The organism is Pseudomonas sp. A-RE-19 (assembly GCF_019956555.1).
GTDB lineage: Bacteria > Pseudomonadota > Gammaproteobacteria > Pseudomonadales > Pseudomonadaceae > Aquipseudomonas.
In genome coordinates this window covers 1-54,935 of sequence record NZ_JAHBDQ010000010.1, presented here as the reverse complement: position 1 = coordinate 54,935, position 54,935 = coordinate 1, and the positions used below count along the sequence as shown (strand labels likewise).

Genomic DNA, 54,935 nt, shown 5'->3' with positions numbered 1-54,935 from the left:
CATCACCGGTTACGCACTGGGGGTGGTGTTCGGTGCGCCGATCCTCGCGGTCGGTACCGCCAACATGCCGCGCAAAGCCACGCTGCTGGGCATGACGCTGATGTTCATTCTCGGCAACATCCTCTGCGCCCTGGCGCCGAATTACGCCACCTTGATGGCCGCACGGGTGATCACCGCGCTGTGCCATGGTGCGTTTTTCGGGATCGGCTCGGTGGTCGCCGCCGGCTTGGTGGCACCGAACAAACGAGCCCAGGCGATTGCCATGATGTTCACTGGTCTGACGTTGGCCAACGTGCTGGGCGTTCCCTTGGGCACCGCGCTCGGGCAATACGCCGGCTGGCGCTCGACATTCTGGGCGGTGTCAGTGATTGGGGTGATTGCGGCTGTCGCACAGTGGGTGTGGCTGCCCAAGGAAATCCCCATGGACAAGGCCAACCTGGCCAGCGAGTTCAAAGTACTGGGCAAGGTAAACGTGCTGCTGGCGCTGGGCATGAGCGTGCTGGCGTCCACCAGCCTGTTCAGCGTGTTCACCTATATCGCGCCGATCCTGCAAGACATCACCGGTGTCAGCCCGCATGGCGTAACCATCATGTTGCTGTTGTTCGGGGTCGGTTTGACCGCGGGCAGCATGCTCGGTGGTCGGTTGGCGGACAGTCGTCTGCTGCCTTCGCTGGTGGGCATGGCATTGGCCGTGGCAATCGTGCTGGCCGCCTTCAGCCAGACCAGTCACTCGGTGATTCCGGCGGCGATTACCCTGGTGTTGTGGGGCATCTTCGCCTTCGCCCTGTGCCCGATCCTGCAATTGCTGATCATCGATCAGGCTCATGAAGCGCCGAACCTCGGATCGACGTTGAATCAAAGCGCATTCAATCTCGGCAACGCCGCCGGCGCGTGGATCGGCGGGCTGGTGGTGGCCAGTGGCGCGGACCTGGCGGACTTGCCGTGGACCGGCGCACTGGTCAGCGGGTTGACGGTACTGACGGCGCTGTTTTTCATCTACCTGCAGCGTCGCAGTGCCGTCACGGTCAATGTGTCCGGCTGACAAGGTCAGTTTTTGCCACTGATCATTTTTTGATCTTCTGCGGTTCGGGTTCCTCGCCCCGCTCCGCGGATGTCTTCGGCGGCCCGCTTTCACTGCGAATCTGCGCATGGCTGATCAGCGCGAAAATAAAACTGCCTCCGATGATGTTCCCCGCCAGCGTGGGACCTGCGAACACCAGCCAGAAATCCTTCCACGGCAACTCGCCGGCAAACACCAGGTACGAGACCTCGACCGAGCCGACCACGATGTGGGTGAAATCTCCCAGGGCCATGAAATAGGTGATGAGGATGATGATCCACATCTTCGCGCTTTCCATGGAAGGGATCATCCAGACCATGGTGGCGATCATCCAGCCGGAAATGATGCCTTTGGCGAACATTTTGCCGGCGTCGTTTTCCATGACCTTGCGCCCGATGTCGAGGAAGGCCAGATCGGTCTTGGTGTCGAAAATCGGCAGGTGCAGCATCACGTACGCCACCAGCAAGGTGCCGCAAAGGTTGCCCACCAGCACCACCGTCCACAGTCGCAACAACCGACCGAAGTTACTCAGCGTAGGCTTGCTCATGATTGGCAGGACGGCCGTCAGGGTGTTCTCGGTAAAGAGTTGCTGACGGGCGAGAATCACCGCGAGAAAACCTGCGCAGTAACCGAAACTGGCGATCACCTTGAAGCCTTCGCCGTCCGGCAGACGCGAGTTGAGCAGCCCCATGCCCATCAGCGACAAGCCCATGGTCAGGCCGGCAGCCAGGGCCGACCACCACAGTGCTGCAATGCTACGCTCGAGTTCCTGATCACCTTGGGTGCGAATGATTTCGTGCAGCACCGCCGCGCGCGGTGGCTGGTTCTTGTCGACCTCGCGCCGTTCTTGCGCCGAGAGGTCCGGGGTCTTGCCGTCTTTGGACGTGTCCATAAAGCTCCTGAACCGGTGGCGTGTCGTTTAATTACGACACGTGGGGTTCAGGTCCGTTCTGTAGGAGCTCGCATTACCCGCCGATGTCATCATCCTTGAACTGATCTTTGACGTACCTGATCTCGGTTCGGCCGTGCGGCGCCGGCAGGCCGTCATCGCCCAGGTTCACGAAGACCATCTTCTCCACCGTCAGGATGCTCTTGCGGGTGATCTTGTTGCGTACTTCGCAGGTCAGCGTGATCGAGGTGCGACCGAACTCGGTGGCAGTAATACCCAGCTCGATGATGTCGCCCTGGCGCGAGGCACTGACGAAGTTGATTTCGGAAATGTACTTGGTGACCACGCGCTGATTACCCAGCTGGACGATGGCGTAGATCGCCGCTTCTTCGTCGATCCAGCGCAACAGGCTGCCGCCGAACAGCGTGCCGTTGGGGTTGAGGTCTTCGGGTTTTACCCATTTGCGGGTGTGGAAATTCATACTCACTCCTGACCGTCTTGCCGATTGATGCCGGCCATCATGGCAGAGCCCGGACTAGAGCTCTATCAAGCATCGACTATGGTCTCGATTACCGTTCGGGCATTGACCTGCAGAAACGCTTTGGAAGTATCGTCTACACGGCTATAATCGCCACCGTTTCAAAACGGTCATCTTCGGTTGCTACCGTTTTCCCGCCACCTGTCCGAGGGGCGCTGCAGCAGGTTCGACCTGTCAGGCTCGGATGGGGCGTTGACTGGCCACGGCCAGACACTAAACGCACAACGGCGCCCATTCGCATACATTACGAATGGAGGCTCATCATGAGCGCTGTTATCACGCCTGTAGATTTTAACGATTACAAAGTCGCCGACATGTCCCTGGCTGCCTGGGGCCGTCGCGAAACCATCATCGCCGAATCCGAAATGCCAGCCCTGATGGGTCTGCGTCGCAAATATTCCGCCGAGCAACCGCTCAAAGGCGCGAAGATTCTCGGCTGCATCCACATGACCATCCAGACTGCCGTGCTGATCGAAACCCTGGTTGCCCTGGGTGCCGAAGTACGCTGGTCGTCCTGCAACATTTTCTCGACTCAAGACCAGGCCGCTGCCGCTATCGCCGCTGCCGGTATCCCGGTTTTCGCCTGGAAAGGCGAGACTGAAGAAGAGTACGAGTGGTGCCTGGAGCAAACCATCCTCAAAGATGGCGCGCCTTGGGATGCCAACATGATCCTCGACGACGGCGGCGACCTGACCGAGCTGCTGCACAAGAAATACCCGGCGATCCTGGACCGTGTCCACGGCGTCACCGAAGAAACCACCACCGGCGTTCACCGCCTGCTGGACATGCTGGCCAAGGGCGAGCTGAAAATCCCGGCCATCAACGTCAACGACTCGGTGACCAAGAGCAAGAACGACAACAAGTACGGCTGCCGTCACAGCCTGAACGACGCGATCAAGCGCGGCACCGACCACCTGTTGTCCGGCAAGCAAGCGCTGGTCATCGGTTACGGTGACGTGGGCAAGGGCTCGGCCCAGTCCCTGCGTCAGGAAGGCATGATCGTTAAAGTGTCCGAAGTCGACCCGATCTGCGCCATGCAAGCCTGCATGGACGGTTTCGAACTGGTTTCGCCGTTCATCGACGGTATCAACAACGGTACCGAAGCGAGCATCGACAAAGCGCTGCTGGGCAAGATCGACCTGATCGTGACCACCACCGGCAACGTCAATGTTTGCGACGCGAACATGCTAAAAGCCCTGAAGAAGCGCGCTGTTGTCTGCAACATCGGTCACTTCGACAACGAAATTGACACTGCTTTCATGCGCAAGAACTGGGCATGGGAAGAAGTGAAGCCACAGGTTCACAAGGTTCACCGTACCGGCCCGGGTGCTTTCGACGCTCAGAACGACGACTACCTGATCCTGCTGGCCGAAGGCCGTCTGGTTAACCTGGGCAACGCCACTGGCCACCCAAGCCGCATCATGGACGGCTCGTTCGCCAACCAGGTTCTGGCGCAGATCTTCCTGTTCGGCCAGAAGTACGCCGACCTGTCGCCAACCCAGAAAGCCGAGCGCCTGACCGTTGAAGTACTGCCGAAGAAACTCGACGAAGAAGTGGCCCTGGAAATGGTCCGCGGTTTCGGTGGCGTGGTCACTCAACTGACCAAGCAACAGGCTGACTACATCGGCGTAACCGTCGAAGGCCCGTTCAAGCCGCACGCTTACCGCTACTGATTGGTCCTGCTGTCCGCTTCCTCAAGGGAGCGGACTCATGCAGGAACCACGCGCTCTCTGTAGGAGCGAAGCTTGCTCGCGAACGCTTCACCACGGTGCTTCTGAAACACCGCGGCGCCTAATTCGCGAGCAAGCTTCGCTCCTACAGAGAACGTAGCGCCCTGCAAGGCTTATACGCTTTCAAGGATATGACCATGTCCCAAGACCGTCGCTACAGCTTCGAGTTCTTCCCCACGAAGACCGATGCTGGACATGAAAAACTGATCGCCACTGCCCGTCAGCTGGCGACTTACAACCCTGACTTCTTCTCCTGCACTTATGGCGCTGGCGGTTCGACCCGTGATCGCACCCTCAACACCGTGTTGCAGCTTGAAAGTGAAGTCAAAGTCCCTGCCGCACCGCATCTGTCTTGTGTGGGCGACAGCAAGGCGGACCTGCGCGGCCTGCTGAGCCAGTACAAGGCAGCCGGCATCAAGCGTATCGTTGCGCTTCGCGGTGACCTGCCCTCGGGCATGGGCATGGCCAGCGGCGAGATGCGTCACGCCAATGATCTGGTTGAATTCATTCGTGAAGAGACCGGCGATCATTTCCACATCGAAGTCGCCGCCTACCCGGAAATGCATCCGCAAGCGCGCAATTTCGAAGATGATCTCAACAACTTCGTGCGCAAGGCCAACGCTGGCGCCGACAGTGCGATCACCCAGTACTTCTTCAACGCCGACAGTTACTTCTACTTTGTCGAGCGTGTACGGGCGAAGGGCGTGAACATCCCGATCGTGCCGGGGATCATGCCGATCACCAACTACAGCAAGCTGGCGCGTTTCTCCGATGCTTGCGGCGCGGAAATCCCGCGCTGGATCCGCAAGCAGCTGGAAGCCTACGGCGACGACACCCAGAGCATTCAAGGCTTTGGTGAGCAAGTCATCACCCAGATGTGCGAACGCCTGTTGCAGGGTGGAGCTCCAGGGCTGCACTTTTACACACTGAACCAGGCTGAGCCGAGTCTGCTGGTGTGGAATAACCTGAAGTTGCCGCGTTAATCGTCGTTAAAGCAAGATCAAAAGATCGCAGCCTTCGGCAGCTCCTACAGGGGTACGTATTCCTCTGCAGGAAATGCCGAAGGCTGTGATTTTTTGCTTTTCGGCGCCTTGTTATTGTGCAGCCGTATCCTGAGATAGAGCTTCTGGATCCGATTTCTGGCTCTTTATGTTTTCTCGTCGTAATCTCAAGCCATGCCCCTGATCGCTCAGTTACTGACCGTGCTTCTATTCACTTGCCTGAGCCTCACCGCCCGGGGCGAGAAGCTGCGCATTGTCACCGAACCCTGGGCGCCTTATGTCTATGAGGAAAACGGCACCTCTCTGGGGCTCGACTACGAAACCACGGCCATCGTCTTCAAACGCCTCGGCATCGACGTGGAATGGCAGTTCCTGCCGTGGAAACGCTGCCTGTCGATGCTTGAACAAGGCCAGGCGGACGGTGTGCTGGATATTTTCCACAGCGATGAACGCGACGCGACCCTGCTCTACCCCAGCGAACCACTCTCACAAGTCGAATTCGTGATGTTCTATGCCAACCAGTGGCCCCATCCCTTTCGTACTCTGGATGATTTGAAAGGCCTGACCATCGGCACCTCGCCGGGCTACCTGTACAGCAAGGACTTCAGCGAATCGACGCTGTTCACCCGAGAGCCAGCCCCTACCCATGAAGCCAACTTCGGCAAGCTGGTGCGCGGCCGCATCGACCTGCTGATCACCGACCGCCGGGTCGGCCAGCACTTGCTCGATCAGTTGAACATCCGCGACAAGATCACTGAGAACCCGACCGTCATCAGCCAGCAGAGTCAGTTTCTGGCGCTACGGCGCAATGCCGGGATGGATTTATTGGTGCAGCGTTTCGGTGCCGAGCTCAAACGCTTCAAGCGCGAGCCGGCCTACGCCGAACTGAGCGCCCGCTATGGCGCCGACCCGGCCACCAAAGTACGGGCCGCCAGTGCCACCACAACCAGCGGAAAAACCGTTGAGCAGCAGGAAAGCGGCGCGCAGTGATTGCTCTGTTATACTCCGGCCTTCCCGCCAGGCTCACGCCCGGACGCTCGGACTTGTTCAAGGCATCTCGATCCCGCTACAGCGCAGCTTTTCAGCCCGCGCGAGCGCTCCAGACGAGCCTTCGAGGCCCAGCAGGACCGGACGGGATTGCGTCCTCTTAAACGCGATTCGCGCCAGGCAAGACTCCCATTGGGCCAAGCCCTAACTAAAACAGGATTACTCATGTCCTTTGCTTCCCTCGGTCTCTCCGAGGCTTTAGTCCGCGCCATCGAGGCAGCGGGCTATACCGAGCCTACTCCGGTGCAACAGCGGGCCATTCCCGCCGTGTTGCAAGGTCGCGACCTGATGGTTGCGGCACAGACAGGTACTGGTAAAACCGGCGGTTTCGCCCTTCCGATTCTGGAGCGGTTGTTTCCCAACGGTCACCCGGACAAATCCCAGCGTCATGGCCCGCGCCAACCACGCGTACTGGTCCTGACCCCTACCCGCGAACTCGCGGCCCAGGTGCACGAGAGCTTCAAGGTCTATGCCCGTGACCTGAAGTTCGTCAGCGCCTGCATCTTCGGCGGTGTCGGCATGAACCCTCAGGTTCAGGCCATGTCCCGAGGTGTCGACGTGTTGGTGGCCTGCCCCGGCCGCCTGCTCGACCTCGCCGGCCAAGGCAGTGTCGACCTGTCCCACGTGGAAATCCTCGTGCTGGACGAAGCCGACCGCATGCTCGACATGGGCTTTGTCCATGACGTGAAAAAGGTCCTCGCCCGTCTGCCGAGCAAACGCCAGAACCTGCTGTTCTCGGCAACGTTCTCCAAAGACATCACCGACCTCGCCGGCAAGCTGCTGCACAACCCGGAACGTATCGAAGTCACGCCACCGAACACCACGGTCGAGCGAATCGAACAGCGCGTATTCCGCCTGGCCGCCAGCCACAAGCGTTCGTTGCTGGCGCACCTGATCACCGCAGGCGCCTGGGAACAGGTGCTGGTGTTCACCCGCACCAAGCACGGCGCCAACCGCCTGGCCGAGTACCTGGACAAACACGGCCTCACCGCCGTCGCCATCCACGGCAACAAGAGCCAGAACGCCCGCACCAAAGCCCTGGCCGATTTCAAGGCCGGTGAAGTGCGCATCCTGGTCGCCACCGACATCGCCGCTCGCGGCCTGGACATCGACCAGTTGCCTCACGTGGTCAACTTCGAACTGCCAAACGTCGACGAAGATTACGTGCACCGTATCGGTCGTACCGGCCGTGCCGGTCGTTCGGGCGAGGCGATCTCGCTGGTGGCTCCGGATGAAGAAAAGCTGCTGAAAAGCATCGAGCGCATGACCAAGCAGAAGATTGCCGACGGCAACCTGATGGGCTTTGACTCCAGCGCTGTGGAAGCCGAGAAACCTGAAGTTCGCGAGCGTCCGGATGTGCGTAACCCGCGCAACCCACGTGGCCCGCGCGGCGACGGTCCGAACGGCAGCGGTGGTGGTGGTGGCGGTCGTAAAGATAAAGGCAAGGACAAGGGCAAGGAAAAACCTGCCGCCACCGGTCGCGGCGATCGCCCGGCCCGTGAACACAAGCCACGCGAAGGCACCCCGGCCCGCGAACAACAGCGTCCGGCCCCTCGCGCCGCTGCTGACCGTGCTCCGGACGAATTCCTGGACGACGATATCGATAACTTCGGTAACCGCGTCGACTACGTGCCTCAGCAGAAACCTGCTCAGGGTCGTGGCCGCCGTCCAGGTGCTCCGGCACAAGGTACCGCAGCCGGCACCGGTGCTCCGCGCAGCGGCAAGCCACAGGGTCGCCAAAGCGGTCCGCGCAGCAGCGATGGCGCCACCACCGGCACTCCGCCGGCCAAGCGCAACGGCCCACGTAACGGCGCTCCACGTGACGGCCAGGCCCGTCGCGAAGAGTCCCGCAACCGCCGCCCGGCCCGTGACGACCAACCTCGTTCGGAACCCGCCGTGCAGAACCCGCGTGGCCCGGCACCGAAGATCATCCACAAGGAGTCGAAAAGCGATCGCTTCCCGACACCTGAACAACTGGATCAACTGCCAGGTCGCCCGCGCGGCGAGAAGCCAGCGTTGCTGACTCGCAATCGCTGAGTTTTTCAAAGCCATAAAAAATGCCCCGGATCGAAAGACCGGGGCATTTTTTTGGGCGCTGCAAACTGCTTTTGTAGGAGCTGGCGAAGCCTGCGATCTTTTGACCTTGCCTTATCAGCAGTGATCCTGAAAAGATCGCAGCCTGCGGCAGCTCCTACGTCTCAGCATTACTTCGCTTTCACACCTTCAAACGTAACGTACAACTCGACCGCATCGGACGCTGGGCCCAGGTCTTTCTGCTTGCCGAAGTCGGAACGCTTGATGCTGGTGGTGCCTTCGAAGCCGGCACGGTAGCCGCCCCATGGATCCTTGCCTTCACCCAGGAAGGTAGCCTTGACTACAACGGGCTTGGTCACGCCGAGGATAGTCAGGTTGCCGGTCACGTCGGCAGTGTCTTTACCAGCGGCGTTTTTACCGGTGGATTTGACGCTGGTGGAGACGAACTTGGCGTCGGCGAATTTGCCCACGTTCAGGAAGTCAGCGCTGGCGATATGCTTGTCACGTTCGGCGTGGTTGGTGAACACGCTGGCGGTGCGTACGTTGAACTCGATTTTGCTGTCTTCAGGCTTGGCAGCGTCGAAGCTGAACTTGCCGTCGATATCTTTAAAGGTACCGGTAATGTAGCTGTAGCCCAAGTGGCTGATCTTGAAGTCAACGAAGGCGTGTTGGCCTTCTTTGTCGACCACGTAGTCAGCCGCCATCACATTAGCGGACAGTAGAGCAGAACCGATTGCCAGAGCAGCGAGCGTCTTTTTCAACATACTTTCTATTCCTTTGGAGTCGAGATTGAATATCAGGCTTTGCGTCCCAGCATTCGCGTCAGGGTCGCATCACGATCGATAAAGTGGTGTTTCAATGCTGCCAACGCATGGAGGCCGGAAAAAATTACCAACACCCAAGCCAGGTACAAATGGATCACACCAGCGGTGTCTGCCTGGTCCGGTAGTCCGGACACCAGCGCAGGTACCTCAAACAGTCCGAACACCGGAATCCCGACACCGTCTGCGGTGGAAATCAGGTAACCGGCAATCATCACAGCGAACAGACCGAGATAGAGGAAGGAATGGCCGAACAGGGCACCAAGGCGCGTCAGGCGGCTATAGCTTTGCAGGGGCGGCGGCGGTGGGCTGATGAAGCGCCACAACATCCGCAGTAACATGACGGCAAATAACACCAGACCAATGCTCTTGTGCAGGTCCGGCGCGTCTTTACGCCAGGTGCTGTAGTAGTCGAGACCGACCATCCACAGCCCCAATGCGAACAGGCCGAAGACGGCGAGCGCCACGCCCCAGTGCATGAAAATGCTGATCCAACCGTAGCGGGAAGAAGAGTTACGTAGCTGCATGCCCAAATCCTGTAAGAACTGCGCCCAAGACTATCGAGTTATCTATCGATTTAAAGCGGAAAATTTCGCTTTGAAATATCGAGAAATACGATCAAGACCTTGGGGCCGAGAGGTTAAGAAAGCGTTAACCGGATGAAAAAATCTTCAGATACCGTCCCTCATTGCCAAATCCAAGTGCCTTTACCACTTGTCTGAACTGTCATATCCGACAGTAGTCAACATTGCAGGTCATTGATGAACTTGAAATCGGACGTTTGTCCGAGCGTCTGAACAGGAGTTCTACCATGAGTCACAATTCGAGTTCGTCCCCCGGGATAACGCACAATCATTCCAATTCGATAGCTGTAGGGGAAGGACCACGGGGAATAGCCATCAGCGATGATGGATCACGGGTTTTTGTTTGCAATTACATTTCGGGCAATGTGTCAGTCATCGACACCTCGAACAAAAAGGTTATCCACACCATCGCCGTCGAGCGTTATCCCCAAAGCATCGTCCTTGCCAATGGGGGGAAACGAGCTTATGTGACCAACTATGGTTCAAGTTCGGTGTCGGTTATTGATACCGACACCTACGAAGTGGGTAATGTCACGGTGGGCAAATACCCTTGGGGAGTCGTTGTGAGCCGGGACGGGAAGCATGTTTACGTCACCGTTCGACAGGATAAGGAATGGTTGGCCATTATTGACGCCCGCACTTATGCAGTGAGCAGAGTCCGAGGATTACCCTCACCGTCCATCAGTGTCGATATCAGCCTGGACGATTCGCGCCTTTACATTTCCAGTACCAACTCCCCTACCGGCCCTTTTCAGGACGCACTAACGGTCCTCAGCAGCAAGACGTTCAAAGTCATCAACATCATCAAAACTGCCCAATATCCGTCAGCGGTGACCGTCAGTCCCGACGGCAGAGAAGTGTATGTCGTGGGTCTGGACGCTCGAAAACTGACGGTGCTGGACACCCGATCATCGGCCACCAGGCATTTCGACTTTGTGACCTGCGAAGGGAAAATAGTGTTCGGTGAAAGATGTGCTTATGCGGTTGATCAAACCAAAAAAGAGGTGGTGGAAGTGAATACCACCACGCATGACATTGTTCGCCGAGTTCCCATACCCGGCGCTTTCGAACCCTATGACATGACGCTTGATCGACACAACCATGCCTACATCAGCGACTATCAAAGCGATGAAGTGCATATTGTCGATCTGCTTCAGTCTGACGGCAAAATCAGCAGCCGGTGACGGGACGTCTGTACAAGACATAAAAAAAGCGCGGCATCACTGCCGCGCTTTTTTTTGATCCCAAGACTTACTGCGTTTTGGGTTCAGTCGCCGCCGGGGTAATCACAGCGGTACTGGCTGCTGGTTTCTTCACCGGCTCAGTCTTTTTCGCCGTGGCCTTGGCTGGAGCCTTTTTGGCCTCGGTTTTTGCCGCAGGCTTTTTCACTGGCGCTTTGGCCGGTGCTTTCTTGGCCGGCTCGGCCTTCACCGGAACCACTGGCTTCGGCGCCTCAACCGGTGCTGGCGCTGGGGCCGGCGCAGCTACCGGGGCGGGTGCCGGAGCAATCGGTGCCACGGGTGCTGGCGCCTTGGCCGGTTCCGGTTTGTCGTCAGAACCACCGAACAGGTTGCTGAAGAAGTTGCCTTTCTTCGCCACTACCGCGCCCGCCGCCGCAGCGGTCGCCGCCGGCACAACCTTCGCCGGTTCAAACGATTTGCCCGCCGCCATGTCCTCTACCTGACTGGCTGCACGCTGACCGGTGCGCAATGCGCCTTCCAGAGTGCCCGGGTACAAGGTATCGGTGTGTTCGCCGGCAAAGGCTATACGTTGCAGCGGACGTTCCCACAGGCGCCAGTACTTGCTCATCTGACCCGGACCGAAGGCCAGGTAAGCGCCACCCATCGACGGGTCAGTGCTGTAACGACGGACTTCATAACCGGTGAACGAACCGCGCGCCTGCGGATAAAACTCGTGCAGACGAATCAGCACCTGATCAGCCATCTGCTTGTCGCCGAAGGCTTGCATCACCCGTGCGTTGTCGCCGGAAATGTTGATGACCACGTTGGCGCCGCCCTTCAGGGCCGGCTCAACCCACAGCATGCCCAGACCGGCGTTGCTGTAGATCTCGCCAGACATGCGCGCCTTGCTTTCCCACACAGGCGTCTTGAACTTCAGCATGATCTGGTCACGCCAGCCGTAGTTGGTGCCCTTGATGGCGCCCAAGTGCTGAGCATCCAGCGCCGGGGTCATCTGAATCTTGTTCAGTGCACGCAACGGCACGGCCAGCACGACGTAGTCCGCCTGATAGCCAACGCTGCCGACCTTGACGGTCACACCGTCCTTGTCCTGGCTAATGGCCGAAACCGGGGAGCTGGTCTTGATGGTTTTCAGTTGTTTGACGAAAGCCTGGGCCAGCACCGGACTGCCGCCGGGCAGCCGCGCGGCACGCAGATCGCGGTCGGCAATGCCACGGTAGACGCGGCTCTGTTGTGCGAAGTACAGCAGTGACAGGCGCGAAGGCTCGTCGTAATGGGTACGAATCTCCTGATTCACCAACTGACGCGCAGTGACGGGTAAGTTCAGGCGATCGAGCCAGTTGGCCACGTTGATCTGGTCCAGGGCGAACAGCGTGCTGTTGGCCGCCGGGTTCTGCGGGTCCTCGATCGAACGCGCCAGATCATCCAGGGTCTTTTCGTAGCGCTTCAGTGCGTCGGCGGTGGCCGGCTGTTTAGCGGCCAGATCAGCGGCAGTGAAATATACGCCGTCGATCAGATAGCCCGGGGTGCGTACGAATTCAGGGGCTGGCGTGGTGCTCAGCTTGAACGTCGAGACGTACTTGTTCAGCACCGGCTGGGTCTTGTCGTTGCCGATCCATTCACTGGTGGCCATGCCGGAACGACCGCCCAGGGTCGGTTTGGCTTCCAGCAGGGTGACTTGCCAGCCCTTGTTCTGCAGCTCGTAAGCCGCAGTGAGGCCCGCAAGCCCGCCGCCGATCACGATCGCCGTTTTATCCTTGGCCAGCGCCGAAACGCTGAACAGCCCCAACATCACCAGCGCACAGGCGCGCAGCCAACCAGCAGACATTCAGCGAACTCCGGAAATACACGAGGGAAATAGCGGTTTTACGAGTCAGACGACTCAAAGAGCCGCGAAGAATACGTCAGCCATCAAAACGCCGCCAGCAACGTCTATCGTCCTATACAAAGTAGCTCAATCGACACAATGGGTTGTCCCGGTGACGCGCATTGCATAGGCTTGCGCGATTGTTTACCCGCCTACGTCACGGGTAGCCTCGAGGAGACAGAAAATGGGCCTGAATAAACAGTGGATGGAACGCGATCTTGCCGTGTTGTGGCATCCCTGCACCCAGATGAAAGACCACGAACAGCTGCCGCTGATCCCGATCAAACGCGGTGAAGGCGTGTGGCTGGAAGACTTCGAAGGCAAACGCTACCTCGACGCCGTCAGCTCCTGGTGGGTCAACGTGTTCGGTCACGCCAACCCGCGGATCAACCAGCGCATCAAGGATCAGGTCGATCAGCTGGAACATGTGATCCTCGCCGGCTTCAGCCATCAGCCGGTGATTGAATTGTCGGAGCGGCTGGTCAAGATGACGCCTGAAGGCCTGACCCGGTGCTTCTACGCCGATAACGGTTCGTCGTGCATCGAAGTTGCGCTGAAAATGAGCTTTCACTACTGGCTCAACCGCGGCCAGCCGAACAAGAAGCGCTTCGTCACCCTCACCAACGGCTACCACGGCGAGACCATGGCAGCGATGGCGGTGGGTGACGTGCCGCTGTTTACCGAAACCTACAAACCCCTGCTGATGGACACCATCAAGGTGCCGAGCCCCGACTGCTACCTGCGCCCCGAGGGCATGAGCTGGGAAGAACACTCGCGCAACATGTTCGTCGCCATGGAGCAGACGCTGGCCGACAACCACGACACCGTGGCCGCCGTGATCCTGGAGCCGTTGATTCAGGGCGCTGGCGGGATGCGCATGTACCACCCGGTGTATCTCAAGCTGCTGCGCGAAGCCTGTGATCGTTATGGCGTGCACCTGATCCACGATGAAATCGCCGTTGGCTTCGGTCGCACCGGAACCATGTTCGCCTGTGAGCAGGCCGGCATCCGCCCGGACTTCCTCTGTCTGTCCAAGGCCCTGACCGGCGGTTACCTGCCGTTGGCGGCCTGCCTGACCACCGATGAGGTCTACAGCGCGTTCTACGACGACTACCCGACCCTGCGCGCCTTCCTGCATTCCCACAGCTACACTGGCAATCCGCTGGCGTGCGCGGCGGCATTGGCGACGCTGGATATCTTCGAAGAAGACAACGTCATCGAGAACAACAAGGTGCTGGCTCAACGCATGGCCTCCTCCACTGCGCACCTGGCCGATCACCCCAACGTTTCCGAAGTGCGCCAGACCGGCATGGTGCTGGCCATCGAAATGGTCAAGGACAAGGCCGGCAAGACCGCTTACCCGTGGCAGGAACGTCGTGGTTTGAAGGTGTTCCAGCATGCGCTGGAGCGGGGTGCTTTACTGCGGCCGTTGGGCAGCGTGGTGTATTTCCTGCCGCCTTACGTGATTACCCCGGAGCAGATCGATTTCCTGGCCGAGGTGGCCAGTGAAGGCATCGACATCGCCACCCGTGACAGCATCAGCGTGGCGGTGCCGAAGGACTTTCATCCGGGTTACCGTGATCCGGGCTGATTGACTTCACCTAAGCTTCAGCGGTGACCGCACCACCGTCATCGCGGGCAAGCCCGCTCCCACAGGTTCGGCGCAAAACCTGTGGGAGCGGCGATGCGGCGACCCGACTTGCCCGCGATGGGGCCGCCAGACTTCCACACTTTTACAGAGACCATTGATGAGACTGTCCCGCTTCTTTATCGACGCCCCGTTGAGCACCGGCGAACACGAGCTTCCCGAGGCCCAGGCCCATTACATCAGCCGTGTGCTGCGCATGGCCGAGGGTGATGCGGTGCAATTGTTCGACGGTTCGGGCCATGAGTTTCGCGGCGTGCTGGCGGAAGTCGGCAAGAAGCGCGTCGTGGTGCAAATCGATGAGCGCTTCGCCGGGCAGGTCGAGTCGTCGCTTGCCGTCCATCTCGGCCAGGGCTTGTCTCGTGGCGAGCGGATGGACTGGGCGATTCAGAAAGCCACCGAACTGGGCGTCAGCGAAATCACCCCGATATTCACCGACCGCTGCGAAGTCCGCCTCAAGGACGAGCGCGCCGACAAACGCCTGATGCACTGGCGTCAGGTGGCGATCAGCGCCTGCGAACAGTGCGGACGTTCACGGGTGCCGGTGATTCATCCGCCGTTGCTGTTGGCCGACTGGCTGAAGCAAACGGAAGCCGAATTGAAACTGGTGCTGCACCCGGTGGCCGAGCCGCTGGTGAGCCATGCGAAACCGGCGACGCTGGCGTTTCTGATCGGCCCGGAAGGCGGGTTGTCCGATGCAGAGGTTGAGCAAGCCAAGGGAGCCGGTTTTCATGCCGCCCGGCTTGGACCGCGTGTGCTGCGCACTGAGACCGCGCCGGTAGTGGCGTTGGCGGTGGCCCAACAACTTTGGGGTGACTTCTAGGGCCCCATCGCGAGCAGGCTCGCTCCCACAAGGACGCCGCTGCACCTGTGGGAGCGAGCCTGCTCGCGATGGCAGCACCTCGGTCTAAAGGACATAAAACAAAATCGCCACAAAGTGCAGCACGCTCCCGGCAATCACGAACAGATGCCAGACCCCATGGGCATGCCGCAGGCGATGGTCGAGGGCAAAAAAGATAATCCCCACGGTGTACAGCACCCCGCCCGACGCCAGCCAGGTAAAGCCGACAAGCCCCAGCGCGGCCAACAGTGGCTTGACCGCCACCAGCACGATCCAGCCCATCACCGCGTAAATCACGATCGACAGAATCCGCGCCTCCGAGCGGGGTTTGATCTCTTGCAGGATACCGATCAGCGCCAGCCCCCAGACAATCCCGAACAGCGTCCAGCCCCACGGCCCGCGCAGGGTCACCAGGCAGAACGGCGTGTAACTGCCGGCAATCAGCAGGTAGATCGAAAAGTGATCGACCTTCTGCATGATCGCTTTCTTGCGCCCGCGCACGCTGTGGTAAACGGTCGAGGCGCTGTAGAGCACCAGCAAGGTGAACGCGTAAATCGCCACGCTGACGATCTTCCACGGACTGCCGTCCATACTGGCGATCACCAGCAGCCACACACCCCCGACAAACGCCGCAACCGCCCCGACCAAATGCGTCCAAGCGTTCAATCTTTCCCCGTGATACATGCGTTGCTCACCTCAAAATTCATTAACACAAAGCCCCTGTAGGACCGGTGTAGGAGCTATGTAGGAGCTGTGTAGGAGCTGTCGAGTGAAACGAGGCTGCGATCTTTTGATCTTGATTCTAGGTGCCCTTGAAGGTGCTGAAGATCAAAAGATCGCAGCCTCGTTTCACTCGACAGCTCCTACAAGAGCCCCCATGTGCACCGGCAACCTGCCCCGCACCGCCGTCGAGTTACAAACCAGTGCAATGTTTCCGTATAGCGCAGCTCCTACAAAAAGCCATCGAGCCAAACGCCAGCCAATTGGGCACAATCGAGTGATTCGAATAAGAGTCACGCCCATGTTGATCGATGAAGAGTTGACCCTGAAAAAACTCGAGGTGTTCCTGGCCTTCATGCGCACCGGCAACCTGGCCCGCGCCGCCGCCGAGTTGCAGACCAGCAACGTCAGCGTGCACCGCGCCATTCACTCTCTGGAAAGCGCCCTGCGTTGCCCTCTATTCAAGCACGAAGGCCGCAACCTGACCCCACTTGAAAGCGCTTATGTGCTGGAAGAACGGGCGCAGAAGCTGATTCAGGACGTGCTCGAAAGTGTGCGCCTGACCCGTGAAGCTGCCGGGTTCTCCGCTGAGCGCTTCAAGCTTGGGTCACTGTATTCGCTGACGGTGAAGACCGTGCCGCAGCTGATCATGGGCCTGAAAATTCGCCGCAGCGAACTCAATATCGACCTGATCCTGGGCTCCAACATCGACCTGTTGTACAAGCTCAAGAACATGGAAGTCGATGCAATCCTGGTGTCGCTGGACGACAGCGTCAACGACCCGGACTGTGAGCAGATTCAGCTGTTTTCCGATGACATCTTCCTCGCCACCCCGGCTGATTCACCCTTTGCCCAGCGGGCCGAAGTCGATCTGGCCGAGGTGCGTGACGAGACGTTCATCACCTTGACCCAAGGCTTCGCCACGCACCAGGACGGTATTCGGGTATTCAAGCAGGCAGGGTTCGAGCCGAAAGTGGCGATGCAGGTCAACGACATCTTCACCCTGCTGAGCATGGTCAGCTCCGGGGTCGGTTATGCGTTGCTGCCGGGACGGATTGCGGCGGTGTATGAAAACCGGGTGAAGCTGATTCCGTTGCAGGAAAAGTATCGATTGCAGCAGCACATCGGCGTGGTGTTTCTGAAGGCCAAGGAGCGTGACCCGAATTTGCTGGCGCTTTTGGCAGAGTGTCGGATGTATGCCAATCGCCAGGCCTGAGACCGCGTCACGGCTATCGCGAGCAGGCTCGCTCCCACAGGGGATTGCATTCCAATGTGGGAGCGAGCCTGCTCGCGATGGCGCCGGAACAGTCAGCGATAATCTACCGGCTTAACCCACAATCCCGCGAACAATGAAGTACAGCAACGAAGGCCCCAGCAAGCACCCAAGCCCGGTATGGAACGTCGCCGTCAACGCGCCATACGGCACCAGCCTGCGATCCGTCGCCGCCAACCCTGCCGTCACCCCACTCACCGTCCCGGCCAACCCACCAAACACCATGGCCGAGCGCGGGTTATCCAGCCCCATCCAGCGCGCCGCCACCGGTGTGCCGACCATCACCAGAATCGCCTTGATCAACCCGGTGGCAATCGACAACGCCATCACATCGGATGAGGCACCAATCGCAGCACCGGTCACCGGCCCGACGATGTACGTCACCGCGCCTGCGCCAATGGTGGTCATGCTGATCGCATCGCGATAACCGAATACCCAGGCAATGCTCGCCCCGACAATGAACGGCAGGATCGTGCCCAGCAGCAGCGCGATAACACCAATCATCCCGGCCTTTTTCGCTTCCGTGGCCTGCACTTCGAACGCGGTGGCGACGATCGCAAAGTCACGCAGCATGGCGCCGCCCATCAACCCAATGCCGGAAAACAGTGACAAATCCGCCAGGCCCTTTTGCCCGCCGGTCAGGGTGCCGCCGACCCAGGCCAGCACCAGGCCGATGACGATGGCTATCGCCGAGCCGTGAATTCGCCCGAAGGTCAGGCGTTTGGACAGAATCACCGACACCCACATGACCACGCCGACAAAGGCGAACGCTGTGACCAGACTGTTATTTACCAGACCTTTCTCAATGAGTTCCCACATATCAGCGACCTCCTACTGGTGTGCCGAGCGGGGTCACTTGCGCCGGCTCATCGGGCAAGGGCTCGCCTTTGTGGGTGCGGCTGATCAGGGCAATGGTGCAACCGCAGATCACCACCGAACCGATTGCCGCCAGCACCGCCACCGGGCCGCCGTGCAGCGCAGTCACGACGTTCTGCTGTGCTGCCATCGCGACGACCACCGGAATGTACATGGCGCCCCAGAAGCCGACGCCCATCTCGCAATCCTTGGTCATGCCGCCGCGTTTTTGCATCCACAACCGCGCGCAAATCAGCAGGATCATCGCGATCCCGACCCCGCCGACGTTGGATTTCACACCCAACAACACGCCGAGCATGTCGCCCATGATCACCCCTGCCAGCGTACAGATCGCCAACAGCGCCACACCGTAAATAATCATTGTTGTAGTCCTCAAAGTGCATCGTCGGAATTGTTGTTTTTGTCGTTCGCAGCCTGAGTCTCTAGGGTTGGCGGCTTCCCTCCTCACGCAACAGCGCCTGCAAGGTATCGAGCCGCGCACCGTCGAAGGCAATCACGGTGCCCTGCTCGAACACCCGGCGCGCCAGCCCGGTCAGCACCGCACCGGGTGGCAGTTCGATCTGTAGACGTACGCCACGCTCGTAAGCGCTTTGCACCGTGCCGCGCCAATCGACGACGCGGCACATGTTGAACGCCAGGTCGTCGCGCAAGGCTTCGGGATTGATCACGGGCCGGGCGCGACTGCCGCTCAGGTAACCCAGGGTCGGCATTTTCAATTGCACCTTGGCGAAGGCTTCGGCCAGGGTTTTTGCCGGTGTTTCCAGCAGCGGGCAATGGGACGGCACGCTGACCGCCAGGCGTTTGGCCAGCCCGGCGCCACAACCTTTCGCCAAGTCGGCAACCGCTTTCATCGCACCATCACTGCCGGCAATCACCACTTGGTTATCGGCGTTGATATTGGCCAGGTAAACCGGCGTGTCGCGGCTATGAACCTGCGCCAGCAAACCTTCCACCGTCGCCAGATCCAGACCGATGATCGCGGTCATGCCATAGCCCTGAGGATAAGCCTGCTGCATCAGTTCGCCGCGCAGGCTGACCAGATGCAGTGCATCGCTGAAGCTCAAGGCGCCGGCGACCACCGCCGCCGGGTAGGCGCCAATGGACAATCCGGCCACGTAATCCGCGCTCAATAACAACTGACGTGAAGCCGCCACGCCAGCAATCAGCAGGCACAGCTGAACCGCCCTCGTCGACTGCAACGCCTCGGCAGAATCGAGCAGCAAGACGTCTTCGCCAAGTGCCTCACTCGCCTCGATCAGCGTTTCCCGAGGCAAGCGATGGAGCATGCCCGGTTGCTGGGCACCCTGGCCGGGGAACACCAGTAAACTGCTCACGCTGCTTGCTCCTGCGGGTTCCAGGGATCGCTGACCAGGCAGGCGACCTGAGCGTTTTTGAGCAGCACCCGTTGCGACGGGCCAGCCCATTCGCGCAGAGCCACGGCGCCATAAGGTGTCTGCAATTGCATGTCGACCAGACATTCAGCGGCACCGAGAAGCGTCACCAACGCTTGCGCTTGAAGTCGGCTCAACGGTTGCGGTGTACGCAGAATCAAATCGAGATCGCTGCGCTCATGGAGCGCCGCAAAACCGCTGGCCAATTCAAACCCGGTGCTGCCGCTGACACCCCACACCCAACCGCAGGCGTCGAGCATCGGCCGCAGTTGTGCCAGTGCTCGCAGGGCCGGCAGGTCGCGGGTCGTCGCGACACGACAAAGCGCTTCCGGCCTGACCCGACGCGAAATCGCCGTGATCGCCATCGACGTTGCATAACGCTGCTCGCGCAAGCGTCCGCGCACCCCGACCGCGATTTGATCCGGCGCAGTCATCGCACGCCGAACCACCACCGGCTGACCCGCGCTGATCGACTCGACCGCCCACGCAGGCGCATCCGCAGGCAACTGCTGCGGGGTCATCCCCCAGAGCAGGTCGTGGGCCAGAAGCGTGTTCACCACTGCTCTCTCAGCAGTTGGCGAACCTTGCTCGACGCGGCGCGGTTAGTCGCACCCAAGCGACTGCTCAAGTCGCGATGACCGGCGTCGACATCTTCAATCGCCTGAGCCAGACACTCATTCACCCGCGCCAGATCCGCCGTCGTCGGCTGTTCGATCTGGTCCACCGACAAGGTTTCCCAGAGCAAACCCAGGCTGGCAAAGCTGTCGATGTCATAGGCCATCGGCGGCACGCTGGCGGCCAAGGCTTCAAGTTCTTCGACGCTGCGCAACGTCACTCGCGCCGCCGACGCCTTGCCCATCGCATGCACCATCACGCCCGGATCGCGCAACGCGATCAGCCGGTTGGCCTGATAGCCATGCGCGAGAAACGCCCCGGACATCGCCTTGCCCACCAGCAAACCGATCACCGAATGCCCGGCCAGTCGGGCGCGGGCATAACTGTCCGCCGCACCGGCCAGGGCCTGATGAATGCCGAGGGCTTCTTCGCGCCGGCCGTAAGCCTGGCTGGGCACATCGACAATGGCGATCAAGGCGCGTTTTTGAGGTTTGTCATTATCCGCAGCAATGACGTCATCCACCGCTTTGGCCAGGCCCCAGCCTTCCAGCAAACCGACCTCGCCATTGCGGGCGCGGACGAAGCGGTTTTCGGGGTCGGCTACCACTGCGATAAAACGCACGGGTTGATTGCCCAATAAACCATCGGCGACTTTCAACGACGCCGGCAAACCCGCGACCGGTTTCGCGTCGGCACTCAAGGCGTTGAACCAGTTCAAGCCTCTCAGGGAATACGAACTCATGAGCGCTCTCCTTGGTACAGATCGCGAACCGTCGCCGGCTCGATTTGTGGTTCGGCGTCCAGACGCGCCAGCCGTTGCAGGAACCATTCGGCCTGGCGGCTACGTTGTTGTGCCGGCAAACCCTGCTTGAGCAATTCGCCGACCTGTTGCTGAATCTGCGCCACGTCGTCAGCGGCATAGCGATCCACCAACCCACTGGCGAACCGTTGCTCGCCGCCGGTCAGGCTCCAGATAAACGGCCGGTCACGGGAGTCGTATTCCTCAAGCCCGGCTTCCTGCTCGATCACTTGGGGGCCGTTGAGGCCAAGGCGCGCTTCCTGAGTCACCAGCAAATAGCTGCACAACCCCGCGGCAATCGACATGCCGCCGAAGCAACCGACGCTGCCGGCGACTACGCCGACTACTGGTTGGTACTGGCGCAAATCGACAATCGCCGCATGAATATCGGCAATCGCCGCCAGCCCGAGATTGGCCTCCTGCAAACGCACTCCACCGGTTTCCAGCAGCAACACGGCGCGTGTGGGAATGCCTTTGCGGTTGTCCTCGGCGGCCAGTTCCAGCGCACCGGCAATCTTCGCCCCGCCGACTTCGCCCAGGCTGCCACCCTGAAACGCGCCTTCGATGGCCGCGATCACCACCGGCAAACCACCGAGGCTGCCCTTGGCGATCACCACGCCGTCATCGGCTTGCGGCACCACGCCCTGGCGTGACAGCCATGGCGACATGACGCGCTGAAACGGGTCGAGCAGTTCACGAAAAGTACCGGCGTCGAGCAAGGCTTTCGCTCGTTGCCGGGCGCCGAGTTCGACGAAGCTGTGCTTGTGGAGAAGCGCTGCACTGTCAGTCATGGCCGATCTCCTCGAAGCCTTGTTCCAGGCGCAAACGCACCACGCCGGGAGTGGCGCCGAAATCGTGGATATCGATCGCCATCGCGGGCGGTGTCTGGCCGTCGAACATTCGCGCGAACAGATGCTGCCAACGTTGCTCACTGCCGTTGACCGAAGTCTGCACGTGGATCGTCAGCTTGCCCGCCAGCCCCGGTTCGATCAGCACTTCCAGATCGCCCGAGCCCACGCAGCCCACCAGTGCCCTGCCCCGTGGCGGCTGCCCGGCGGGGAATTCAAAGGATAAGGTTTCCATCAAAACGCTCCCTGGAAGATGCCATCGCCCGAGTCGATGCGGTCGATAAACAGGCAGGCTGCAAGCAAGTCCGCAGCGCCGCCGGGCGAGGCATTCAACGCGATTAGTTGTTGGTCCAGCTCATGCAAACGGCGGCGACCGGCCAGGCTCGCACTGCCGCCGGCGTCGAGCACGGCTTGAGCACCAAGTTGCATGGTCTGCAGGCCTTGTTCGCCCGAGCGGTAGAGCACGCAGGTGTCGGCCAGCGTCGTCATGATCGCCAGCAAGGCGTCGAGCCGGGCGTTCTGTTCGCCATGGCCGGCGGCGCGGCTGAGTTTGAGTTGCGGCAGTGCACGCTGAATCACCGCCGGAAAGCCCAGCTGCGCCTCTTCACGGGCACCGCGAGCGCCATAACGTTGGGCCACTTGAGCGCCATGACTCAGGGGACGCGGGGCAAAGCGGTCGTCGAGCAAGGCCAGACGTGCAGCGCGCAAGGTCACGGCGCTTGCTTTGGTATTCGTGCACTCCAGCGCTGCCGCAGCGACCAACAGTCCCAACGCCCAGATTGCCCCACGATGAGTATTCACACCATTGGTGGTAGCAAGCATCGTTTGCTCACCGTCACGACCAATCCGCCCAAGGGCTTCGCGCAGGGGTAAACCGACTTCGCCGAATTCGATGGCCGCTTCCGCCATTGCCTTGAACGCCGGCCACAACGACAGCGCCGAGGCGTGCATCAGGCTCAGGTGTAAATCGGTGTGCGCGCCATTGCCGCGACGGTCGACCAGCGCCGGTTTCGGCGACAGATCGGCTTCGTCGATCAGCGCGTCCACGGCCAGGTCCGCCAGCCGCTCAGTCAGGGTTAAAGGTTTCGGTTGCAGGTTGAATGCGCGCATTACCAGCTCCTGAACTTGGCGGGTGGGTTGTAGAGGCCACCGGACCACTCCACCAGATCGGCCACGCTTTTGGCCGCGAGCAACTCGCGGGTGGCGTCGGTGCGGCGGATGCCGAGGTCTTCGGGCAGGGCAATCAAGCCTTCGCGGCGCATGCGCGCGGTGTCTTTCGGGTTGTGGCGCAGGCCGATGGCGGTTACGCCGGCCACAGCCGCGATCATCGCCTGACGCTCTTCGAGGGAACGGGCCTTGTACAAATAGGCGATGCCTTCTTCGGTCAGCAGGTGAGTGACGTCGTCGCCGTAGATCATGATCGGCGCCAGTGGCATGCCGCTTTTCTTCGCCACGTCCACCGCGTCGAGGGTTTCGACGAAGGTCGGCTTGCCGCCCTCCTGGAAGGTCTCGACCATTTGCACCACGAGTTTCTTGCCGCGTTCGAGCAAGGCTTCGGGTGCATCGTCGTGACGCATGTCGAGCCAGGCCAGTGTGCCGTGACGGCGACCGCGCGGGTCGTGGCCCATGTTCGGCGCCCCCCCGAAACCGGCCAGGCGACCGCGAGTCACGGTGGAGGAATGGCCGTCGCCGTCGACTTGCAGGGTCGCACCGATGAACAGGTCCACCGCGTACTGCCCAGCCAATTGGCAGAACATCCGGTTGGAGCGCAGGGAGCCGTCGCGGCCGGTGAAGAACACATCCGGTCGAGCGGCGATGTAGTTTTCCATGCCCAGTTCAGTGCCGAAACAATGCACGCTTTCGACCCAGCCGCTTTCGATGGCCGGGATCAGGGTCGGGTGAGGATTGAGCGTCCAGTTGCGGCAGATCTTGCCTTTCAAACCGAGGGATTCGCCGTAGGTCGGCAGGATCAGTTCGATGGCCGCGGTGTTGAAACCGATGCCGTGGTTGAGCGACTGAACGTTGTGTTTTTCGTAGATCCCGCGGATCGCCATCATCGCCATCAACACATGCACAGGCTTGATGTGGCGTGGGTCGCGGGTGAACAGCGGTTCGATGTAGAACGGCTTGTCCGCCACCACCACGAAATCGACCCAGGACGCAGGGATGTCGACCCGAGGCAACTCGCTGACGTCGTCCACCAATTGATTGACCTGGACGATGACGATGCCGTCGCTGAAAGCCGCCGGTTCGATCAACGCGGGGGTGTCCTCGGTGCTCGGCCCGGTGTAGATATTGCCCGCGCGGTCAGCCATGAAACCGGCCGAGAGCACGACGTTCGGGATCAAGTCCACCACCAGCCGCGCATAGAGTTCGATGTAGGTGTGGATAGCGCCGATTTCCAGCAGGCCGTCTTCCAGCAACTGGCTGATGCGCAGGCTCTGGGTGCCGGCGAACGAGAAGTCGAGCTTGCGGGCAATGCCGCGCTCGAACAGGTCCAGGTGTTCGGAACGCCCAACGCTGGGCATGATCATGTGCAGATCATGCAGCTTGCCCGGGTCGGCCTTGGCCAGAGAACGAGACAGGAAATCCGCCTGCTTCTGGTTATTGCCCTCCAGCACCACGCGGTCGCCGGGCAGAATCAACGCCTCCAGCGCCGCGACGATCTTGTCGGTGGGCAGCACCACACCGTCGGCTAGATCCTTGACCAACTCGAGACGCCGCTGCTTTTCGCTGCGCCGCCGCGTCCATCGCGAGTCGGGGGATATTGTTGTTGTCATGACCACTCCACGGGTTCGCTGTCGTGGGAGTCACCTTAGGAGCGTTGGGTGGGGGCATCAATCAAGCAGAGTGGTGGATCGTTACGGTCAGGGTAATGGTTGGCGGGATTCGTTGCCCGTGCCGACGCCTTCGCGAGCAAGCCCGCTCCCACAGTGTCCGTGTCGTGCTCAAATTCTGAGTCACCCACAATACCTGTGAGGGGCCCGAACAATCCCCGCAGTTTTCAATGACGGAGCATTTCGTCGCTCATGCAGAGAGCAAACCGATAAGTCCCAAAACAGGAACGATCGGTCCCTTTTTGGGAATCTTCAACCTTTGGGGCTGCTTCGCAACCCAGCGGGAGCAAGCTCCCTCGCCACAGGGAATTCCGACAGCCTGAGGTTTTGTGTTTAAAAGTTTGTCCGCAGAAACGGTGTGAGGCTACACAGTCTGGCGTCGCTGCCTACAGCAATGCCGGAACCCGCTGACTGGTGGGGTTTTGCGCTGAGCTTTATCGTTTGTGGGTCGCTGCCAATTCAGCGACCGGGCCTGGAATCCCGAGGTGTAGAAGGCGCAAAAGCGCCCCTCATGACGTATGCTTGCGCACCTTTAATGTGTGTACTCCGTTATGGCGGCTGTGCGCGGGAGACCTTCGGGTCTGCCGGGTTTTCTCCACCTCGGGTTCCAGCCCGCGTACAGCTGCCACCCCTTCGGCTGGAACCGAGGGAGCAGCTGAAAATCATTACTGGAGATTCACTATGTTCAAAGCTACTCCCAACCCGCCAGAATCCGGGACCGATTCCCATGCATCCCTCGATGCAGAAAAAATGAAGGAAGCCGCCGACCGCGCCTTCTCCCATTACTTCCCGTCCCCCCACGAAAAACCGGCCAAACGCCGTAAGTCCCAGCTCTTCACTGTCTCCCCCGATATCGACACCGAAGCCCTTCTGGCCAATGCCTCCGAAGACCTGCTGTCCATCAGCGCCATTGCTGCCGATCTGGCGGACGATGTGGAAGGCTCACGCCGCTCTGTCGCCTTGGCGCTCAGCCGTTTGGCAGATGGCGTGCAGTTGTTGGTGGAGCGAGTGCTGGATCATCATGAGTCGTTGCAGATGAAGGCTCGGGCCGGGGTTTAACAGTGAGGTTTTTGGTAAGTTGAAGACAGCCTTCGCGGGCAAGCCTCGCTCCTACACGGTTTTGTGCACGCCGCAGATCCAATGTAGGAGCGAGGCTTGCCCGCGAAGGGGCCAGTCAGACCAACCCAGCACTCACAAGCAACTCCTCCAACGCCAACAAATCCGGCACCTTCGCCACTTGCTCCCCCACCTGTACCGCCGCCTGCTCCAGCGCACACAACGGCACGTCGACATAACTCAACTGACTGTCGAGCTTGTAAGACCGCGGAATCCCCTGCACCAGCAGCGCAATGAACTTCAGCTCAGGCCGCCCGCCGAGGGCGTTGAGGATGACGATCCGCGCTCGCTCACCGATCACCACTTTGTTGCCACACGCCGATTCGAAACTGAGCAACGGAATCTGCCGGTTTCGCCACGTCACCCGCCCCAGGTACCACGGCGGAGTATCGAGATCGAAAGCTCCCGGCTGATAGTCGATGAGTTCGGCGACGGCGACGTTGGGCAGGATCAGGTTGCGGTCGGCCAGGGGCAGCAGCAGGCCAGTAAGATTGCTGGAGCGGTGCTCATGCATGGGTTTTGCTCCACCGGGCGATGCTGTCGAGCAGCACCGATTCCTGATACGGCTTGCCAAGGTAGTCGTTGACGCCGATGGCCATGGCGCGGTCGCGGTGTTTTTGGCCGGTACGGGAGGTGATCATGATGATCGGCAGATGCCGCAAACGCTCGTCGGCGCGTACCTGGGTCGCCACTTCGAAGCCGTCCATGCGCGGCATTTCGATGTCCAGCAGCATCAGGTCGGGCATGTGCTCTTCGAGCAGCAACATGGCGTCGACCCCGTCCTTGGCGGTCAGCACATTCATGCCGTGGCGTTCCAGCAGACGGCTGGTGACCTTGCGCACGGTGACCGAATCGTCGACCACCAGCACCAGCAAGGGTCGTTGCGACTCAGGCTCTACGTCCTGCGTCACCGGTCGTTGCGGCACCCGCGCTTGCATCGCGCGGATCGGCGCCAGCAAGTCGAGAATCAGCACCACCCGGCCATCGCCCAGAATCGTCGCGCCGGACAAACCCTGCACCGCGGCGAACTGCGGGCCGAGGCTTTTGACCACGATTTCCCGGGTGCCCGCCATGGCATCCACTTGCACCGCGACATGTCGCTCGTTGCACTGCACCAGCAATACCGGCAACGGCAGGCTCTGGCCCAGCAGTTTCGGGCGGGTGCTGGTTTTCAGCAGCTCGCCGAGATAGCACAACTCATAACGTTGCCCGGCGTATTCGTAGGTCGGCGGATCGAGGCGGTAATGCCCTTCGAGTTCGTTGGGCAACACCCGAACGATGCCGTCGATGGTGTTCAGCGGGATCGCGTATTGATCATCCCCGCACTGCACCATCAACGCGCGGTTGACCGACACGGTGAACGGCAGGCGAATCCGGAAATGCACGCCCTGCCCCGGCACAGAGTCGATGGTCATGCTGCCGCCGAGCTGCCGGACCTCTTCGTGAACCACGTCCATGCCCACGCCACGCCCGGAGATCTGAGTGATTTTTTCGGCGGTGGAGAACCCCGGCTGCAGAATGAATTGCAGCACGTCGCGGTCGCTGATGTCGCTGTCCGGGTGGAGCAAACCGCGCTTGATCGCCTTGCGCCGCACGGCGTCCAGCGGCACACCGGCACCGTCGTCGCGGATGTCGAAAATGATGTCGCCACCCTCTCGGGACAAGTCCAGGGTGATCTTGCCTTGGGCCGGTTTGCCAGCCGCGATACGCACCTCGGCCGATTCCAGCCCATGGTCGACGGCGTTGCGCAGCATGTGTTCCAGCGGCGCGGCCATGCGTTCGAGGACGTTGCGGTCCATCTCGCCTTCGGCGTTGCCGACGACGAAGTCCACGTCCTTGCCCAGTTCGCTGGCGACCTGACGAACAATGCGCTTCAAACGTGGCAGCATCCGCTCGAACGGCACCATGCGCGTACGCATCAGGCCTTCCTGCAATTCGGTGTTGATGCGGCCTTGCTGTTGCAGCAGGTTTTCCGCGTCCTGATTACGCCGCTCGAGGGTTTCCTTGAGGTCGAGCAGGTCGGAGGCAGACTCGAACAGCGCCCGCGACAGCTGCTGCAGCTGCGAGTGACGGTCCATCTCCAGCGGGTCAAATTCTTCGTACCCCAGGCGTTCGGCGTCGACTTGCTGACGGCTGAGAATCCGCCCCTGGGTTTCGGTATCGAGGCGGCGCAACTGGTCGCGCATGCGTTCGATGGTGGTTTCCATCTCGCTCAGGGCTACCCGTGCGTCGTTGACCTGTTGTTCGATGCGGCCGCGAAAGATCGAGGTTTCCCCGGCCAGATTGACCAGATCGTCAAGCAGCTCCGCCGAAACCTTGACCGTGTCGGCGCCTTCGGCTTGCGGTGCGGCTGATTCCGCTTTGGGGGCGGCGGGCATCACCACCGGTGCCGGAGTTTCGGACACCGCCGGATGGCTGAAATTCTTGATCGCATCGATCAGTCGATCGGCCGGTGGCAATGGTTGACCGGCACGGGCGGCGTCGAGCATCTGCGCCAGTCGGTCATGGCTGCGTTGCAACAACGAGAATAGCTCGGCGGTGGGTTGCAGCACGCCAGCCGACAAGCCTTCGTAGAGGAATTCCAGTTCGTGGGCCAGGTCGCCAATCGGGGCGATCTCCACCATCCGCGCACCGCCCTTGAGGGTATGCAGGTCGCGCAGCAGGGTTTCCACTTCCTGGCGATTCGAAGGCTCGGCCTGCCAGCGCAGCAGCGCCGCGCCGGAGTTTTCGATGATGTCGAAACCTTCCTCGAGGAAGATCTCCAGAAGCTCGGGATCATGAGCCGCCGAGTCATTGCTGGCCGCCGGTTCGATCACCTCGGCACTGCCGGCATTGCCCTGACGAAATTCACGAATAGCCTCGATCAATTCGCCCGGATCGCCCAACGGACGGTTGTGCTGCAACTGTTCAAGGAGCATGGCCAGTCGGTCATGGCTCTGTTGCAGCAACTGCGCCAGCGCTTCGCTGTAGCTGTAACGGCGGTCCACCAAGCCTTCGTAAAGACTTTCCAGTTCATGGGCCAGGTCGCCGACCGGTTCGACTTCGGCCATCCGCGCACCGCCCTTGAGGGTGTGCAAATCGCGCTGCAAGGACAACAGCGGCGCGGCGTTATCCGGGTCGCTCAACCAGCGCTGCAAGGCCTGGCCGGCGCTTTCGAGAATATCCACCGCTTCTTCAAGGAAGATCGAAACGATTTCGTCGTCCAGCTCCACCTGACTTGCCGCCTGTTCCAGCTCGGCCGTGGCACTGCCCAGCTCGCGAATGCTCAGGGCGCGGCTGCCGTCACTGCGAATCAGGCCCATGGAGGATGGGTCGAGACTCTCATCGAGCAGGCCGCGCAAGGCCCGCACCCGCTGCGGTTGCGCAGTGACTTCCTGGCCGGCGGCCAGTTCGTCGAGCATGTTGATCAGCGCTTCGTGGGCACTTTGCGCCTCGTGGAAAAAACTGTCGCTGACCGCCAGGCTGCTTTCTTCCACAGCGCCATAGAGATCGAGCAAGGCTTCACAGAGTTCATCCACCGGATGCAGATCGGCCAGGTGTGCGCCTTCGCCGAGGGTGGTCAGTTCGTCCAGCAGCGCGCTGAGCTCCTGCCGCTCGCCGGGATGTTGCTGCCAGCGCTGCAACAGGCTTTCGGCGTCCAGCAGGATGTCCATGCCCTGGGCAAGAAAGTTGTTGATCAGTTGCGGATCGCGCTTGATGCGCAGCCCCGTATTGGGCGCGTTCAAGAGGCTGTGCAGACGCTCGGCCAGCACGGCCTGGGTTCGCTCGATCAACGAGCGGGCATCGGGAATTTCGGCCAGCGGGTCGCTCTTGAGCTGGCGCAGCCCAAGACGAAACAGCCCTTCGGCTTCCAGCAGCAATTCGACTTCGTCCAGATCAAGGGCAATCCGGTGCGCCTTGTACTCCCGGGCCAGTTGATCCAGCGCCGCCGCCAGCTCGACGATCGGCAGCACGCCGGCCATCGAGGCGCTGCCCTTGAGGGTGTGCAAGGCTCGCTGCAACTCGTCGCTGGCCTGAAGCGGCACATGCTCGGCGGCCTGATCGAGGAAGCGATTGAGGCTGTTCAAATGGGTCTCGGCTTCGTTGCGGAAGATCTCCAGCAACAGGGGATCGAGCGCCGCGACATCCTGCGCGTCCTCATCGGACACCGGCTTATCACCCTTGGCGAGCGTATGGGCACGGGCGGCCAATTGGTCGACATCGTTACGCTGGCGCTGGGCATGGGCGGCGAACTCGGCCACCAGTTCCGGCAGCAGCTTCAGCGCATCGCCCACCAGGTGTTGCACCGCAGGCGAAGGTGCAATGCTGTGATCGAGCACGCGGTTGAGCAGGTTTTCCACCGCCCAGGCCAGCTCGCCCAGCACCAGCGCGCGGACCATCCGGCCACTGCCCTTGAGGGTGTGGAAGGCGCGGCGCAGTTCACTCAAGGCCGATGGGCTATCGGGATTGGCCGACCAGCGCGGCAAGTATTCCCGGAGAATTTCCAGAACCTCATCGGTCTCTTCGAGGAAGACTTCCCGCAGCTCATCGTCCACCGGTTCTTCACCGACGGGCGGCGGTAGCAGGCTACCCGGCGTTGCCAGCGCCGGCGGGTTGACAGACGACACGGGGCTGGCCAGCACACCGGCCAATGACTGGACGATCTCGGGGTCGTCCAGCTCCTGCATGTCTTGCATGACCAACGCTTCACTGGGGCTGAGCACATCCTCAAGCGTCGGCACGAGCTGTTCACTGGGAAAGAAACCGAGTGAAACCAGGCCTTTTTCCGCGACATCGAGCAGTTGTTCCCCGGGCGCTTCAGGGTCGTCGCCGAGGCGCTCCAGGTAATACTCGATGCTGGTGATGACGTCGGCCAGGCTGTCCAGTTGCTGCCAACCGGGCTGGTCCGGGTCCACCAGCAGATGCTCGCGGATGAAGCTGTTGCAGGCCTCGACCAGACTCGCCGCGCGGGCCAACGGAATCATTGCCAGCGCTCCGCGCACTTGGGTCAGCAACGCCGGCAAGGGTTGCAAATGCTGGCGGTCCCAGTCGGCGTCGATGTAGTCGACGATCATGTCCTTGGCCTGTTGCAGACAGATGCGCGCTTCCTTGATCACGATCTGGTGGATCTGCGTCAGGTCGGTGGTCGGCAGACGGCTGTCTTCCTGGCTTTGCGGCTCCACAGTGCCGACCATGCCGGCCAGGGTCGCCTCGACGTAGAGCAAAGCCCCGGCGACGTCCATGAGAATCGCGTCGTTGGGTTCGCGCTGGCCCTGGGCGAGGCTCAGCACCACCGCCAATTGATCGATGATGACCTTGCGTGGCTGGCCGAACCCGAGCACCGCCAGGGTGTCGGCGATTTGCCGCAGGGGTGCCAGCAAGCTTTCGAGGTCCGAGGTGTGCTGACGGTCGCTGCGCACGAACAAGTCCAGGCGCTCCTTGACCCGCACCAGCTCTTCGCACAGCGCCGCCAATACCGAACGCATGGCGTCGCGGTCAGGGCCGGCCAGCCGTGCCCTTTCTTCATCGACCATCGCGCTGGTGGGTAGCGCATCGTCAAGTGAGTAGCGATCTTTCATGGTCAGCATCTGCCCGGTGGGGTGTTCGGCCTTGGCAATATAGAACAACAAACTCTTGAGCAGCTCTGGCGGCGCCGGTTGATTGATGCCAGGCATGCCTTGTTCGAGCAAACGCTTGAGCTCTTTGTCGGCGTCCTTGAACAGGCTGCGCAACGCCGGGCTGTTGGCGATCGAGCCGTTGCGCATGCCTTCGACCAGTGCCGACGCGACTTGCCACAACGGGCTCAGGGGCGCATTGGCGCATAGTCCTTCGAGACGCGAAAAAACCCTGGCCAGGTAAGCAACGTGAGTGTCGTCATCCTGCTCACGCAGCAAGCCGACCAGCGCCATCTGCAACATCTGCCGCAATTTGCGCAGCACATTCGGCAAGTCGGGCGGTTCCAGCAGCGCCAGGGCATCTTCGCTCAGGGGCGGCAGCTCTGGCAGTTGCGGGCTGAACAGACTGGTTTCCGACAGCAGCTTTTCGCCACGGGCGCTGCGCAAATCGTTGATCAGCGGCAACACCACCAGCGGCAAATCACGGCGGGCGCCTTGCACCCGGTCGAGGTAAGTCGGCAATTGCCCCACGGCTTGCAGCAACAGATGGACCGCCTCGTCGCGATGGCTGACGCGGTTCTGCTGCAAGGCGATGGTCAGTTGCTCGATCTCTTCGGCGAGCAGTGCCGCGCCGTAGAACTCGACCATCTGCAAACTGCCGTGAACCTGATGGACACAGGCCAGACACTCACTCAGCGCATGCGTCGCCTGCGGGTCGTCGATCAGGGTTTCGATCGCCTGATGAGCCTGCTTCAGCGTTTCGGCAATCTCGCCTTTGACCCATTCGAGGGCCACATAGTCGTGCCGATCACCCATAACCACTCCGATCCCCACTCCAATCAAGATGCATCCGCCCGGGGGGCGGTCAAGCGTTGTCCGCAGGCTTGGCCGGCAAGGTGAACCCGGACACCGAACGCCGCAACTGGCTGGCCATTTTCGCCAGGTTGCCAATGCTCTCGGCGGTGGCGGTGGAGCCGGACGAAGTCTGCGTGGTGATCTGCTGGATCACGTTCATCGTCAGGGAAATCTGGCCGGCCGAAGACGTCTGTTGCTGCGCAGCATTGGAAATACTCTGGATCAGTGCCGCGAGGGTCTTCGATACACCTTCGATTTCTTCCAGGGCCACCCCGGCATCCTGCGCCAGACGCGCGCCGCGCACCACTTCGGTGGTGGTCTGCTCCATGGAAATCACCGCTTCGTTGGTGTCGGTCTGAATCGCCCGCACCAGCGTTTCGATCTGCCGGGTCGCCGCGGACGAACGTTCGGCCAAGCGCTGCACTTCGTCGGCCACCACCGCAAAACCACGCCCGGCGTCCCCGGCCATGGACGCCTGAATCGCCGCATTGAGCGCGAGGATGTTGGTCTGGTCGGCAATGTCATCGATCAAGCTGACAATGTCGCCGATTTCCTGAGAGGACTCGCCCAGCCGTTTGATTCGCTTGGCGGTGTCTTGAATCTGTTCGCGAATATTGTCCATGCCGTGGATGGTGTTGTGCACCACCTCGTTGCCCTTGTTGGCGATTTCCACCGAACGTTCGGCCACCGCCGAGGATTCGGCGGCGTTGGCCGAGACCTGATCGATGGACTGGGCCATGTCGTTGATCGCCGTGGAGGCTTCGGAAATCTGCTGGGCCTGATGCTCCGAGGCTTGGGCCAGGTGCATCGCGGTGGCCTGGGTTTCCTGCACGGCAGCAGCGACCTGGCCGGCGGTGAGGTTGATGGTCGCCACCAGATCGCGCAGTTGGTCGACGGAATAGTTGATCGAGTCGGCGATGGTCCCGGTGAAGTCTTCGGTCACCGAGGCGGTCACGGTCAGGTCGCCGTCGGCGAGGTCTTCGATTTCGTCCAGCAAACGCATGATCGCGTTCTGGTTGCGCTCGTTCTTCTCGGCGGTTTCGCGCAACTGACGGTTGGTTTCGCGCACCATCACCAGGCCGATGAGGATGATCGACGTCAGTGCGAGCAAGCCCAGCACGTAGCCGCCGATGGTATCGGTGTTGCGCCCGCCGGCGAGGTTTTCGAAACGGGTGGCCAGGTGCGAGGCTTCATCGAGCAGGGTTTGCGACAGGGTAAATATATTGGTGGCCGATTCGCGGACCTTGAGCAGCTGCGGCGACGTTTCGAGGATTTCATCCACCGAACCCGACACGAATTCAAACAGTTCGGAAATTTCGGTCAACCGGGCGCGCGCATCGCGGTCTTCGACCTGGCTGATTTTCAGCGCCGCATTGCCCTGAAGCATGCCGTTGAGCACCTGGCCGAAACGCGCCGCGTCGCGACCGAAGGCGTCGGCCGCCTGCTGCGAGTTTTCGTCGCCGGACAGTACGGTGTTTACCGCGCCGAGAATCCGCTCGGCCAACAGCGACTGACGCTGAGCCATCGCCACCTGAGCGGCCGGGGCGCCACGTTGCAGGAGGGTTTCGACGACCTTTTCATATTCGACCTGCAACTGCGGCACGGTTTCGGCCAGCGTTGCGGCGACTTGATGCAAGGACAGCACGGTCTGTTCGCTGGAGAGGATGGCGTCGGTGTTTTTCAGCAGCCGCTCCCAATCCAGCTGCACGGCGCGCATCTCCGGGCGCACTACCGACGGTGCCGGCGGCAAACCCGTGGAAGGATCGCCTTTCTTCAGATAGCCCCAACGCTGGGCGAAGTCGTTGCGTGCATCGCTGAGCAACTTGAACGCCGCGGCCTTGCCGGCGGCGGCTTCGGTGGCGTTCTTGGCAATGCGCTGGGACAGCACGCGCAGCTCACCGGCGTGGCCGATGTACTGTTTGTCGTACGTCGCCTGGGTGTTGAGGTAAGCGAAGTTGGCGAACAGCAGCATGATGAAGACAATCAGCGCGATGAACAGCACGATGATCTGCGACCGGCTGCGCGACCCTTCTGGATTGCCTGTTTTTGCTTTTATCATCGGTCCTCGCCTGTCCTGCCCAATTCACTCTATGCCCTTGTAGGAGCGAGGCTTGCCCGCGAAGCAGGCGCTGCGGTCTTACAGAAACACCGCGTTTTCGTTCTTCGCGGGCAAGCCTCGCTCCTACAGGATGGGCGTCGCCGCCGTTACTGCGCCACGTTCATGAATCCTTGCGACTGCGCCAACGCAAACGGGCTGAACACCTGCCACTTCTGCTCACGCTGAAACCGGCCTTTGACGAACGCCGACATCGGCCCTTGCAAGTCATCGGCCGGCACCGGCTCCAGACTGTCCTGGGCAAAGTGCTGCAAGCCGAAGACCTCATCGACCATCAACCCTGCAAACACGTCTTTGTGCTCCACTACCAATATCCGCCGTTGCTTGCGCAAGGCAGGTAGTTCATGGCCGGGCTCATAACCATAAAAAAAGCCATGCAAATCCATGATCGGCAGCAGTCGCCCGCGCAGGTTCGCCACGCCCTTGATCCAGGGCTTGACCCCCGGCAATTGCGTAACGCGCAGTTCGTGCAGGACCTCGCTGACTTCGCCCATGGGCGCGACGTACCCATGCTCGCCCAAGCGAAAGCCGATGCCGCTCCAGCTGTCCTGTCGGGTCGGCTGGGACGGCAGGTCCGCCGCCAGCAGACGACAGCGCTGGTCAATCTGCAGGAGCAGTTCGAAGGCTGTCAGCGACTCGGTCATGACCGGACGATCAACCGGCCAGCACGTTGTTCAGGGTCTTGATCAGGGTGTCTTCGTCGACCGGTTTGGTCAGGTAGTCCTTGGCGCCCTGGCGCGTGCCCCAGACTTTGTCGGTTTCCTGATCCTTGGTGGTGATGATGATCACCGGGATGTGCCCGGTTTCCGGGTCTTTGGTCAGCTGACGGGTCGCCTGGAAACCATTGAGGCCGGGCATGACGATGTCCATCAGCACCGCGTCGGGTTTTTCCTGACGGGCCAGGGCCACGCCGTCGGCGCCGTTTTCGGCTTTCAACACCTCATGACCGTGCTTTTCGAGCATGCCGGTCAGTTTGTACATTTCAGTCGGCGAGTCATCGACGATCAGAATACGTGCCATGGTTTTCCCCATTCTTGTCGACACCGGGCCCCATGGCCGAGCGTCACTGTGCGTGTCCTACTGCGGCGAAACGGCGGTAAAGCCCGGTACATGAGCCTGAATCGCGTTCAGCAGTTCTTCCTTGCTAAAAGGCTTGGTCAAAAACTGGTCGGAACCGACGATCCGCCCCTTGGCCTTGTCGAACAACCCGTCCTTGGACGACAGCATAATCACTGGCGTGGACTTGAACGCACTGTTGTTCTTGATTAAAGCGCAGGTCTGATAACCATCCAGACGCGGCATCATGATGTCGACAAAGATGATGCCGGGGTGATTGTCGGCAATCTTGGCCAGGGCATCGAAACCATCGATTGCGGTGATGACTTCACAGCCCACGTTTTTCAACAGCGTTTCGGCGGTGCGACGAATCGTTTTCGAATCATCGATCACCATGACCTTCAAGGCGCTGGAATGCTGTTCCATAGTGGCTCTACCGTCGCCTTTGTGAATCAATTTGTCCGTCTGCCGCTCATCGGCGGCTCGAAACCCTTGATACTCAAGGGTTCACCCGACATGGCAGTCTTTTTAGCACAGTCTCCCCATCCAATCTATCGGGCGACCCTGGCGGTGGTTTTTCCTTGACCGGGAACACACTCAGCGCCACTCTGACGCCACTTTTTCACAACACTTTCCACCCCAATTTCGAGGAAAACCCCATGAGCGTTCGCGTCGGGATTGTCATGGACCCTATCGCCAGCATTTCCTATAAAAAGGATAGCTCGCTGGCCATGCTGCTGGCCGCGCAAAAGCGTGGCTGGGAACTGTTCTATATGGAACAGCGTGATTTGTATCAGGCCGAAGGCGAGGCTCGCGGGCGGATGCGTCCGCTGAAGGTGTTCGCCAACCCGGAAAAATGGTTTGAACTGGGCGCCGAAAGCGACGCGTTGCTGAGCGATCTGGACGTGATCCTGATGCGCAAGGATCCGCCGTTCGACATGGAGTTCGTCTACTCCACTTACCTGCTGGAGCAGGCCGAACGCGCCGGCGTGCTGGTGGTCAACAAGCCGCAAAGCCTGCGTGACTGCAACGAAAAGCTGTTCGCAACGCTGTTCCCGCAGTGCACACCGCCGACCATCGTCAGCCGTCGCCCGGACGTCTTGCGTGAATTCGCCGACCATCACGGCGACGTGATCCTCAAGCCGCTGGACGGCATGGGCGGCTCGTCGATCTTCCGTCACACCGCTGGCCACCCGAACCTGTCGGTGATCCTCGAAACCCTGACCTTGCATGGCCGCCAGCAGATCATGATCCAGGGCTACCTGCCGGCGATCGTTGATGGCGACAAGCGCATCCTGATGATCGATGGCGAACCGGTGGATTACTGCCTGGCCCGGATTCCCGCGCTCGGTGAAACCCGTGGCAACCTCGCCGCCGGTGGCCGTGGCGAAGCCCGACCGCTGACCGAGAAAGATCGCTGGATCGCCGCGCAAGTCGGCCCCACCCTGCGGGAGAAGGGTTTGCTGTTCGTCGGCCTGGATGTGATCGGTGAGCATCTGACCGAAATCAACGTCACCAGCCCGACCTGCATTCGCGAGATCGATAACGCGTTCGGCACCGACATTGGTGGCCTTTTGATGGATGCCATCGATCAGAAGCTCAAGACTCGTTGATCGAGAACAGCCAAGAAACTTCCAACATTGCGTTATCATCCCCGGCCTGTAAAAAACGCGATGTTGGTTTTCTTGTTATGACACTCCCGTCCGATCTGCCCCCTGAACTCGCCCACCGTGGCGTGCGTCCGGCTGATCGCCTCGGTTTTACCCTGTTTCTCGCGGCGCTGATTCACCTGGCCTTGCTGTTGGGCGTCGGGTTCTCCATGGTCGAACCCCAGCAAATCAGCAAAACCCTGGAAATCACCCTCGCCACGTTCAAAAGCGAGAAGAAGCCTGCGAAAGCTGACTTTCTCGCCCAGGAAAATCAGGAAGGCAGCGGCACCCTGGAGAAAAAGGCGATTCCCAAGACCACCGAGGTCGCGCCATTCCAGGACAACAAGGTGCAGAAAGTCACCCCACCGCCGGCGTCCAAGCCTCAAGTGCAGGAAGCCGCGCCCAAGGCGTCTGTGACCACCGTCGCGCCGAAGCCGAAAAAAGCCGCAACCAAGACGGAAGAACCCAAGCCCCAAACCAAACCCGAAGTGGCGGCACCGACGTTCGACAGCTCGCAGCTGTCCAGCGACATCGCCAGCCTGGAAGCGGAGCTGGCCAACGAACAACAGCTGTACGCCAAGCGCCCGCGCATCCACCGTCTGAGCGCCGCGTCGACCATGCGCGACAAAGGCGCCTGGTACAAAGATGAATGGCGCAAGAAGGTCGAGCGCATCGGCAACCTCAACTACCCCGACGAGGCTCGGCGCAAACAGATTTACGGTAATTTGCGACTGATGGTCTCGATCAACCGCGACGGCTCGCTGTATGAAGTGCTGGTGCTCGAATCGTCCGGCCAGCCGCTGCTGGACCAGGCCGCCCAGCGCATCGTGCGGCTGGCCGCGCCGTTTGCACCATTTACCGGGGACCTGTCAGACATCGACCGCCTGGAAATCATCCGCACCTGGAAGTTTGCGCGTGGGGACCAGTTGTTCAGCAACTGACACCCCATAAATCTCTGTGGGAGCGAGCCTGCTCGCGATGGCGGTCTGTCTGACACCTCGATTTTGAATGTACCGCCGTCATCGCGAGCAGGCTCGCTCCCACATTTGGTCTGTGCCGACTGCCAAATTGCGACATCCTCGGCTTGTCAGTTCGCCCCTCCAACGCCACACTAGCGCTCATGAAGAACGTCAGCCCCAGCTACCTCAAGCATCACTTCCTGATCGCCATGCCTCACATGGCCGACCCGAACTTTGCGCACACCTTGACCTACATCGTCGAGCACACGGCCAATGGTGCCATGGGGCTGGTGGTCAACCGTCCGCAGGACCTGAACCTGGCCGATATCCTCGAGCAATTGCGCCCCGATATCGAACCGCCGGTGCTCTGTCAGCATGTACCGATCTTTATCGGCGGCCCGGTGCAAACCGATCGCGGTTTTGTCCTGCACCCATCGGGTCAATCTTTTCAGGCGACCGTTGATCTGGAAGGCGAGTTGTCCCTGTCGACCTCCCAGGACGTGCTGTTCGCCATCGCCGATGGCGTCGGCCCCGCGAAGAGCCTGATCACCCTCGGCTACGCCGGCTGGGAAGCCGGGCAATTGGAAGCCGAGCTGGCCGATAACGCCTGGCTGACTTGCCCGTTCGATGCCGACATCCTGTTCAACACCAGCAGTGAATTGCGCCTTGAAGCGGCGGCCAAACACCTGGGCGTCAATCTCAGCCTGCTCACCAGCCAGGCGGGGCACGCCTGATGGCCCTGCGGCTGATTTTGGGTTTCGACTACGGCACCAAGCAGATCGGCGTTGCGGTCGGCCAGGTGATTACCGGCCAGGCCCGCGAGCTATGCACCTTGAAGGCGCAAAACGGCATTCCCGACTGGAATCAGGTCGAAGCCCTGATTAAAGAGTGGAAACCCGACGCGGTGGTGGTCGGCCTGCCGCTGAACATGGATGGCACGCCGAGCGACATGTGCCTGCGGGCCGAGAAGTTCGCCCGACGCCTGAACGGCCGCTACAACCTGCCCTTCTATACGCATGACGAGCGCCTGACCACCTTCGAGGCCAAGGGCGAACGCCTGGTCCGGGGCGGCCAGAAAGGCAGTTACCGCGACAACCCGGTCGATGCCATCGCCGCCGCCCTGCTGTTGCAAGGCTGGCTCGACGAGAACACCGCACTGTTTGAATCCTGACCGCACCCAATTCTGAAGAGCCGCTGCGGCGTCTCCCTTAGCGACAACCCGAGCCACCACTCAAGCAGCATCCGGCTCGGGACAAAGAAGGAGCAAACCATGAGCCTGCCCAATCCCGCCGAACTGATCAGCCAGATGGCGATCCGTCTCAAGGCTTATCTGGAAAACCGTGGCATCAGCGAACCGCGTTACATCGGCATTCGAACCGGTGGCGTCTGGGTCGCTCAGGCATTGCTCGATGAACTGGGCAGCGATTCGCCCCTGGGCACCCTGGATGTTTCGTTCTACCGCGACGACTTCAGCCAGAATGGCCTGCACCCGCAAGTACGCCCTTCGGCACTGCCGTTCGAGATCGAAGGCCAGCATCTGGTGCTGATCGACGACGTGCTGATGAGCGGCCGGACCATCCGCGCCGCGATGAACGAACTCTTCGACTACGGTCGCCCGGCCAGCGTGACGCTGGTGTGCCTGCTGGACCTGGACGCCGGTGAGCTGCCGATCCGCCCGAACGTGGTTGGCGCGACGCTGTCGCTGGCAGCCCATGAGCGCGTGAAGTTGTCCGGCCCGGAACTCAAGCTCGAACTTCAAGACCTCGCCCTTTAATTCGCCCTATTGAGAGTCCCCCTCGCGATGACGCCTCTAGAAACCAAGCGCCCGCTGCAGCTCAATGATCAGGGCCAGCTGCGCCACTTCCTCTCGCTCGACGGTTTGCGCCGTGAGCTGCTGACGGAAATCCTCGACACCGCCGACTCGTTTCTCGAAGTCGGCGCCCGGGCGGTGAAGAAGGTCCCGTTGCTGCGCGGCAAGACCGTGTGCAACGTGTTCTTCGAGAACTCCACCCGCACCCGCACCACCTTCGAACTGGCGGCTCAGCGGCTGTCGGCAGACGTGATCACCCTGAACGTGTCCACGTCGTCGGCAAGCAAGGGCGAAACCCTGCTCGACACCCTGCGCAATCTGGAAGCCATGGCCGCCGACATGTTCGTCGTGCGTCACGGTGACTCCGGGGCGGCGCACTTCATTGCCGAGCATGTCTGCCCGCAAGTGGCGATCATCAACGGCGGTGACGGCCGTCACGCCCACCCGACCCAGGGCATGCTCGACATGCTCACTATTCGTCGGCACAAGGGCGGCTTCGAAAACCTCTCGGTGGCCATCGTCGGCGACATCCTGCACTCGCGGGTGGCGCGCTCGAACATGCTGGCCCTGAAAACCCTCGGCTGCCCGGACATTCGTGTGATCGCGCCGAAAACCCTGCTGCCGATCGGCATCGAGCAGTACGGTGTGAAGGTCTACACCGACATGACCGAAGGCCTGAAAGACGTCGACGTGGTGATCATGCTGCGCCTGCAGCGTGAACGCATGACCGGCGGCCTGTTGCCGAGCGAAGGCGAGTTCTACCGCCTGTTCGGCCTGACCACCGCGCGCCTGGCCGGGGCCAAACCGGATTGCATCGTCATGCACCCGGGGCCGATCAACCGTGGGGTGGAAATTGAGTCGGCGGTGGCCGACGGTCCGCACTCGGTGATCCTCAACCAGGTGACCTACGGCATCGCGATTCGTATGGCTGTGCTGTCCATGGCCATGAGCGGGCAAACTGCCCAGCGCCAATTCGAGCAGGAGAACGCCCAGTGAAGCTCAGCATTCTCGGCGCACGCGTTATCGATCCGACCAGCGGCCTGGATCAAGTGACTGATATCCACGTTGAAGCCTGCAAGATCATCGCCCTGGGCGCTGCGCCGGCCGGCTTCGTTGCCGTCGACACCCTCGACGCCCAAGGCCTGGTGGCCGCCCCTGGCCTGGTTGACCTGAACGTCGCCCTGCGCGAGCCGGGCTACAGCCGCAAAGGCTCGATCGCCAGCGAAACCCGCGCCGCCGCTGCCGGTGGCGTCACCAGCCTGTGCTGCCCACCGAAAACCAGACCGGTGCTGGACACCTCGGCCGTGGCCGAACTGATCCTCGACCGCGCCCGCGAAGCCGGCAACACCAAAGTCTTCCCGATCGGCGCCCTGAGCAAAGGCCTGGACGGCGAGCAGCTCGCAGAGCTCGTTGCGCTGCGCGATGCCGGCTGCGTGGCCTTCGGCAACGGTCTGGAGAGCTTCCGCAACACCCGCACCCTGTGCCGGGCGCTGGAATACGCAGCGACGTTCGACCTGACCGTGATTTTCAACTCGCAGGATCATGATCTGGCCGAAGGTGGCCTGGCTCACGAAGGCCCGACCGCCAGTTTCCTCGGTTTGCCAGGCATTCCGGAAACCGCCGAAACCGTGGCCCTGGCCCGGGATCTGCTGCTGGTCGAGCAAAGCGGCGTGCGTGCTCACTTCAGCCAGCTCACCAGCGCCCGCGGTGTGGCGTTGATCGCCCAGGCCCAGGCCCGAGGCCTGAAGGTCACGGCGGATGTGGCGTTGTATCAACTGATCCTCACCGACGAAGCGCTGATCGACTTCAGCAGCCTCTATCACGTCCAGCCGCCACTGCGCACCCGCGCTGACCGCGACGGCCTGCGGGCAGCGGTGAAGTCGGGGGTGGTGTCCGCCATCTCCAGCCATCACCAGCCCCACGAGCGGGACGCCAAACTGGCACCGTTCGGCGCCACCGAGCCTGGCATCAGCAGCGTGGAACTACTGTTGCCGCTGGCGATGACATTGGTGGAAGACGGCCTGCTCGACTTGCCGACCCTGCTCGCACGCTTGAGCGCCGGCCCTGCCGAAGCGTTGCGCTTGCCGGCGGGCAAGCTGGCGGTGGGTGGGCCGGCAGATATCGTGCTGTTCGACCCTGCGGCCTCGACCGTAGCCGGTGAGACCTGGCTGTCCAAGGGCGAAAACTGCCCGTTCATTGGCCACAGCCTGCCGGGCGTGGTGCGTTATACCCTGGTGGATGGGCGGATCAGTCACCAGGCTTAAAACCGCGCGACTCCAATCGCGGGCAAGCCCGCTCCCACAGGGTTATCGGTTGGTCGCAAGATTTGCGGACAACACACATCCACTGTGGGAGCGGGCTTGCCCGCGATGACTTACTGAAAGGCGCCTCTATTCTGGGCATTGCGCACAGAAACCTGGTCATTCAACGTCCAGAAGTCATACAACACCCCCAGAAAGAACAACCCGCCCGTCACCAGGTACAGCAACCCGCTGATCCACTTCCCCTGATACATCCGGTGCACACCGAATACCCCCAGAAACGTCAGCAGAATCCACGCAACGTTGTACTCGATAGGTCCGGCGGTAAACCGCAGGTCTGCTTCACGATCCATCGCAGGGATCAGAAACACGTCGATCAACCAGCCAATACCCAGCAAACCGAAGGTAAAAAACCAGATCGTCCCGGTCACCGGCTTGCCGTAATAGAAGCGGTGAGATCCGGTAAAACCGAAAATCCACAGCAAGTAACCAATCACTTTGCTGTGGGTATCTTGTTGTGAAACGGGTTGTCGATAGGTGTTCATGGATGACCTCGATTCACACGATAGAGAAATATTCTTGAATTCTTTGTGACTTTTTTACAGGCGGCCGACATACGGCAAATGCTACCTTCACTCCCGTCAAAGCCCTGTAGCAGCTGACTTGTGCCCGACAATGGCGTCCATTTTCCGCTTATTTGGTTCCGTTGACCCCAAGGTTGAATCGACCAACGGCCTCGAAGGGGCCAAAAAAGCTGTTATAAAGTTGCGCGTTCACTTATATGAGCCTTGCCTAATGCGTCCATTTTTCAAGACATGGCTAACCATTTGCCTATTATTGCCCCTGGCCGCCCACGCCACCAATCGTGAGCAACGTCTTCCTAACGTTAATGGTTACACCCCAAAATCCCATGCTTCTGCTCCTTCGAGCAAAAACAAACAGACCACCCAACTGAGCAGCACCGACCGCGCGCTGGTCCCGCCGATGGCGACCAAGGAAAGCAGCAACGTATTGAGCCGCGCGGTAAACGTCCTCGGTACACCCTATCGTTGGGGTGGCAGCAGCCCAAGTAAAGGGTTCGATTGCAGCGGCCTGGTGAAATACGCGTTCAACGACGCCACCTTTGACCTGCCTCGTACCTCCAACGCCATGGCCAGCGGTCATGGCGAGAAAGTCGATCGTAGCGATCTGAAGCCAGGCGACCTGATTTTCTTCAACATCAAGAGCCGTCGGGTCAATCACGTTGCCATCTACCTGGGCAACGACCGCTTCATCCACGCACCACGCCGTGGCAAGTCGGTGAGCATCGACACCTTGAAGAAACCGTACTGGGAAGACCACTACGTGGTTGCCAAGCGGGTTCTGCCCAAAGAACAGAACGCGATGCGGGTTGTTCAGCGTTGATTTGAGATCCGGGGTTTGACCCGGGATTGGTTTCGCTCATGAAAGCCTCTTCGCGGGCAAGCCTCGCTCCTACAGATTGATGTCGGTCGCACCATTTGAACGCGACCAAAAACCTGTAGGAGCGAGGCTTGCCCGCGAAGGCGTTTCTGGATTCCTCAGAAGTTATCCGGCGACCGCGCCTTCTCCCGCGCATGCTCGCGGCTGATCACGCCCTTGGTCACCAGCTCCTTCAGGCACATATCCAGCGTCTGCATCCCCAGCGACCCTCCGGTTTGAATCGACGAATACATCTGCGCCACCTTGTCTTCGCGGATCAGGTTACGGATCGCCGAGGTGCCGAGCATGATTTCGTGGGCGGCAATCCGTCCGCCGCCAATCTTCTTGACCAATGTCTGGGACACCACCGCCAGTAACGACTCTGAGAGCATCGAACGCACCATCGATTTCTCGTCGCCCGGAAACACGTCCACCACCCGGTCGATGGTTTTCGCCGCCGACGTGGTGTGCAGCGTGCCGAACACCAGGTGACCGGTCTCGGCGGCAGTCAACGCCAGGCGGATGGTCTCCAGATCACGCATCTCCCCCACCAGAATCACGTCCGGGTCTTCACGAAGGGCCGAGCGCAGGGCCGTGGCGAAGCTGCGGGTATCGCGATGGACTTCACGCTGGTTGATCAGGCATTTGCGCGATTCGTGGACGAACTCGATCGGATCCTCGATGGTGAGGATGTGGTGATGGCGATGGTTGTTCAGGTAATCGATCATCGCCGCCAGCGTGGTGGATTTGCCGGAGCCGGTCGGGCCGGTCACCAGCACCAGCCCCCGGGGCGCTTCGGTAATCTTGCGAAACACTTCCCCCATGCCCAGATCGTCCATGCTCAGGACCTTGGAGGGAATGGTCCGAAATACGGCTCCCGCGCCGCGGTTCTGATTGAAGGCATTGACCCGAAAACGCGCCACGCCAGGCACTTCGAAAGAAAAGTCGGTTTCAAGATGCTTCTCGAAATCCACTCGCTGGAGGTCGTTCATGATGTCGTAGATCAGCTCATGCACCTCCTTGTGGTCCAGAGCCGGCAGGTTGATGCGTCGTACATCGCCGTCGACACGGATCATCGGTGGCAGGCCGGCAGACAGGTGCAGGTCAGACGCGCCCTGTTTGGCGCTGAAAGCCAGCAGCTCAGTGATATCCATAGCGCTCCTCAATTCCAGTAGAATGCCGCGAACCTTCAGACCGCTGGCACCTCTTGATGTCCACGATAGCAGACAACATTCTTCAGGTTAGTTCACGCATCCAGGCAGCTGCCAAAGCCGCTCACCGCGATGAGAACAGCATCCAGCTACTGGCCGTGAGCAAAACCAAGCCCGCCGAGGCCTTGCGTGAAGCGCATGCCGCCGGGATCCGCGACTTTGGCGAAAACTACCTGCAGGAAGCCTTGAGCAAACAGCTCGAATTGGCCGACCTGCCCTTGATCTGGCACTTCATCGGCCCCATTCAATCGAACAAGACTCGCGCTATTGCCGAGCACTTCGACTGGGTGCATTCCGTGGATCGCTTGAAAATCGCACAACGCCTGTCCGAACAACGCCCTGCCGATTTGCCTCCATTGAACATCTGCGTCCAGGTCAACGTCAGTGGCGAAGCCAGCAAGTCCGGCTGCACCCCGGCCGACCTGCCCGCCCTGGCCAACGCCATCGGCGCGCTGCCGCGTTTGAAATTGCGCGGGCTGATGGCGATTCCCGAGCCGACTGAAGATCGCGCCGCCCAGGATGCAGCCTTTGCCGCCGTGCAAAGCCTGCAAGCCAGCCTGAATCTGCCACTCGACACACTTTCCATGGGCATGAGCCATGACCTCGAGTCGGCCATTGCCATGGGCGCTACTTGGGTCCGCATCGGAACGGCCCTTTTTGGTGCCCGCGACTACGGCCAGTCTTGAAACAATGGCTGACACCTCTCTTTATAAGGACCTGACATGAGCAAGACTCGTATTGCCTTTATCGGAGCCGGCAACATGGCCGCCAGCCTGATCGGCGGCCTGCGCGCCAAAGGTCTGGACGCCGCGCAGATCCGCGCCAGCGATCCGGGTGAAGAAACCCGTGCCCGCGTGCACGCCGAACACGGCATCGAAGTGTTTGCCGACAACGCCGACGCCATTCAGGGCGTGGACGTGATCGTCTTGGCGGTCAAACCGCAGGCGATGAAAGTTGTCTGCGAAGCCCTTCGCCCAAGCCTCAAGCCGAGCCAGCTGGTAGTCTCGATTGCCGCCGGCATCACCTGCGCCAGCATGAACAACTGGCTTGGCGCCCAGCCCATCGTGCGCTGCATGCCCAACACCCCGGCGTTGCTGCGCCAGGGCGTGAGCGGTTTGTACGCCACGGCCAAAGTGAGCGCCGAGCAACGTCAGCAGGCTGAAGAGCTGCTGTCGGCGGTGGGCATTGCCCTGTGGCTGGAAGAAGAACAGCAACTGGACGCGGTCACTGCCGTTTCCGGCAGCGGTCCGGCCTACTTCTTCTTGCTGATCGAAGCCATGACCGCCGCTGGCGTAAAACTCGGCCTGCCAGCGGACATCGCCGCACAACTGACCGTGCAAACCGCTTTGGGCGCTGCACACATGGCAGTTGCCAGTGATGTCGACGCCGCTGAACTGCGTCGCCGCGTGACGTCGCCTGCGGGCACCACCGAAGCGGCGATCAAGTCGTTCCAGGCCGACGGCTTCGAAGCCCTGGTAGAAAAAGCACTCGGCGCCGCCGCGCACCGCTCGGCCGAGATGGCCGAACAACTGGGTCGCTAATCAGCTCTTACAAAGGAATCAATGATGCTCGGACTCAATGACGCTGCCATTTTCATCATTAAAACCCTTGGCAGCCTGTACCTGCTGATCGTACTGATGCGCTTCATCCTGCAACTGGTTCGGGCGAATTTCTATAACCCGCTCTGCCAGTTCATCGTAAAAGCCACTCAACCGCTGCTCAAGCCTCTGCGCCGGGTAATCCCGAGCATGTTCGGGCTGGACATGTCCTCGCTGGTGCTGGCGCTGATCGTGCAGATGGTGCTGATCGCGGTCATCCTGGCGCTCAAAGGCTTCATGGTTGACTGGCTGCTTTTGGTGCCTTGGGCCCTGATTGCGATCTTCTCGCTGTTTTTGAATGTCCTGTTCTACGCGATGATCATCAGTGTGATTCTGTCCTGGGTCGCCCCGGGCAGCCACAATCCGGGCGCAGAACTGGTCGCGCAGATTACTGAACCGGTACTCGCGCCGTTCCGTCGGATCATTCCGAACCTGGGCGGTCTCGACATCTCGCCGATCTTCGCGTTTATCGCGATCCAGTTGCTGCAAAGCTGGTTGATCCCGCGCCTTGCGTACTTTGCCTTCATGCCGCAGGGGCTGCTTGGCCTGATCTGATGAGCTACTTTCGCTGGGACGGTGATGACCTGATTCTGGAATGTCACCTGCAGCCGGCGGCCCGCAGCGATGATTTCTGCGGGCTGCATGGTGATCGCCTGAAAATCCGGCTGACCGCACCGCCGGTTGAAGGCAAGGCCAATGCGTATCTGATGGCGTTTCTGGCCAAGGCGTTTGGGGTGTCCAAGAGTCAGGTCAGCTTGATCAGCGGCGAACTGAACCGGCAGAAGCGGGTACGGATTTGTTCGCCAAAGAAGCTGCCGGACTTGCCGGATCTGGTGCGCCCGGCAGGCTGACCGTGTCATCGTTCATCGCGAGCAGGCTCGCTCCCACATTGGAATGCGTTCCCTTGTGGGAGCGAGCCTGCTCGCGATTGCCGCGCCTCGGTCTACCTGGGAAAAAATCAGGCCCGGCCTTTGCTTGCCGCTAACCCCACCGGTCTTTAGACTTACGCCTCATTTCAATGAGAGCAGGGTCGATGCCAGCTGCCTTCCCCCCCGATTCTGTTGGTCTGGTGACGCCGCAACTGGCGCACTTCAGTGAACCCCTGGCCCTGGCCTGTGGCCGTTCGCTGCCAGCGTATGACCTGATCTACGAAACCTACGGCACGCTCAATGCTACGGCGAGCAACGCCGTGTTGATCTGCCACGCCTTGTCCGGTCACCATCACGCTGCCGGCTTCCACAGCCCCGACGACCGCAAACCCGGTTGGTGGGACAGCTGCATCGGCCCCGGTAAACCGATCGATACCAACAAGTTCTTCGTGGTCAGCCTGAACAACCTCGGCGGCTGCAACGGTTCCACTGGCCCCAGCAGCATCAATCCGGAAACCGGCAAGCCGTTTGGCGCCGACTTCCCGGTGCTGACCGTGGAAGACTGGGTCCACAGCCAGGCACGCCTCGCCGACCTGCTCGGCATCCGCCAATGGGCGGCGGTCATCGGCGGCAGCCTCGGTGGCATGCAGGCCTTGCAATGGACCATCACCTACCCGGACCGCGTGCGGCACTGCCTGGCCATCGCTTCCGCGCCGAAACTGTCGGCACAGAACATCGCGTTCAACGAAGTCGCACGCCAGGCGATTCTCACCGACCCGGAATTCCACGGCGGTTCGTTCCAGGAATACGGCGTGATCCCCAAGCGCGGGTTGATGCTGGCGCGGATGGTCGGGCATATCACGTACCTGTCCGACGACTCCATGGGCGAGAAATTCGGTCGCGGCCTGAAGAGCGAAAAGCTCAACTATGACTTCCACAGCGTCGAGTTTCAGGTCGAAAGCTACCTGCGGTATCAGGGCGAGGAGTTCTCCGGACGCTTCGACGCCAACACCTACCTGCTGATGACCAAGGCGCTGGACTACTTCGACCCGGCGGCGAACTTCGACGATGACCTGGCGAAAACCTTCGCCAATGCCCGGGCCAAGTTCTGCGTGATGTCGTTCACTACCGACTGGCGCTTCTCCCCTGCCCGCTCGCGGGAACTGGTGGACGCGCTGATGGCGGCCAGGAAAGACGTCTGCTACCTGGAGATCGACGCTCCGCAAGGCCACGACGCCTTCCTGATTCCGATCCCGCGTTACTTGCAGGCCTTCAGCAATTACATGAACCGTATAGCGCTTTGAGGAAGACATGAGAGCCGATCTGGAAATCATCCAGGAATGGATCCCCGCCGGCAGCCGCGTGCTCGACCTCGGTTGCGGTGACGGCGAGCTGCTGACCTGGCTGCGCGATAACAAGCAGGTCACCGGCTATGGCCTGGAAAACGACCCGGACAACATTGCTGAATGCGTGGCCAAGGGCATCAACGTCATCGAACAGGACCTGGACAAGGGCCTGGGCAACTTCGCCAGCAACAGCTTCGACATCGTGGTCATGACCCAGGCCCTGCAAGCCGTGCATTACCCGGACAAGATCCTCGACGAAATGCTGCGGGTCGGTCGTCAGTGCATCATCACCTTCCCCAACTTCGGTCACTGGCGCTGCCGCTGGTACCTGGCGAGCAAGGGCCGGATGCCGGTTTCCGAGTTCCTGCCGTACACCTGGTACAACACGCCGAACATCCACTTCTGCACTTTCGAAGACTTTGAAGCGCTGTGTCGCGAACGTGAAGCCAGGGTCATTGATCGGCTTGCCGTGGATCAACAGCATCGGCACGGGTGGGCCAGTAAGCTATGGCCTAATCTGTTAGGTGAAATCGGTATCTACCGAGTCAGCAGCCCCGGGCTGCAAGACCACAAGGTTGCGGTCTGAATCACGACACTTCGAGGAGAATGATCATGGGTCGTCTAGCGCTATTTTTACTTACTGCCTGCCTGAGCGTCACCGCCATGGCCGCCGACGCCATCAAGGGTGAACGCCAGGAAACCTTTGGCGACGTGACGGTGCACTACAACACCTTCAACTCGACGTTCCTGACACCGGACATCGCCAAAGCCGCCGAGCTGACCCGCAGCAAGAACCAGGGCGTCATCAACATCTCGGTGCTCAAGGATGGCAAACCGCAAACGGCTCAGGTCAGCGGCACGGTCAAAGACCTGACCAGCCAAAGCGTCCCGTTGAAGTTCAAACAGATCACCGAGACAGGCGCGGTCTACTACATCGCCCAGTACCCGGTGCCACAGCAGGAAATCCGCACCTTTGAAATCAAGGTGCAGACCGGCGATAAAATCAACACCATCAATTTCAACCAAGAGCTTTTCCCCGGCGAATGATGAACTTCACGCAACTCGTACTGGCCAGCCACAACGCCGGCAAACTCAAGGAACTCCAGGCCATGCTCGGCGAATCGGTGCACTTGCGCTCGATCGGCGAGTTCAGCAGCGTCGAGCCTGAAGAAACCGGCCTGTCGTTCGTCGAGAACGCCATTCTCAAGGCCCGCAATGCCTCGCGCATTTCCGGTCTGCCGGCCTTGGCCGACGATTCGGGGCTGGCGGTGGATTTCCTCGGTGGTGCGCCGGGTATCTATTCGGCCCGTTACGCTGACGGTAAAGGCGATGCGGCGAACAACGCCAAACTGCTCGACGTCTTGAAAGATGTGCCCGAAGCCGAGCGTGGTGCGCAGTTCGTCTGTGTGCTGGCGCTGGTGCGCCATGCCGACGATCCGTTGCCGATCCTCTGCGAAGGCCTGTGGCATGGTCGCATCCTGACCCAGGCCAGTGGCGAGCACGGTTTTGGCTACGATCCGCTGTTCTGGGTGCCGGAGCGCGAGTGCTCCAGCGCCGAGCTGAGCCCGAGTGACAAGAACCTCATCAGCCACCGCGCCCGTGCAATGGATCTGCTGCGCCAGCGTCTGGGCCTGAAATGATCCATGAATCGTCCGCGTCGCCGCTGATCTTCGGCGGCGCCGCACAATCGCCTCGAGCGGCCCTGCCCGTGCTGCCGCCCCTGGCGCTGTACATCCACATCCCGTGGTGTGTACGCAAATGCCCTTATTGCGACTTCAACTCCCACACCGCCAGCCCCGTGCTGCCGGAAGAAGAATATGTCGACGCCTTGCTGGCCGACCTCGATCAAGACCTGCATGCGGTCTATGGCCGTGAGCTGAGCTCGATCTTCTTCGGTGGCGGCACGCCGAGCCTGTTCAGTGCCGAGGCGCTGGGTCGCTTGCTCAAGGGCGTCGAGCAACGTATTCCGTTCACCAGCGACATTGAAATCACCCTGGAAGCCAATCCGGGGACGTTCGAGCAGGAGAAATTCCGTGCCTACCGAGCGCTGGGCATCAATCGCCTGTCGATCGGCATCCAGAGCTTTCAGGAAGAGAAGCTCAAGGCCCTGGGGCGGATTCACAACGGTGATGAAGCCGTACGTGCCGCCGGCATGGCCCGTCAGGCCGGCTTCGACAACTTCAATCTGGACTTGATGCACGGTTTGCCCGATCAGTCCCTGGACGATGCCCTGAGCGACCTGCGCCAGGCCATTGCCCTGAAGCCGACCCATTTGTCCTGGTATCAGCTGACGCTGGAACCGAACACGGTGTTCTGGAACCAGCCGCCGACGCTGCCCGAAGACGACACGCTGTGGGACATTCAAGAGGCCGGTCAGGCACTGCTGGCCGAACACGGTTACGCGCAATACGAAGTCTCGGCCTATGCCCAGCCTGGCCGTCCGGCGCGGCATAACCTCAATTACTGGAGTTTCGGCGACTTCATCGGCATCGGTGCCGGCGCCCACGGCAAGCTCAGTCATCCGGACGGGCGTATCGTGCGCACCTGGAAGACCCGCCTGCCAAAGGACTACCTCAACCCGGCCAAAAGCTTCCTGGCCGGGGAGAAAGCCCTGACCAACGACGAGCTGCCGTTCGAGTTCCTGATGAACGCCTTGCGCCTGACCGAAGGCGTCGAAGCGCGGTTGTATCCGGAGCGCACCGGGCTGCCCCTGGAAAGCCTTGCCGAAGGCCGTCGCGAGGCCGAACAAAGTGGCTTGTTGCAGGTCGAACCGTCACGTCTGGTAGCCACGATGCGCGGACAACTCTTTCTCAATGACTTGCTGCAGAATTTTCTGACATAAGGAAATCGAATGGATCTGGTACTCGACCTGCTCGCCACCGTGTCCCGCTGGAGCCGTAGCAACCTGTCGGAAATCTCTCTGGCGCTGGTGGGCTGTTTGCTGGTGCTGTTTGGCGCCGACATCAAAGGCTGGGTCGACCAACGCCTGGGCAGCATCGCCGGTGCCTTGCGCGTCCCGCTGATGGCCCTGCTGTGCATGGTCGGCAGCGGCGTGGCGCTGATCTATGCCACGCCATGGATCATCAAAGGCCTGGGCCAGTTCAACAACTACAGCCTGGCGCCGGTACTGTTGGTGGTGCTGGTGTTGATTGGCGTCGTAGCAGACCGCCGCTGATCCAGGCACCACACAAAACAAATGTGGGAGCGGGCTTGCTCGCGAAGAGGCCATAACATTCAACATCTCAGTTGACTGTTACACCGCCTTCGCGAGCAAGCCCGCTCCCACATTTGGTATTGCGTAGGGCTTAGGATTGTTTTTCGAACTTCAAATCCCACACGCCATGCCCAAGACGTTCGCCGCGGCGTTCGAATTTGGTGATCGGGCGTTCGGTCGGGCGTGGGACGCATTTGCCGTCTTCGGCAAGGTTGCGATAGCCCGGCGCGACGTTCATCACTTCCAGCATGTACTCGGCGTACGGCTCCCAGTCGGTGGCCATGTGCAACACACCGCCGACCTTCAACTTGCTGCGCACCAGCTCGGCGAACGACGCCTGCACGATACGGCGCTTGTGGTGACGGCTCTTGTGCCACGGATCCGGGAAGAACAGCATCAGGCGATCGAGGCTGTTGTCAGCGATGCAACGGTTGAGCACTTCGATCGCATCGCAATCGTAGACACGCAGGTTGGTCAGGCCCTGAGTCAGCACGCCATTGAGCAGCGCACCGACACCCGGACGGTGAACCTCGACGCCAATGAAATCCTGCTCCGGCGAGGCCGCGGCCATTTCCAGCAGCGAATGGCCCATGCCGAAGCCGATTTCCAGCGAGCGCGGTGCCGAGCGACCGAACACCTGATCGAAGTCCACCGGCGCATCGGCCAAAGGCAGTACAAACAGCGGCGTACCTTGGTCCAGACCACGCTGCTGGCCTTCGGTCATGCGCCCGGCGCGCATCACGAAACTCTTGATGCGGCGGTGTTGGCGCTCTTCGCCTTCTTCCGTCTGGATAGGCGTGTCGTTTGATTCAGTCATCAATGGCTCTTACTTGATCAGACCATCCAGCGGCGAGGAGGCGCTGGCATAGAGTTTTTTCGGCATGCGGCCGGCGAGGTAGGCCAGACGGCCCGCCACGATGGCGTGTTTCATGGCTTCGGCCATCATGATCGGCTGCTGGGCATTGGCGATGGCCGAGTTCATCAGCACCGCTTCACAGCCCAGCTCCATGGCGATGGTGGCGTCGGAAGCCGTACCGACACCGGCATCCACCAGCACAGGGATCTTGGCTTCTTCGAGGATGATCTGCAGGTTGTACGGATTGCAGATCCCCAGGCCCGTACCGATCAGACCGGCCAGCGGCATGACCGCAATGCAGCCGATTTCCGCCAGTTGACGGGCAATGATCGGGTCATCGCTGGTGTACACCATCACGTCGAAACCTTCCTTGACCAGCACTTCGGCGGCCTTGAGGGTTTCGATCACGTTGGGGAACAGGGTTTTCTGATCCGCCAGCACTTCCAGCTTCACCAGGTTGTGGCCATCGAGCAGCTCACGGGCCAGGCGGCAGGTGCGCACGGCTTCGATCGCGTCGTAGCAACCGGCGGTGTTCGGCAGGATGGTGTAGCGATCCGGCGGCAGGATATCGAGCAGGTTCGGTTCGCCCGGGTTCTGGCCGATGTTGGTCCGGCGCACGGCCACGGTCACGATCTCGGCACCCGAGGCTTCGATGGCCAGGCGGGTTTCTTCCATGTCGCGGTACTTGCCGGTGCCTACCAGCAAACGCGACTGGTAAGTACGACCGGCCAGGACGAAGGGCTTGTCGCTACGAACGATGCTCATGGGAAATCCTCTGTTGGGGTGAGGTTCTTGCAGAATTCTGTGCCCTTTGGGGCCAGGCGACTAGCCGCCGCCGATGGCATGGACCACTTCGACGGAATCACCGTCGTTCAGCGTGGTTTCTGCGTGCTGGCTGCGCGGGACGATATCCAGATTGAGCTCGACCGCCACCCGGCGCCCGGTCAGTTCCAGACGGGTCAGCAGGGCCGCAACGGTTTCACCGTCGGGCAGTTCAAGGGATTCGCCGTTCAATTGAATGCGCATACCGAATGCCGCCATCATTTTTAGGGGCTGGCATTCTAGCCCGATCAGACTTGGCGACCCAAGCCATTCGTCACGAAATGGACCGCGTGGTCAGCTCAACCGCCAGGCGGCAAGCCCCAGGCAAACCCAGCCGACCAGGAACGCCAGGCCACCGAAGGGCGTAACGATCCCGAGCTTACTGACGCCAGTGATCGTCAGCAGGTACAAGCTGCCGGAAAACAGCAGGATGCCGATAGCAAAGGACGCCCCGGCCCAGGTGATCAAGCGACCCGGGATCTGCGTGGCCAGCAACGCTACGCCCAACAATGCCAGGGTGTGCACCAGTTGGTAAGTGACGCCGGTATGGAAAATCGTCAGATATTCGGGGGTCAGACGGTTTTTCAAGCCATGTGCGGCGAACGCGCCGAGGGCAACGCCAGTGAAGCCGAAGAAAGCGGCCAGCATCAAAAAGCCACGCAGCATGAAGAACTCCAGTCAGACTCGATCAACAGGGTCTGTATAATGGCCCGCTCAACGGGTTCGGCCAAGCCATCTCTATGCTGCGTTTATTTTTGCGACGATTCACAAAAGCCGTGCTCTGGTTCGCGGCTGGCAGTGTATTGCTGGTACTGATCTTTCGCGTGGTGCCTCCGCCGGGAACGGCGTTGATGGTCGAACGCAAGATCGAATCCTGGGTCGACGGCGAGCCGATTGACCTGCAACGGACCTGGAAGCCGTGGGATGAAATCTCCGACGACCTGAAAGTCGCGGTGATTGCGGGTGAGGATCAGAAATTTCCTGAGCATTGGGGCTTTGACTTTGGCGCGATTCAGGCGGCTCTGGCTCATAACGAGCTGGGCGGTTCGATTCGCGGCGCCAGCACCCTGAGCCAGCAGGTGTCGAAAAACCTGTTTCTGTGGTCCGGCCGCAGCTGGCTGCGCAAAGGCCTGGAAGCCTGGTTTACCGGATTGATCGAAGTGCTCTGGCCCAAGCAGCGGATTCTTGAGGTGTACCTCAACAGCGTTGAGTGGGATGACGGGGTGTTTGGCGCAGAGGCTGCGGCACGGCATCATTTTGGTGTGGGCGCTCGCTCGATATCCCGACAGCAGGCCAGTTTGCTGGCCGCGGTACTGCCGAACCCACGGGTGTGGAGTGCCAGCCACCCGACCAACTATGTCGCACGGCGGGCCGGATGGATTCGGCAGCAGATGAGCCAGTTGGGTGGGGACAGTTATCTGCTCGGCCTCAACGATTCGCGCCGGGCGCCTTGGGCTCAATAACTCGACGCAGAACCTGTAGGAGCGAGGCTTGCCCGCGAAAGCGGTGTGTCATTCAGAAATAATGTCGACTGACACACCGCTTTCG

The 54,935-nt window shown here is 60.7% G+C and carries 56 protein-coding genes and 1 riboswitch (1 of these 57 running past the window's edge); of the genes, 29 read left to right on the top strand and 27 right to left on the bottom strand.

The window, feature by feature from the left end:
- Positions 1-1,042 carry the 3' portion of an MFS transporter gene (locus KGB14_RS07655; protein WP_223485374.1) on the top strand. It extends 128 nt beyond the left edge of the window, so 1,042 of the gene's 1,170 nt are visible here — the last part of the coding sequence; its start codon lies beyond the left edge, outside the window; its stop codon occupies positions 1,040-1,042.
- Between the two features lie 22 nt (positions 1,043-1,064).
- Here KGB14_RS07655 and KGB14_RS07650 read toward each other — a convergent pair whose 3' ends face one another.
- Entirely contained in the window at positions 1,065-1,952 is an 888-nt protein-coding gene (locus KGB14_RS07650) for a formate/nitrite transporter family protein (RefSeq protein WP_223485372.1), read from the bottom strand.
- A gap of 73 nt (positions 1,953-2,025) precedes the next feature.
- On the bottom strand, positions 2,026-2,430 hold the full coding sequence (locus KGB14_RS07645) for an acyl-CoA thioesterase (RefSeq protein ID WP_317851020.1): 405 nt from the start codon (positions 2,428-2,430) through the stop codon (positions 2,026-2,028).
- A gap of 198 nt (positions 2,431-2,628) precedes the next feature.
- Positions 2,629-2,727: riboswitch (S-adenosyl-L-homocysteine riboswitch) on the top strand.
- A 23-nt stretch (positions 2,728-2,750) separates the two neighbouring features.
- Here KGB14_RS07645 and ahcY point away from each other — a divergent pair.
- From ahcY to KGB14_RS07625, 4 genes are all read left to right on the top strand, one after another.
- Positions 2,751-4,160, top strand: a complete 1,410-nt coding sequence (gene ahcY, locus KGB14_RS07640; RefSeq protein WP_223485370.1) for an adenosylhomocysteinase — start codon at positions 2,751-2,753, stop codon at positions 4,158-4,160.
- Between the two features lie 194 nt (positions 4,161-4,354).
- The gene (gene metF / locus KGB14_RS07635) at positions 4,355-5,200 is read left to right on the top strand and encodes a methylenetetrahydrofolate reductase [NAD(P)H] (protein ID WP_223485368.1); all 846 of its coding nucleotides are present in this window, start codon (positions 4,355-4,357) and stop codon (positions 5,198-5,200) included.
- 192 nt (positions 5,201-5,392) lie between these two features.
- Complete coding sequence (locus KGB14_RS07630) at positions 5,393-6,208, top strand: substrate-binding periplasmic protein (RefSeq protein WP_223485366.1); 816 nt, start codon at positions 5,393-5,395, stop codon at positions 6,206-6,208.
- A gap of 222 nt (positions 6,209-6,430) precedes the next feature.
- On the top strand, positions 6,431-8,302 hold the full coding sequence (locus KGB14_RS07625) for a DEAD/DEAH box helicase (RefSeq protein ID WP_223485363.1): 1,872 nt from the start codon (positions 6,431-6,433) through the stop codon (positions 8,300-8,302).
- A 167-nt stretch (positions 8,303-8,469) separates the two neighbouring features.
- Here the strand turns inward: KGB14_RS07625 and KGB14_RS07620 are convergent, their stop codons facing one another.
- Together KGB14_RS07620 and KGB14_RS07615 are read right to left on the bottom strand one after the other, a co-directional pair.
- Complete coding sequence (locus tag KGB14_RS07620) at positions 8,470-9,063, bottom strand: YceI family protein (protein ID WP_223485361.1); 594 nt, start codon at positions 9,061-9,063, stop codon at positions 8,470-8,472.
- 32 nt (positions 9,064-9,095) lie between these two features.
- Positions 9,096-9,647 (bottom strand): cytochrome b, encoded by a 552-nt coding sequence (locus KGB14_RS07615; RefSeq protein WP_223485360.1) that lies wholly within the window; start codon positions 9,645-9,647, stop codon positions 9,096-9,098.
- A gap of 284 nt (positions 9,648-9,931) precedes the next feature.
- On the opposite strand from KGB14_RS07615, the gene KGB14_RS07610 reads away from it, so the two are divergent.
- Positions 9,932-10,888, top strand: a complete 957-nt coding sequence (locus KGB14_RS07610) for a YncE family protein (protein WP_223485358.1) — start codon at positions 9,932-9,934, stop codon at positions 10,886-10,888.
- Between the two features lie 67 nt (positions 10,889-10,955).
- Here KGB14_RS07610 and KGB14_RS07605 read toward each other — a convergent pair whose 3' ends face one another.
- Positions 10,956-12,731: a flavin monoamine oxidase family protein gene (locus tag KGB14_RS07605; RefSeq protein ID WP_223485355.1), complete on the bottom strand. Its 1,776-nt coding sequence runs from the start codon at positions 12,729-12,731 to the stop codon at positions 10,956-10,958.
- A gap of 223 nt (positions 12,732-12,954) precedes the next feature.
- On the opposite strand from KGB14_RS07605, the gene KGB14_RS07600 reads away from it, so the two are divergent.
- Both KGB14_RS07600 and KGB14_RS07595 read left to right on the top strand, forming a co-directional pair.
- Positions 12,955-14,361, top strand: a complete 1,407-nt coding sequence (locus KGB14_RS07600; RefSeq protein ID WP_223485353.1) for an adenosylmethionine--8-amino-7-oxononanoate transaminase — start codon at positions 12,955-12,957, stop codon at positions 14,359-14,361.
- Between the two features lie 157 nt (positions 14,362-14,518).
- Entirely contained in the window at positions 14,519-15,238 is a 720-nt protein-coding gene (locus KGB14_RS07595; RefSeq protein WP_223485351.1) for a 16S rRNA (uracil(1498)-N(3))-methyltransferase, read from the top strand.
- Positions 15,239-15,322: 84 nt separating this feature from the next.
- Here KGB14_RS07595 and trhA read toward each other — a convergent pair whose 3' ends face one another.
- Positions 15,323-15,940: a PAQR family membrane homeostasis protein TrhA gene (trhA, locus tag KGB14_RS07590; RefSeq protein WP_223485349.1), complete on the bottom strand. Its 618-nt coding sequence runs from the start codon at positions 15,938-15,940 to the stop codon at positions 15,323-15,325.
- 337 nt (positions 15,941-16,277) lie between these two features.
- Here trhA and KGB14_RS07585 point away from each other — a divergent pair, with 337 nt between their 5' ends.
- Complete coding sequence (locus KGB14_RS07585; RefSeq protein WP_223485347.1) at positions 16,278-17,192, top strand: LysR substrate-binding domain-containing protein; 915 nt, start codon at positions 16,278-16,280, stop codon at positions 17,190-17,192.
- Positions 17,193-17,303: 111 nt separating this feature from the next.
- Here KGB14_RS07585 and madM read toward each other — a convergent pair whose 3' ends face one another.
- The 9 genes from madM to mdcA form a co-directional block, all read right to left on the bottom strand.
- The gene (gene madM / locus KGB14_RS07580; protein WP_223485345.1) at positions 17,304-18,068 is read right to left on the bottom strand and encodes a malonate transporter subunit MadM; all 765 of its coding nucleotides are present in this window, start codon (positions 18,066-18,068) and stop codon (positions 17,304-17,306) included.
- Between the two features lies 1 nt (position 18,069).
- On the bottom strand, positions 18,070-18,486 hold the full coding sequence (gene madL / locus KGB14_RS07575) for a malonate transporter subunit MadL (protein WP_223485342.1): 417 nt from the start codon (positions 18,484-18,486) through the stop codon (positions 18,070-18,072).
- Positions 18,487-18,547: 61 nt separating this feature from the next.
- Complete coding sequence (mdcH, locus tag KGB14_RS07570) at positions 18,548-19,459, bottom strand: malonate decarboxylase subunit epsilon (RefSeq protein ID WP_223485340.1); 912 nt, start codon at positions 19,457-19,459, stop codon at positions 18,548-18,550.
- Positions 19,456-20,076 carry a malonate decarboxylase holo-ACP synthase gene (locus KGB14_RS07565; RefSeq protein WP_223485338.1) on the bottom strand — a complete coding sequence of 207 codons (621 nt, stop codon included), beginning with the start codon at positions 20,074-20,076 and terminating at the stop codon, positions 19,456-19,458. The genes mdcH and KGB14_RS07565 overlap by 4 nt, the downstream gene beginning before the upstream one ends.
- Complete coding sequence (mdcE, locus tag KGB14_RS07560; RefSeq protein WP_223485336.1) at positions 20,070-20,873, bottom strand: biotin-independent malonate decarboxylase subunit gamma; 804 nt, start codon at positions 20,871-20,873, stop codon at positions 20,070-20,072. Before mdcE ends, KGB14_RS07565 begins: the two co-directional genes overlap by 7 nt.
- Complete coding sequence (locus tag KGB14_RS07555; protein ID WP_223485334.1) at positions 20,870-21,721, bottom strand: biotin-independent malonate decarboxylase subunit beta; 852 nt, start codon at positions 21,719-21,721, stop codon at positions 20,870-20,872. Before KGB14_RS07555 ends, mdcE begins: the two co-directional genes overlap by 4 nt.
- Positions 21,714-22,013, bottom strand: coding sequence for a malonate decarboxylase subunit delta (locus KGB14_RS07550; protein WP_223485332.1), 300 nt, complete (start codon positions 22,011-22,013; stop codon positions 21,714-21,716). Before KGB14_RS07550 ends, KGB14_RS07555 begins: the two co-directional genes overlap by 8 nt.
- On the bottom strand, positions 22,013-22,888 hold the full coding sequence (locus KGB14_RS07545) for a triphosphoribosyl-dephospho-CoA synthase (RefSeq protein WP_223485330.1): 876 nt from the start codon (positions 22,886-22,888) through the stop codon (positions 22,013-22,015). Before KGB14_RS07545 ends, KGB14_RS07550 begins: the two co-directional genes overlap by 1 nt.
- A complete protein-coding gene (gene mdcA / locus KGB14_RS07540; protein WP_223485327.1) occupies positions 22,888-24,558 on the bottom strand; it encodes a malonate decarboxylase subunit alpha in 1,671 nt (556 codons plus the stop codon). The genes KGB14_RS07545 and mdcA overlap by 1 nt, the downstream gene beginning before the upstream one ends.
- 738 nt (positions 24,559-25,296) lie before the next feature.
- Between mdcA and KGB14_RS07535 the strand changes: the two genes are divergently transcribed.
- The gene (locus KGB14_RS07535) at positions 25,297-25,674 is read left to right on the top strand and encodes a DUF6124 family protein (protein WP_223485325.1); all 378 of its coding nucleotides are present in this window, start codon (positions 25,297-25,299) and stop codon (positions 25,672-25,674) included.
- A 115-nt stretch (positions 25,675-25,789) separates the two neighbouring features.
- Here KGB14_RS07535 and KGB14_RS07530 read toward each other — a convergent pair whose 3' ends face one another.
- From KGB14_RS07530 to pilG, 6 genes are all read right to left on the bottom strand, one after another.
- Complete coding sequence (locus KGB14_RS07530) at positions 25,790-26,245, bottom strand: chemotaxis protein CheW (RefSeq protein WP_223485323.1); 456 nt, start codon at positions 26,243-26,245, stop codon at positions 25,790-25,792.
- On the bottom strand, positions 26,238-32,141 hold the full coding sequence (locus KGB14_RS07525) for an Hpt domain-containing protein (protein ID WP_223485321.1): 5,904 nt from the start codon (positions 32,139-32,141) through the stop codon (positions 26,238-26,240). Before KGB14_RS07525 ends, KGB14_RS07530 begins: the two co-directional genes overlap by 8 nt.
- Positions 32,142-32,190: 49 nt before the next feature.
- Positions 32,191-34,239 carry a methyl-accepting chemotaxis protein gene (locus tag KGB14_RS07520; RefSeq protein ID WP_223485319.1) on the bottom strand — a complete coding sequence of 683 codons (2,049 nt, stop codon included), beginning with the start codon at positions 34,237-34,239 and terminating at the stop codon, positions 32,191-32,193.
- 146 nt (positions 34,240-34,385) lie between these two features.
- Entirely contained in the window at positions 34,386-34,940 is a 555-nt protein-coding gene (locus KGB14_RS07515; RefSeq protein ID WP_223485317.1) for a chemotaxis protein CheW, read from the bottom strand.
- Between the two features lie 10 nt (positions 34,941-34,950).
- A complete protein-coding gene (gene pilH, locus KGB14_RS07510) occupies positions 34,951-35,316 on the bottom strand; it encodes a twitching motility response regulator PilH (protein WP_007897961.1) in 366 nt (121 codons plus the stop codon).
- Positions 35,317-35,373: 57 nt separating this feature from the next.
- A complete protein-coding gene (pilG, locus tag KGB14_RS07505) occupies positions 35,374-35,778 on the bottom strand; it encodes a twitching motility response regulator PilG (protein WP_008068133.1) in 405 nt (134 codons plus the stop codon).
- A 233-nt stretch (positions 35,779-36,011) separates the two neighbouring features.
- Here pilG and gshB point away from each other — a divergent pair, with 233 nt between their 5' ends.
- The 7 genes from gshB (at position 36,012) to KGB14_RS07470 (ending at position 42,034) form a co-directional block, all read left to right on the top strand.
- Positions 36,012-36,965 (top strand): glutathione synthase, encoded by a 954-nt coding sequence (gene gshB, locus KGB14_RS07500; protein WP_223485314.1) that lies wholly within the window; start codon positions 36,012-36,014, stop codon positions 36,963-36,965.
- A 77-nt stretch (positions 36,966-37,042) separates the two neighbouring features.
- Entirely contained in the window at positions 37,043-37,942 is a 900-nt protein-coding gene (locus KGB14_RS07495) for an energy transducer TonB (protein ID WP_223485312.1), read from the top strand.
- A 179-nt stretch (positions 37,943-38,121) separates the two neighbouring features.
- Positions 38,122-38,694 (top strand): YqgE/AlgH family protein, encoded by a 573-nt coding sequence (locus KGB14_RS07490; RefSeq protein ID WP_223485310.1) that lies wholly within the window; start codon positions 38,122-38,124, stop codon positions 38,692-38,694.
- Entirely contained in the window at positions 38,694-39,131 is a 438-nt protein-coding gene (ruvX, locus tag KGB14_RS07485) for a Holliday junction resolvase RuvX (RefSeq protein WP_007897947.1), read from the top strand. Before KGB14_RS07490 ends, ruvX begins: the two co-directional genes overlap by 1 nt.
- 99 nt (positions 39,132-39,230) lie before the next feature.
- On the top strand, positions 39,231-39,734 hold the full coding sequence (pyrR, locus tag KGB14_RS07480) for a bifunctional pyr operon transcriptional regulator/uracil phosphoribosyltransferase PyrR (RefSeq protein WP_007897945.1): 504 nt from the start codon (positions 39,231-39,233) through the stop codon (positions 39,732-39,734).
- Between the two features lie 27 nt (positions 39,735-39,761).
- Positions 39,762-40,766, top strand: coding sequence for an aspartate carbamoyltransferase catalytic subunit (locus tag KGB14_RS07475; protein ID WP_007897943.1), 1,005 nt, complete (start codon positions 39,762-39,764; stop codon positions 40,764-40,766).
- Positions 40,763-42,034, top strand: coding sequence for a dihydroorotase (locus KGB14_RS07470; protein WP_223485308.1), 1,272 nt, complete (start codon positions 40,763-40,765; stop codon positions 42,032-42,034). Before KGB14_RS07475 ends, KGB14_RS07470 begins: the two co-directional genes overlap by 4 nt.
- A 110-nt stretch (positions 42,035-42,144) precedes the next feature.
- Here the strand turns inward: KGB14_RS07470 and KGB14_RS07465 are convergent, their stop codons facing one another.
- Entirely contained in the window at positions 42,145-42,576 is a 432-nt protein-coding gene (locus KGB14_RS07465) for an NINE protein (RefSeq protein ID WP_223485306.1), read from the bottom strand.
- 250 nt (positions 42,577-42,826) lie between these two features.
- Between KGB14_RS07465 and KGB14_RS07460 the strand changes: the two genes are divergently transcribed.
- On the top strand, positions 42,827-43,435 hold the full coding sequence (locus KGB14_RS07460; protein ID WP_223485303.1) for a C40 family peptidase: 609 nt from the start codon (positions 42,827-42,829) through the stop codon (positions 43,433-43,435).
- Positions 43,436-43,590: 155 nt separating this feature from the next.
- Here the strand turns inward: KGB14_RS07460 and KGB14_RS07455 are convergent, their stop codons facing one another.
- Positions 43,591-44,625, bottom strand: coding sequence for a type IV pilus twitching motility protein PilT (locus KGB14_RS07455; RefSeq protein ID WP_223485301.1), 1,035 nt, complete (start codon positions 44,623-44,625; stop codon positions 43,591-43,593).
- 56 nt (positions 44,626-44,681) lie between these two features.
- Here KGB14_RS07455 and KGB14_RS07450 point away from each other — a divergent pair, with 56 nt between their 5' ends.
- From KGB14_RS07450 to KGB14_RS07405, 10 genes are all read left to right on the top strand, one after another.
- Positions 44,682-45,368 (top strand): YggS family pyridoxal phosphate-dependent enzyme, encoded by a 687-nt coding sequence (locus tag KGB14_RS07450; RefSeq protein ID WP_223485299.1) that lies wholly within the window; start codon positions 44,682-44,684, stop codon positions 45,366-45,368.
- A 36-nt stretch (positions 45,369-45,404) separates the two neighbouring features.
- Positions 45,405-46,223 (top strand): pyrroline-5-carboxylate reductase, encoded by an 819-nt coding sequence (gene proC / locus KGB14_RS07445; RefSeq protein ID WP_223485297.1) that lies wholly within the window; start codon positions 45,405-45,407, stop codon positions 46,221-46,223.
- A 24-nt stretch (positions 46,224-46,247) separates the two neighbouring features.
- The gene (locus KGB14_RS07440) at positions 46,248-46,835 is read left to right on the top strand and encodes a YggT family protein (RefSeq protein ID WP_223485295.1); all 588 of its coding nucleotides are present in this window, start codon (positions 46,248-46,250) and stop codon (positions 46,833-46,835) included.
- A complete protein-coding gene (locus tag KGB14_RS07435; protein ID WP_046039238.1) occupies positions 46,835-47,131 on the top strand; it encodes a DUF167 domain-containing protein in 297 nt (98 codons plus the stop codon). Before KGB14_RS07440 ends, KGB14_RS07435 begins: the two co-directional genes overlap by 1 nt.
- Positions 47,132-47,313: 182 nt before the next feature.
- Entirely contained in the window at positions 47,314-48,453 is a 1,140-nt protein-coding gene (gene metX, locus KGB14_RS07430; protein WP_223485293.1) for a homoserine O-succinyltransferase MetX, read from the top strand.
- Positions 48,454-48,460: 7 nt separating this feature from the next.
- Positions 48,461-49,081 carry a methionine biosynthesis protein MetW gene (gene metW, locus KGB14_RS07425; protein ID WP_223485291.1) on the top strand — a complete coding sequence of 207 codons (621 nt, stop codon included), beginning with the start codon at positions 48,461-48,463 and terminating at the stop codon, positions 49,079-49,081.
- 26 nt (positions 49,082-49,107) lie between these two features.
- On the top strand, positions 49,108-49,542 hold the full coding sequence (locus KGB14_RS07420) for a DUF4426 domain-containing protein (protein ID WP_223485289.1): 435 nt from the start codon (positions 49,108-49,110) through the stop codon (positions 49,540-49,542).
- Positions 49,539-50,135 (top strand): RdgB/HAM1 family non-canonical purine NTP pyrophosphatase, encoded by a 597-nt coding sequence (gene rdgB, locus KGB14_RS07415; RefSeq protein WP_048396340.1) that lies wholly within the window; start codon positions 49,539-49,541, stop codon positions 50,133-50,135. The genes KGB14_RS07420 and rdgB overlap by 4 nt, the downstream gene beginning before the upstream one ends.
- A complete protein-coding gene (gene hemW / locus KGB14_RS07410) occupies positions 50,132-51,337 on the top strand; it encodes a radical SAM family heme chaperone HemW (RefSeq protein WP_223485285.1) in 1,206 nt (401 codons plus the stop codon). Before rdgB ends, hemW begins: the two co-directional genes overlap by 4 nt.
- A gap of 9 nt (positions 51,338-51,346) precedes the next feature.
- The gene (locus KGB14_RS07405; RefSeq protein ID WP_217857476.1) at positions 51,347-51,670 is read left to right on the top strand and encodes a DUF3392 domain-containing protein; all 324 of its coding nucleotides are present in this window, start codon (positions 51,347-51,349) and stop codon (positions 51,668-51,670) included.
- A 130-nt stretch (positions 51,671-51,800) separates the two neighbouring features.
- Here the strand turns inward: KGB14_RS07405 and trmB are convergent, their stop codons facing one another.
- The 4 genes from trmB to KGB14_RS07385 form a co-directional block, all read right to left on the bottom strand.
- On the bottom strand, positions 51,801-52,526 hold the full coding sequence (gene trmB, locus KGB14_RS07400) for a tRNA (guanosine(46)-N7)-methyltransferase TrmB (protein WP_052964985.1): 726 nt from the start codon (positions 52,524-52,526) through the stop codon (positions 51,801-51,803).
- A 9-nt stretch (positions 52,527-52,535) separates the two neighbouring features.
- Entirely contained in the window at positions 52,536-53,330 is a 795-nt protein-coding gene (locus KGB14_RS07395; RefSeq protein WP_052964984.1) for a thiazole synthase, read from the bottom strand.
- 60 nt (positions 53,331-53,390) lie between these two features.
- A complete protein-coding gene (thiS, locus tag KGB14_RS07390) occupies positions 53,391-53,591 on the bottom strand; it encodes a sulfur carrier protein ThiS (protein WP_007897898.1) in 201 nt (66 codons plus the stop codon).
- A 90-nt stretch (positions 53,592-53,681) separates the two neighbouring features.
- Entirely contained in the window at positions 53,682-54,053 is a 372-nt protein-coding gene (locus KGB14_RS07385; protein WP_223485282.1) for a DUF423 domain-containing protein, read from the bottom strand.
- A gap of 74 nt (positions 54,054-54,127) precedes the next feature.
- On the opposite strand from KGB14_RS07385, the gene mtgA reads away from it, so the two are divergent.
- On the top strand, positions 54,128-54,850 hold the full coding sequence (mtgA, locus tag KGB14_RS07380; protein WP_223485280.1) for a monofunctional biosynthetic peptidoglycan transglycosylase: 723 nt from the start codon (positions 54,128-54,130) through the stop codon (positions 54,848-54,850).
- The last annotated feature ends 85 nt before the right edge of the window (positions 54,851-54,935 follow it).

What these genes read in the sequence shown, in the direction of transcription:
- KGB14_RS07620 (WP_223485361.1), bottom strand. Translation starts at nt 9,063, where the DNA reads ATGTTGAAAAAGACGCTCGCTGCTCTGGCAATCGGTTCTGCTCTACTG.
- KGB14_RS07530 (WP_223485323.1), bottom strand. Translation starts at nt 26,245, where the DNA reads ATGCATGAGCACCGCTCCAGCAATCTTACTGGCCTGCTGCTGCCCCTG.
- madM (WP_223485345.1), bottom strand. Translation starts at nt 18,068, where the DNA reads ATGTGGGAACTCATTGAGAAAGGTCTGGTAAATAACAGTCTGGTCACA.
- KGB14_RS07405 (WP_217857476.1), top strand. Translation starts at nt 51,347, where the DNA reads ATGGATCTGGTACTCGACCTGCTCGCCACCGTGTCCCGCTGGAGCCGT.
- trmB (WP_052964985.1), bottom strand. Translation starts at nt 52,526, where the DNA reads ATGACTGAATCAAACGACACGCCTATCCAGACGGAAGAAGGCGAAGAG.
- KGB14_RS07465 (WP_223485306.1), bottom strand. Translation starts at nt 42,576, where the DNA reads ATGAACACCTATCGACAACCCGTTTCACAACAAGATACCCACAGCAAA.
- pilG (WP_008068133.1), bottom strand. Translation starts at nt 35,778, where the DNA reads ATGGAACAGCATTCCAGCGCCTTGAAGGTCATGGTGATCGATGATTCG.
- KGB14_RS07585 (WP_223485347.1), top strand. Translation starts at nt 16,278, where the DNA reads ATGTTGATCGATGAAGAGTTGACCCTGAAAAAACTCGAGGTGTTCCTG.
- mdcE (WP_223485336.1), bottom strand. Translation starts at nt 20,873, where the DNA reads ATGAGTTCGTATTCCCTGAGAGGCTTGAACTGGTTCAACGCCTTGAGT.
- KGB14_RS07615 (WP_223485360.1), bottom strand. Translation starts at nt 9,647, where the DNA reads ATGCAGCTACGTAACTCTTCTTCCCGCTACGGTTGGATCAGCATTTTC.
- KGB14_RS07600 (WP_223485353.1), top strand. Translation starts at nt 12,955, where the DNA reads ATGGGCCTGAATAAACAGTGGATGGAACGCGATCTTGCCGTGTTGTGG.
- metW (WP_223485291.1), top strand. Translation starts at nt 48,461, where the DNA reads ATGAGAGCCGATCTGGAAATCATCCAGGAATGGATCCCCGCCGGCAGC.
- mtgA (WP_223485280.1), top strand. Translation starts at nt 54,128, where the DNA reads ATGCTGCGTTTATTTTTGCGACGATTCACAAAAGCCGTGCTCTGGTTC.
- KGB14_RS07450 (WP_223485299.1), top strand. Translation starts at nt 44,682, where the DNA reads ATGTCCACGATAGCAGACAACATTCTTCAGGTTAGTTCACGCATCCAG.
- pyrR (WP_007897945.1), top strand. Translation starts at nt 39,231, where the DNA reads ATGAGCCTGCCCAATCCCGCCGAACTGATCAGCCAGATGGCGATCCGT.
- gshB (WP_223485314.1), top strand. Translation starts at nt 36,012, where the DNA reads ATGAGCGTTCGCGTCGGGATTGTCATGGACCCTATCGCCAGCATTTCC.
- ahcY (WP_223485370.1), top strand. Translation starts at nt 2,751, where the DNA reads ATGAGCGCTGTTATCACGCCTGTAGATTTTAACGATTACAAAGTCGCC.
- KGB14_RS07435 (WP_046039238.1), top strand. Translation starts at nt 46,835, where the DNA reads ATGAGCTACTTTCGCTGGGACGGTGATGACCTGATTCTGGAATGTCAC.
- trhA (WP_223485349.1), bottom strand. Translation starts at nt 15,940, where the DNA reads ATGTATCACGGGGAAAGATTGAACGCTTGGACGCATTTGGTCGGGGCG.
- KGB14_RS07460 (WP_223485303.1), top strand. Translation starts at nt 42,827, where the DNA reads ATGCGTCCATTTTTCAAGACATGGCTAACCATTTGCCTATTATTGCCC.
- KGB14_RS07610 (WP_223485358.1), top strand. Translation starts at nt 9,932, where the DNA reads ATGAGTCACAATTCGAGTTCGTCCCCCGGGATAACGCACAATCATTCC.
- KGB14_RS07395 (WP_052964984.1), bottom strand. Translation starts at nt 53,330, where the DNA reads ATGAGCATCGTTCGTAGCGACAAGCCCTTCGTCCTGGCCGGTCGTACT.
- KGB14_RS07515 (WP_223485317.1), bottom strand. Translation starts at nt 34,940, where the DNA reads ATGACCGAGTCGCTGACAGCCTTCGAACTGCTCCTGCAGATTGACCAG.
- KGB14_RS07525 (WP_223485321.1), bottom strand. Translation starts at nt 32,141, where the DNA reads ATGGGTGATCGGCACGACTATGTGGCCCTCGAATGGGTCAAAGGCGAG.
- mdcA (WP_223485327.1), bottom strand. Translation starts at nt 24,558, where the DNA reads ATGACAACAACAATATCCCCCGACTCGCGATGGACGCGGCGGCGCAGC.
- KGB14_RS07605 (WP_223485355.1), bottom strand. Translation starts at nt 12,731, where the DNA reads ATGTCTGCTGGTTGGCTGCGCGCCTGTGCGCTGGTGATGTTGGGGCTG.
- KGB14_RS07520 (WP_223485319.1), bottom strand. Translation starts at nt 34,239, where the DNA reads ATGATAAAAGCAAAAACAGGCAATCCAGAAGGGTCGCGCAGCCGGTCG.
- rdgB (WP_048396340.1), top strand. Translation starts at nt 49,539, where the DNA reads ATGATGAACTTCACGCAACTCGTACTGGCCAGCCACAACGCCGGCAAA.
- ruvX (WP_007897947.1), top strand. Translation starts at nt 38,694, where the DNA reads ATGGCCCTGCGGCTGATTTTGGGTTTCGACTACGGCACCAAGCAGATC.
- KGB14_RS07625 (WP_223485363.1), top strand. Translation starts at nt 6,431, where the DNA reads ATGTCCTTTGCTTCCCTCGGTCTCTCCGAGGCTTTAGTCCGCGCCATC.
- KGB14_RS07630 (WP_223485366.1), top strand. Translation starts at nt 5,393, where the DNA reads ATGCCCCTGATCGCTCAGTTACTGACCGTGCTTCTATTCACTTGCCTG.
- KGB14_RS07595 (WP_223485351.1), top strand. Translation starts at nt 14,519, where the DNA reads ATGAGACTGTCCCGCTTCTTTATCGACGCCCCGTTGAGCACCGGCGAA.
- proC (WP_223485297.1), top strand. Translation starts at nt 45,405, where the DNA reads ATGAGCAAGACTCGTATTGCCTTTATCGGAGCCGGCAACATGGCCGCC.
- KGB14_RS07420 (WP_223485289.1), top strand. Translation starts at nt 49,108, where the DNA reads ATGGGTCGTCTAGCGCTATTTTTACTTACTGCCTGCCTGAGCGTCACC.
- KGB14_RS07550 (WP_223485332.1), bottom strand. Translation starts at nt 22,013, where the DNA reads ATGGAAACCTTATCCTTTGAATTCCCCGCCGGGCAGCCGCCACGGGGC.
- KGB14_RS07440 (WP_223485295.1), top strand. Translation starts at nt 46,248, where the DNA reads ATGCTCGGACTCAATGACGCTGCCATTTTCATCATTAAAACCCTTGGC.
- thiS (WP_007897898.1), bottom strand. Translation starts at nt 53,591, where the DNA reads ATGCGCATTCAATTGAACGGCGAATCCCTTGAACTGCCCGACGGTGAA.
- metF (WP_223485368.1), top strand. Translation starts at nt 4,355, where the DNA reads ATGTCCCAAGACCGTCGCTACAGCTTCGAGTTCTTCCCCACGAAGACC.
- KGB14_RS07490 (WP_223485310.1), top strand. Translation starts at nt 38,122, where the DNA reads ATGAAGAACGTCAGCCCCAGCTACCTCAAGCATCACTTCCTGATCGCC.
- KGB14_RS07495 (WP_223485312.1), top strand. Translation starts at nt 37,043, where the DNA reads ATGACACTCCCGTCCGATCTGCCCCCTGAACTCGCCCACCGTGGCGTG.
- metX (WP_223485293.1), top strand. Translation starts at nt 47,314, where the DNA reads ATGCCAGCTGCCTTCCCCCCCGATTCTGTTGGTCTGGTGACGCCGCAA.
- KGB14_RS07555 (WP_223485334.1), bottom strand. Translation starts at nt 21,721, where the DNA reads ATGACTGACAGTGCAGCGCTTCTCCACAAGCACAGCTTCGTCGAACTC.
- pilH (WP_007897961.1), bottom strand. Translation starts at nt 35,316, where the DNA reads ATGGCACGTATTCTGATCGTCGATGACTCGCCGACTGAAATGTACAAA.
- KGB14_RS07545 (WP_223485330.1), bottom strand. Translation starts at nt 22,888, where the DNA reads ATGCGCGCATTCAACCTGCAACCGAAACCTTTAACCCTGACTGAGCGG.
- madL (WP_223485342.1), bottom strand. Translation starts at nt 18,486, where the DNA reads ATGATTATTTACGGTGTGGCGCTGTTGGCGATCTGTACGCTGGCAGGG.
- KGB14_RS07385 (WP_223485282.1), bottom strand. Translation starts at nt 54,053, where the DNA reads ATGCTGCGTGGCTTTTTGATGCTGGCCGCTTTCTTCGGCTTCACTGGC.
- KGB14_RS07535 (WP_223485325.1), top strand. Translation starts at nt 25,297, where the DNA reads ATGTTCAAAGCTACTCCCAACCCGCCAGAATCCGGGACCGATTCCCAT.
- hemW (WP_223485285.1), top strand. Translation starts at nt 50,132, where the DNA reads ATGATCCATGAATCGTCCGCGTCGCCGCTGATCTTCGGCGGCGCCGCA.
- KGB14_RS07455 (WP_223485301.1), bottom strand. Translation starts at nt 44,625, where the DNA reads ATGGATATCACTGAGCTGCTGGCTTTCAGCGCCAAACAGGGCGCGTCT.
- KGB14_RS07475 (WP_007897943.1), top strand. Translation starts at nt 39,762, where the DNA reads ATGACGCCTCTAGAAACCAAGCGCCCGCTGCAGCTCAATGATCAGGGC.
- KGB14_RS07650 (WP_223485372.1), bottom strand. Translation starts at nt 1,952, where the DNA reads ATGGACACGTCCAAAGACGGCAAGACCCCGGACCTCTCGGCGCAAGAA.
- KGB14_RS07645 (WP_317851020.1), bottom strand. Translation starts at nt 2,430, where the DNA reads ATGAATTTCCACACCCGCAAATGGGTAAAACCCGAAGACCTCAACCCC.